The following is a 57,119-nucleotide window of genomic DNA, read 5'->3' as shown; positions in this document are numbered from 1 at the left end:
GCGCAGGTCAGCGCCCGCGTCGCGGGGGTCATCCTTAAGCGCGTGTATGAGGAAGGCAGTGAGGTCAAACGCGGTGAGGTGTTGTTCTTGATTGACCCTGCACCGTTCAAGGCTGACCTGGACAGCGCGCAAGCCGCTCTGCGTAAATCCCAGGCGCTGGCCCTGCAAGCCAGGCAGCAAGATGAACGCTACAGCGCACTGATTGAAAGCAGTGCCATCAGCCGTCAGGAATACGATAACGCCCGTGCCCAATCGCAACAGGCACAAGCCGATGTCGCCGCAAACAAGGCTGCTGTGCAGCGCGCCCGCCTGAATTTAGGCTATGCCACCGTGACAGCCCCTATTTCCGGGCGCATCGGTCGGGCATTGGTCACGGAAGGCGCGTTGGTCGGTCAGGGAGAAGTCACCCCGCTAGCCCGCATTCAGCAACTCGACCCTGTGCACGTCGACCTGACTCAGTCCACGCGCGATCTGGACAACTTGCGTGAATCATTTCGCGCCGGTGAACTGCAACAAGTGGGGGCCCATCAAGCCCGCGCCACACTAATCCGCGACAACGGCAGCCTCTACCCCTTACCCGGTAAATTGCTGTTCACCGACGTCAACGTCGATCCCAGTACTGGCCAAGTGATTCTGCGCAGCGAATTTCCCAACCCGGATTACGACTTGCTGCCGGGCAGTTTTGTGCGCGTGCGCCTGGAGCAGGCGATGAACAAGCAAGGCATCAGCGTGCCGCAGCGCGCCATTTTGCGAGACAGCGCCGGCGTGGCGCAGGTGTTGCTGATTGACGCGGACAACCGCGTCAAGCAACACCCCGTGCAACTGGGCAATGCACAAAATGATCGCTGGATTGTTAACAGCGGCCTCAAGGCCGGTGACCGCATTGTCATTGAAGGTCTGCAACACGCGCGCCCCGGCGAGCAGGTACAGATCGATGACCCCGCACTCCCTCTCGTACACTCCACGGATCAGTGAGCATGCCGCAGTTCTTTATCGATCGGCCTATCTTTGCCTGGGTCGTCGCGTTGTTCATTGTGCTGGCCGGCGCATTGGCCATTCCGCAACTGCCGGTGGCCAAATACCCCAACGTGGCGCCGCCTAAAGTTGAAATCTACGCCGTTTACCCCGGCGCCTCGGCCCAAACCCTGGACGAAAGCGTGGTCAGCCTGATTGAGCAAGAGCTCAACGGCACCGACGGCCTGATGTACTTCGAATCCCAAAGCAGTTTGGGCAGCGCAACCATTACCGCCACGTTCAAGCCGGGGATTGACCCCGAAATGGCGCAGGTGGATGTGCAAAACCGGCTCAAAGCCGTGGAGTCTCGTCTGCCGCAAGCGGTGATGCAGCAAGGTTTGCAGGTCGAAAAAGTGTCTTCCGGATTTTTGATGCTGGTGACCTTGACCGCCAATGACAGCCCGCTGGATGAGGTCGCGCTCAGCGATTACCTCGCGCGCAACGTGATGAACGAAATCAAGCGCATCGAAGGCGTGGGCAAGGCCCAGCTCTATGGCGCAGAACGTGCCATGCGTGTCTGGATCGATCCACAAAAGCTGATTGGTTTTAACCTCACCCCTGCCGATGTCAATCAGGCGATTGCCAGTCAGAACGCTCAAGTTTCAGCGGGCAGCATTGGCGACTTACCGGGGCGGCCCACCCAGGAAATCACCGCGACGGTGCTGGTCAAGGGGCAGTTGTCGACGCCTGAAGAGTTTGGTGACATTGTGCTGCGCGCCAACCCCGATGGCTCGACAGTGCGTGTGCGGGATGTGGCGCGCGTAGAAATCGGCAGTCAGGAATACCAGTACGGCACTCGCCTGAATGGCAAAACGGCCACCGCGTTCAGCGTTCAATTGGCGCCCGAAGCTAACGCCCTGAGTACGGCGACATTGATTCGCGCCAAGATGGACGAGTTGAGCCGTTACTTCCCGGCCGGGGTCGAATACAGCATTCCCTACGACACCTCGCCGTTTGTGAAGGTTTCGATTACCAAAGTGATGTACACCCTGGTCGAAGCCATGGTGCTGGTGTTTGCCGTGATGTTCCTGTTTTTGCAGAACGTGCGCTACACATTGATTCCGACACTGGTGGTGCCTGTCGCCCTCATGGGCACGTTTGCCACCATGCTGGTCCTCGGGTTTTCGATCAACGTGCTGACCATGTTTGGCATGGTGCTGGCCATCGGGATTCTGGTGGACGATGCCATTGTGGTGGTGGAAAACGTTGAGCGGATCATGGTCACCGAAGGGTTGTCGCCACGTGAGGCCACACGCAAAGCCATGACCCAGATCAGCGGCGCCATCATCGGTATAACGCTGGTGCTGGTAGCCGTGTTTATCCCTATGGCGTTTATGCCGGGTTCGGTGGGCGTGATTTACCAGCAATTCTCGCTGTCGATGGCCACCTCCATTCTGTTCTCGGCCTTCCTTGCGCTGTCCTTGACCCCGGCGTTGTGCGCAACGCTGCTCAAGCCAATCGCCAAGGGCGAACACCATGCCAAAGGCGGTTTTTTTGGCTGGTTCAATACACGCTTCGAGCGTATGTCCCAAGGTTACGAGCACTGGGTTGTGCACGTGATCAAGCGCAGTGGCCGCTACTTGTTGCTCTACGGGGCGCTGCTCGTGATCTTGGTGCTGTGCTTTGCCCGCCTGCCCTCCTCGTTCTTACCCGTGGAAGACCAGGGCTACACCATCACCGATATCCAGTTACCGCCGGGAGCCAGTCAGGGCCGCACAATAAAAGTCGCCGAGCAGATTGAAGCCCACAACGCAGGCGAGCCTGGCGTGGGCAATACGACGATGATTCTGGGGTTCAGCTTCTCGGGTAACGGCCAAAACGCGGCACTGGCGTTCACAACGATGAAGGATTGGTCAGAACGCGGCGCCAAGGACTCTGCCTCGGCCATTGCCGATCGAGCCAATGCCGCCTTCAGCGAGCTAAAAGATGCAGTGGCGTTTGCCATCCTGCCACCGCCAGTCAGTGGCTTGGGCACATCCAGCGGCTTCGAATTCCGTCTGCAAGACCGTGGCGGCGCAGGCTACGAGGTACTGATGCAAGCGCGTACCGAACTGTTGGCGCTGGCCGAGAAAAGCCCGGTGCTGGCTAATGTGCGTGAAAGTGCGCTGGCAGAAAGCCCGCAAGTTCAACTGGAGGTTGATCGCAAGCGGGCCAACGCGTTGGGCATCTCGTTTGCTGACATTGGCAATGTGCTGTCCACGGCGGTCGGCTCGGCGTACGTCAATGACTTCCCGAACCAGGGCCGTATGCAGCGCGTGGTGGTTCAGGCTGAGGGCGATCAACGCAGTCAGGTTGAAGACTTGCTCAAGATCAATGTGCGCAACAACTTGGGGAAAATGGTGCCGCTTTCAGCGTTTGTCGAAGCGCGCTGGATTCAAGGGGCATCTCAGTTGACGCGCTATAACGGCTACCCGGCCATCAGTATTTCGGGTGAAGCCGCATCGGGCCACAGCACAGGCGAAGCGATGGAAGAGATCCAGCGCCTGGTCGCTCAATTACCAGCAGGCATGGGCATGGAATGGACCGGTCTGTCCCTTGAAGAAAAAATCTCGGGCGCACAGGCGCCGATTCTGCTGGGCCTGTCATTGCTGGTGGTGTTCCTTTGTCTGGCGGCGCTGTATGAAAGCTGGTCGATTCCTACGGCGGTACTGTTGGTCGTGCCGCTGGGTGTTTTGGGTGCTGTGCTGGCCGTGACCTTGCGAGGAATGCCCAACGATGTGTTTTTCAAAGTGGGCTTGATCACGATCATTGGCTTGTCAGCCAAGAACGCGATTTTGATCATTGAGTTCGCCAAAACGCTGTATGACGAAGGTCATGACTTGGTGGACGCCACCGTGCAGGCCGCCCGCTTGCGTTTGCGACCGATTGTAATGACATCGCTGGCGTTTATTCTCGGTGTGGTGCCGTTGGCGATTGCCACCGGTGCAAGCTCCGCGAGCCAGCAGGCCATCGGCACGGGGGTGATTGGCGGCATGATTGTGGCAACCCTGGCAGTGGTTTTTGTGCCCGTATTCTTCGTCGTGGTGATGAAACTGGTCAGAAGCAAATCGCGATCGCTTTAAGCGTCCACCGCGCGTGCTAAGGTGCAGCAATACCGAGTAACAGGGATTGTTTATGCCGCATCTTGCACGCACTCACCCTCGCCTGACCGCTGCCACTGTGTTGGGGGTCGCGGTTGGTATCTTTGCTCCTGCTGCGACGCTGACGTCTAAATTTTTGCTGGGCTGGAACGCCGGTGTCTGGCTGTATTTAGCGTTGACGCTGTGGTTGGTTATTCGCGCCAAGGCCCATGACGTGAAGCGCACAGCTGAGGTCGAAGATGAAAATGCCAGCATGGTGTTATTCACGGTGTGTATTGCTGCCGTGGCCAGCCTCGCGGCCATCACGCTTGAGCTGTCAGGCAACAGCAAACTGAGCGATACCGATCAGATCATGCATTACGCCTTTACCGGCATGACCATCGTCGGCTCGTGGCTGATGATCGGGGTCATTTTCAGTCTGCATTACGCGCGCTTGTTCTATAACAACGAGGGGCCTGAACCGGCGCTGCGCTTCCCAGAGGGCGAACTGAGCCCTGATTATTGGGATTTTATGTATTTCTCTTTCACGCTCAGCGTGGCGGTGCAAACAGCGGACGTCGCCATTGCGACACGCGAGATGCGCAAAGCAGTCCTTGCTCATTCGTTGTTGGGTTTTTTGTTCAATACCGCAGTCCTCGGGTTTTCGATCAATATCGCGGCAGGCCTGTTTTAAACCCATAAAAAAACGCCCAACCGACACAGCGGATGGGCGTTTATTTACACGTGTTTTCAGTCTGCTGTCAGCACGCCACGACGCACCTGGTCGCGCTCAATGGACTCGAACAGCGCCTTGAAGTTGCCTTCGCCAAAACCGTCGTCGCCCTTGCGCTGGATAAATTCGAAGAACACCGGCCCCATCAGCGTTTCGGAGAAGATCTGCAACAGCAAACGCTGATCGCCTTTATCGGATGAACCGTCCAGCAGGATGCCCCGCGATTGCAACTCATGCACCGGCTCGCCGTGATTAGGCAGGCGGCCTTCGAGCATTTCGTAGTAGGTCTCTGGCGGCGCAGTCATGAAACGCATGCCGATTTTCTTCAGTGCATCCCAGGTTTTAATCAGGTCATCACTGAGGAAGGCGACGTGCTGAATGCCTTCGCCATTGAACTGCATCAAAAACTCTTCGATCTGCCCTGCACCCTTGGACGATTCTTCGTTCAAGGGGATGCGGATCATGCCGTCCGGGGCCGTCATGGCTTTGGAGGTAAGACCGGTGTATTCGCCCTTGATGTCGAAGTAGCGAATTTCACGGAAGTTGAACAGCTTTTCGTAGAAATTAGCCCAGTACGCCATGCGGCCGCGATACACGTTATGGGTCAAATGGTCGATGATTTTCAGGCCAGCGCCCACCGGATGGCGATCCACACCTTCGATGAACACAAAGTCGATGTCATAGATCGAGCTGCCTTCACCGTAACGGTCGATCAAGTACAGCGGCGCGCCGCCGATGCCTTTGATCGCTGGCAAGTTGAGTTCCATCGGACCCGTCGGGATTTCGATCGGTTGCGCACCCAGTTCCAGCGCACGGGAGTAGGCTTGCTGGGCATTGCGTACACGAAACGCCATACCGCACACAGACGGGCCGTGTTCAGCTGCGAAGTAGGACGCCACACTGTGCGGCTCGTTATTGAGGATCAGGTTGATGTCGCCCTGACGATACAGGTGCACGTCTTTTGAGCGATGGGTGGCCACTTTGGTGAAGCCCATGATTTCAAAAATGGGTTCGAGTGTATGGGGGACCGGCGACGCGAATTCGATGAATTCAAAGCCCATCAAGCCCATTGGGTTTTCGTATAGATCAGCCATGTTGGTGCCTCATCAGTATCATTTTTAGAATTAACGCAGGGTTATTTGCTAAGAATGCAGAGGCTGACAGGCGGTGCGCAGGAGATGCCGCGTACACTGCGCGCAAGGAAATCACCGTAGATCAGTTGGAACCCGAGTGTCTTCATGTCGACCCATCTCTATACGGGCGGGGCTTCTGCTTGCAGAAGTCATTATTCTTGTATGCGTAAGCGGATTCTACATGGCGTAAAGATGTTTGTCCCGGCCACCTTTAAATTAGTCGCCTCGCAATGCTAGCCTTTGACGATTAACGCCTATTCTCTCTTCATCGCCTTTATTTGTACGCTCAGGAACCTGAATGCCTTTAACGCTCAAATTGACCCGCACGTGGACAGATCGTTACGCGTTAATTGTACTCAGTGGCTTGCTGCCCGTTGTACTTGGCCTGTTCATCCTGGCATGGCAGGCTAACCGCTCGCTGGAACTGATCGCCCTGCATACCTCTGAGGAGGCAGTCCGGCAATTCGATCAAATGCTCGACAATGCAGCCTTGGCCGCCGATGTGGTTTTACCGCTGGCTGGACAAGAATGCGCACAAGTCGAATTGGCGTTGCGTGATCAAGTGACACGCCGCCCTTTTGTACGCTCGGTTAATTTGGCCTGGGACAATAAATTGTATTGCACCTCCTTGTTCGGCCGCTTCAAGGAGAGCGTATACCCCGGCGATTACACCGCAGGCACATTGTGGTTAATGCCCGGCAATCCCATTACACCGAACGAACCTTTACTGGTATTGCGCAAGCAGAACGGGCAACAGAGTGTATTGGTGAGTCTGTATGGTTTTCATTTAGTCAATGTGCTGGGGTTGATCAACCCTAAAACACATTTATTGATTCAAGTGGGTAACGCCTGGATAGACCGCTATGGTCTAGTTAGCAACGCCGCCCTGCCTGATTATCCCGTGGCGCAAGTCAGTCACCCCTCCACGCAATACCCCTACCGCGTCGTGGCAGGTTTTAGTGAGGGTGAAATTGCCCGGTACGCGGTTGTGGAATATCCCGTATTGATGGGATTACTGGTTTTTCTGGGACTGATATCAGCGGCGACTGTGCACTGGCTGCAAAAGCGTGCGTCATCACCCAGTCATGAACTTCAGCGTGGCTTAGAGGCGGGTGAGTTCATTCCTTATTTCCAGCCGATTGTGCGCAGCGACACGCAGGAGTGGGCAGGCGTCGAAATCCTCATGCGCTGGCAGCACCCGCGAGAAGGATTGGTTCGCCCTGATCTGTTCATTCCTTTCGCGGAGCATAGTGGCCTAATCGTACCGATGACACGATCGCTCATGCAGCAGACTGCAGCCTTGCTCTCACCCCACGCAGCGAATCTGGCGCAGGGCTTTCATATTGGCTTCAATATCACCGCACGCCATTGTCAGGACTTGGGATTGGTGGATGACTGCCGAGCCTTTTTAAAAGCATTTGCACCAGGCCATATCAAACTCGTACTGGAGCTGACAGAGCGAGAGTTGATCGTGCCAAGCGAGGTGGCGCTCCAGTTGTTCGCTGAACTGCACGCGATCGGCGTAATGATCGCGATAGATGACTTTGGCACCGGGCATTCAAGCCTCACGTATTTACGCGAATTCAACGTTGATTACTTGAAAATTGATCAGAGTTTTGTCGCCATGATCGGTGTCGATGCATTATCCAAGCACATTCTGGACACCATCATTGAGCTCAGCGCAAAGCTGGAGCTGGGGGTTGTGGCAGAAGGCATTGAAACCGAAGAACAACGCGACTACTTGACCTCGCGCGGGGTCGAGTTTCTACAGGGTTATCTGTTTTCGCGCCCACTGCCACCAGAGCAATTCATTAAATCGGTGCAGGCGCGACCACAACAAACAATGAACTAAACACAGGGGTTAGAACTTGCAGAGCGGCGCAGCACTGTCACCGTGAAGGGCCATTGGCACTTTGTAAATTAACAACTACAATTTTTTTGACTGATGACAGAACACCTTAATACTCGTTTTGCCGAGTCCTGATTCAGGCTGAACGACGGTAAAACTATTGTGTCCATGCCATGTGGCTAATACATCATTCATCTCATCGGTTTAGCCTGCCGACCTACGATTGGAGTAATGACTTTGTCCAGACTTGCTGAATTTCGCGCTGCCGAAAAGGCGCTACAAGAACAGTTGGCGCAGTTAGAAGCCTTAAAGAATGATGCCGGTTTGAAAAAGGAGATTGAGTTCGAGCAGAAGCTCCAGGGATTGATGAAGTCTTACAATAAAAACGTGCGGGATATTATTGCCATTCTTGATCCAGGCCCCGCGACGTCCAAAACCTCATCAGCCCCCAAGCAGCGCAAGGCGCGTGTGCTCAAGGTGTATCAAAATCCGCATACCGGCGAACTCATTGAAACCAAAGGCGGCAATCACCGCGGGCTTAAGGCCTGGAAAGAGCAATACGGTGCCGCCACTGTAGAGACCTGGGTTCGTACCTGATGCATTTTGTTTCACCCGCCCTGCCCTGCAGGGCTTTTTTTGCTTTTCAGGATGAATACACCGCCACAGACAAGACGTTGTTTACACGCACTCAACGCTTTATCGATTTGTTCAAGCATCGCTGAAATGAAGAGTTGCGCCTTATTGACGGCGCAACTCAACCAATAGTCGTAGACATGCCCTGATTCACATTTTTTTCACATCGCTCGCATCAGGATGGAGGCTGCTAAAGGACTAGCGCCCCATGCCCGCTTCGGCGGGCTTCTTTTTGCCTGAAATTTGCCTGTATACCCCTTGCGTATCCGATGCGCCATTTCACGTTTTCCTAAAACCCGTTTGGCGCACGACGTCACATTCCGTATCATTCGCCCATCACGCTCACCGCAGCGACCGATCACCCAAGCAATACATTCGGAGGGTTCATGAGCCTGCAAGACCTGAACAACATCTCTGGCGTGACTGCCGCTCCAGATAGCGCTACCCAAAATTTCGTTTTCAACCACACCATGTTGCGTGTGAAAAACATCGAGAAGTCCCTGGATTTCTACACGCGGGTGTTGGGTTTTTCGCTGGTCGAAAAGCGCGATTTCCCTGACGCTCAATTCAGCTTGTACTTCCTTGCGCTGGTCGACAAAGCGCAAATCCCGTCCGATGACGCGGCTCGCACCGTGTGGATGAAATCGATCCCCGGCATTCTCGAACTCACTCACAACCATGGTTCGGAAACAGACGATAGCGTTGTTTATCACAACGGCAATACGGACCCGCGCGGCTTTGGTCACATTTGCATTTCGGTGCCTGACATCGTGGCTGCGTGTGAGCGCTTCGAAGCGCTGGGTGTGGATTTCCAAAAACGCCTGACCGATGGCCGCATGAAGTCGCTGGCCTTCATCAAGGACCCGGATGCTTATTGGGTCGAGATTATTCAGCCCACCCCGCTGTAAAACGCAGGCAATAAAAAACCCATGATCGCTCATGGGTTTTTTATTGCCGATTGATCAGTCGGGAGCTGAAGTGCGGATCAAGTGATCGAATGCGCTCAGGGATGCTTTGGCGCCCTCACCGACCGCAATCACAATTTGCTTGTAAGGCACGGTGGTAACGTCACCGGCGGCAAAAATGCCCGGGATTGAAGTTTCACCGCGCGCATCGACAACAATCTCGCCGCGAGGCGTCAATTCAATCGTGCCTTTGAGCCAGTCGGTGTTAGGCAGCAAACCGATTTGCACAAAAATGCCTTCCAGTGCGATGTCACGCACCTCGCCAGACTGGCGCTCTTTGTAGCGCAAACCGTTGACTTTCTGCCCGTCACCCGTGACTTCAGTGGTTTGGGCATTGGTAATCACGGTCACGTTAGGCAGGCTGTTGAGCTTGCGCTGCAACACCGCATCGGCACGCAGCTTGGTATCAAACTCAAGCAACGTCACATGCGCAACGATACCGGCCAGATCGATGGCGGCCTCAACACCTGAGTTACCCCCACCAATCACCGCGACACGTTTACCCTTGAACAGGGGGCCGTCGCAGTGTGGGCAGTAGGCTACACCACGGCTGCGGTACTCTTGCTCGCCCGGCACATTCATTTCACGCCAGCGCGCACCCGTCGCTAAAATCAGTGTCTTGGCCTTGAGCGAGGCACCGCTGGCGAATTTGACTTCGTGCAACTCGCCCGCTTTGCCAGGGATCAACTGATCCGCACGTTGCAGGTTCATGATGTCCACGTCGTATTGTTTGACGTGCTCTTCCAGTGCCGTGGCCAGTTTGGGTCCTTCAGTCTCTTGAACCGAGATAAAGTTTTCGATGGCCATCGTGTCAAGCACCTGACCGCCAAAGCGTTCAGCTGCCACACCCGTACGAATACCTTTGCGGGCCGCGTAAATTGCAGCCGCCGCACCGGCCGGGCCGCCACCAATCACCAGCACATCAAAAGCGTCTTTGGCGCTGATTTTTTCGGCCTGGCGTTCAATCGCGCTGGTGTCCAGCTTGCCAAGGATTTCTTCGAGACCCATACGCCCCTGACCAAAGTTAACCCCGTTCAGGTACACGCTTGGCACTGCCATTACTTGGCGCTCGGTCACTTCGTCCTGGAACAAAGCACCGTCAATCGCAACGTGGCGAATGTTCGGATTGAGTACTGCCATCAGGTTCAACGCTTGAACAACGTCCGGGCAGTTCTGGCACGAGAGCGAAAAATACGTCTCGAAGTTGAACTCGCCTTTAAGCGAACGGATTTGCTCAATCACTTCTGCACTGGCTTTCGAGGGATGGCCGCCGACTTGCAGCAAAGCCAGTACCAGCGAGGTAAATTCGTGGCCCATTGGGATGCCTGCAAAACGCAGGCTGATGTCGCCGCCCGGGCGATTCAACGAGAACGAAGGCTTGCGCGCATCGGTGCCGTTGTCCAGCAAGGTGATCTGGCTGGAAAGGCTGGCGATTTCTTTCAACAAGTCATGCATTTCACGGGATTTCGCGCCGTCGTCGAGCGAAGCAACGATCTCGATTGGCTGGGTAACCCGCTCCAGGTATGACTTCAACTGAGCTTTTAGATTGGCGTCCAACATACGGGCGATCTCCTTTAACGTTAAGACTGTGTAAAAAAACGCCCGAGCGAATGTCGCCCGGGCGTTTTGAGGGCGATGCAGCTTACAACTCAGGTGCGGATCACCGCCCTTGGCTGGCTCACAGGCTTAGATCTTGCCTACCAGGTCCAACGATGGAGCGAGGGTGGATTCACCTTCTTTCCACTTGGCTGGGCATACTTCGCCCGGGTGTGCAGCAACGTACTGAGCCGCTTTGATTTTGCGCAGCAGCTCGGAAGCGTCACGACCCACACCGCCATCGTTCAGTTCAACGATTTTGATCTGACCTTCCGGGTTGATCACGAACGTACCGCGGTCAGCCAGGCCAGCTTCTTCGATCAGCACGTCGAAGTTGCGCGAGATGGTCAGCGTTGGGTCACCGATCATGGTGTATTGGATTTTGCCGATGGCTGGCGAGGTGTTGTGCCAGGCAGCGTGAGCGAAGTGAGTGTCAGTCGACACGCTGTAGATTTCTACGCCAAGCTTTTTGAACTCTTCGTAGTTATCAGCCAGGTCTTCCAGCTCGGTTGGGCAAACGAAGGTGAAGTCAGCTGGGTAGAAGAACACAACGGACCATTTGCCTTTCAGGTCGGCGTCCGACACTTCCACGAAGCTGCCGTTTTTGTAAGCAGTGGCTTTGAACGGTTTTACTTGGCTGTTGATGATAGGCATCGTTGTCTCTCCGTCAGGGTTGAAAAGTTGATGGGGTGAATCCTAACAACACATTTTGTATCAGGCTCATTGGGAAAGCTGATGCAGTTGATTGGTTTTGGCTATCAGGTCACTGTATTAATAGAAGAAACCTGAATCTGACTATCACCCTTTGCGCACCCTCGCCTCTTGATCCCAATCAGTGACCGATACTTTTTTCAGCGGTTACGCTCATCCCGGTAAACGGGGTCGCTTCAACATAGCGCATCGCTGACTTTACGTCCTTCCAGCCGACGTAATTCATTAGCGACTTCAAATCCCAGCCACTTTGATGGGCCCATGTCGCAAAACCGCGCCGCAATGAGTGGCTGGTGTACTGTTCGGCAGGGATACCTGCGCGCTCAAGTGCCTGGCGCAATAGCGCAATCACACTGTTGGCGTGCAAGCCCTCATGGGCCAGGTTGCCCCAGCGATCAATCCCTCTGAACACGGGGCCACGCACCAAGGCCGATACATTGAGCCATTCGATATAGGCGCGCACCGGACACAACCGTAACAGCGCTGGCGTCTGGAAGGTTTTGCCCAGGTTATCGCGATCGCCCTTGCTGCGCGGTACGTACAGCGTGATACCCGCCCCTTGCACCGCTTGCACGTGCTCGATCTGCAAGCGGCACAGCTCATCGCTACGAAACCCGCGCCAAAAACCCAGCAAGATCAGTGCGCAATCACGTCTGGCGCGTAGCAATCCGGGGTGATCCTGGTTGGCACGCGCGGCCTGCGCTTCGTCCTCAAGCCAGTCGACCACTTTTTCCAAGTGTTGCAGCTGCAACGGTTGCGCTTGTTTTTCCTGCGCCGGATGCAGCGCGCGAATGCCCTTGAAAACCTTGCGCACCACTGGTGCCTTAGTGGGGTCGGCGAAGCCTTGGCTGTTATGCCACTGAGCTATGGCCGAAAGCCGCAGTTTCAAGGTGTTGAGCGAGAGTTGTCCTGCGTAATTGACCAGGTAACGCGCCACGCTGTCGCTGGTAGCAGGCAGAAAGCCCCCCCAGGTCACTTCGAAATGCTCAATTGCAGCACGATAGCTGCGACGGGTGTTGTCGCGGGTCGCCGCGTTTAGGTAGCGATCCAGATCGCTCATTGGGTAGTTCTCTTGGCGGGTGTACTGAAAACAGGCCCTAAAAACGAATCCAAGGCTCTGGCACGGGATAATACCAGTATATCCCGCCTTAAGATGACGAATAAAAGACAAGATTTATAAAACAATATAGTATGTAATTACATGATACATACCACAGTACATAATCGTAGGAGACAGCCATGGCCCGTGGCGGCGTTAACAAAGCAGTGGTCCAAATTGCGCGCACAGCAATCCTCGCCCGTGGCGAACACCCGAGCATCGATGCTGTACGTATTGAAATGGGCAATACCGGCTCAAAAACCACCATTCACCGGTATCTAAAGGAGCTGGACGAGAGCGATACGCGCCGCGGCGTATCGCATGCCGAGCTGGGAGATGAGTTGGCTGAGCTGGTCGCCCGCCTCGCCCATCGTTTGCAGGAACAGGCTCAGGAGCCGATAGATCGCGCCCAGGCTCATTACGAGCAACTTAAAAACCAGTTGCAAGATGAGCTGTCCGAGGCCCAGCAAGCGCTGGCTGTTTTGCAACAGCAACTGGAGATTCAGGCGCAAGCATTGACTCAGGAAACCGCAAGCCTGGCGTCAACGCGCTCTATGCTGCAAACCGAGCAGACGCGCAACGCTGCCCTGAATCAAGCTTGCAGCGACTTTGAGCTGCGCCTCAAGGATCGCGACGAACAAATCAGCTCGCTGGAAGAAAAACACCTGCACGCGCGCGACGCCCTTGAGCACTACCGCAACTCGGTCAAGGAGCAACGCGAGCAAGATCAGCGCCGGCATGAAGGGCAAGTTCAACAAGTTCAGATGGAGTTACGCCAGGCACAACAAAGCGCGTTGGTGCGCCAGGACGAAATCACCCAATTGCACCGTGATAACGAGCGCGTACACAGCGACAGTCGCGCCCTGGCCAAGGAGTTGCAGCACGCCAATGCTCAGCAGCACAAAACCAGCCAGCTCAATGAGCAGATGAACAAGCAATTAAGCCTGCTGGACAGTGAGCGCACACTGCTTCAGGAGCGCCTGCGCGTGGCCACTCAAGAAAGCGAGGTATTGAGACAGGCTTATGCGCAATCGCAGCAGGCTCAAACTGAGCTGACAATGCAAGCGATGAAAGCGCAAGCGGCACTTGACAGCTTCAAGGCACAGAAAGAAGCCCAGAGCATTGCGAGGGATGCGACACCCGAGGAGTAAGCCAGCCAGACGTACCTGCCGGTGAGGCCGCAACAACACAGCCTCACCAGTGGTGGTTTGATTGCTTAACGCTTAACCGGCGTGCGCATGGTGACGAATTCTTCAGCGGCGGTAGGATGCACGCCAATGGTTTCATCAAAGTGCTGCTTGGTCGCGCCTGCCTTCAATGCAATCGCCAGTCCTTGCACAATTTCCCCGGCTTCAGGCCCAACCATGTGGCAGCCCAGCACCTTGTCGGTCTTGGCATCCACCACCAGTTTCATGAATGTGCGCTCCTGGCAATCAGTCAGGGTCAGCTTCATTGGGCGGAAACTGCTCTCGAAGACCTGTACCGCATGCCCGTCTTCAACTGCTTGCTCTTCGCTCAAGCCCACAGTGCCGATATTGGGCAGGCTGAACACCGCGGTCGGGATCATCGCGTAATCCACCGCACGATATTGCTCGGGCTTGAACAATCGACGCGCAACCGCCATCCCCTCCGCCAATGCAACGGGCGTCAATTGCACACGACCGATGACATCGCCAATGGCCAGAATCGAAGGCTCAGCCGTTTGATACAGGTCATCCACTTCAACAAAACCGCGCTTGTCGAGTTTTACACCGGTGGCTTCCAGCCCCAGGTTGTCGAGCATTGGGCGACGCCCCGTGGCATAGAAAATACAGTCCGCCTCCAACTCACGACCATCCTTGAGCGTGGCTTTCAAACTGCCATCTGATTGCTTGTCGATACGCGCAATGTCGGCGTTGAACTGAATGTCCATACCGCGCTTGGTCAGCTCTTCATGCAAATGCTTACGCACTGCGCCGTCGAACCCGCGCAGGAACATATCGCCGCGGTAAAGCAGCGACGTTTGCGCGCCCAAGCCATGGAAAATCCCGGCGAATTCAACAGCAATGTAACCACCGCCCACTACCAGTACACGCTTAGGCAGCGCCTTTAGAAAGAAGGCTTCATTAGAGCTGATTGCGTGCTCACGGCCAGCAATTTCAGGGATCTGCGGCCAGCCGCCGGTGGCAATCAAGATGTGCTTGGCGCTATGGCGCTGACCATTGACCTCAACCTCGTTGGGGCCGGTAATACGGGCATGACCTTCGATCAACGTAACGCCGCTATTGACCAGCAGGTTGCGATAGATTCCATTGAGTCGATTGATTTCACGGTCTTTGTTGGCAATCAGGGTAGCCCAATCAAAACTCGATTCGCCCAAGGTCCAGCCAAAACCAGACGCCTGCTCAAAGTCCTCGGCAAAATGTGCGCCGTAGACCAGCAGTTTCTTCGGCACGCAGCCGACGTTGACACACGTCCCTCCCAGATAACGGCTTTCAGCCACCGCTACTTTTGCACCAAAACCGGCCGCAAAGCGCGCAGCGCGTACGCCGCCCGAACCCGCACCAATCACAAACAAATCAAATTCGTAGGACATTTCTATCTCCTGAGCAGTCCATCAGCATAATCGCTCCAGCACGATTGAACAGCGCGCGGGCGTTGTTGAAGACGAAAAACGAGAAAGCCACCCGTAGGTGGCTTTCTGTTGAAGCAATCAGCAGGCTCGCTCTACTTAGTAAGCTTTGCCAGTTTTGTAGAAGTTCTCGAAGCAGAAGTTAGTCGCTTCAATGTAGCCTTCAGCACCGCCGCAGTCGAAACGCTTGCCTTTGAATTTGTAGGCAATTACGCAACCGTTTTGCGCCTGTTTCATCAAGGCATCCGTGATTTGAATTTCACCACCCTTGCCCGGCTCGGTCTGCTTGATCAGCTCGAAAATGTCCGGCGTCAAAATGTAGCGGCCAATGATCGCCAGATTCGATGGCGCATCTTCCGGCGCAGGCTTCTCAACCATGTTGCGCACGCGGTACAGATCGTCACCGATCAAGTCGCCAGCGATCACGCCGTACTTGTTGGTTTCTTGAGGGTCAACTTCTTGAATCGCGATGATGGTGCAGCGGTACTGGTTGTACAGCTTGACCATCTGAGTCAGTACACCGTCACCTTCCAGGTTGACGCACAAATCGTCTGCCAGCACGACCGCAAAGGGTTCGTCACCAATCAGCGGACGGCCAGTCAGAATGGCGTGGCCCAAACCTTTCATTTCGGTTTGACGCGTGTAAGAGAAAGAGCATTCGCTCAGCAGGCGACGAATACCGACCAGATACTTCTCTTTATCGGTGCCCTTGATCTGGTTTTCCAGCTCATAGCTGATGTCGAAATGGTCTTCCAGCGCTCGCTTGCCGCGACCGGTTACGATGGAAATTTCGTTCAAACCAGCATCCAGTGCTTCTTCAACGCCGTACTGGATCAGTGGCTTGTTTACCACCGGCAGCATTTCTTTAGGCATGGCTTTGGTCGCTGGCAAAAAGCGAGTGCCGTAGCCGGCTGCTGGGAACAAGCATTTCTTGATCATATGAGTCCTTAAAAGGGCTGTGCGTACGAATTTGGCGCAGTCTAATCAGGCGGCAGCGACGTTACAATGCCCCCGATAGCATACTGATGCCAACATAGAGAAATTTTGTGCCACTTAGTTCCTTCGTGACTTATTTTTCATGCTTTGGATCACTGTCTTGAACCTATGAAGCGTCGACAGGGTCTGCTTGAACGTAATGGCTATTGAGTATGCATCAGAGCACGCCACGGCTGTTTGACGGTACTATTGCGCACTTTCAAATCAATGAGCACGCCTCACAATGTCGGATATCAAAAGTGTCAACGGTTACCTGATCAAAGAAGTCACACCGGGCGCATGGTGGGTACTGGACGCAGCCCAGGCGCAGGTAGCTGGCCCTTTTGCCTCTGAAACCAGCGTCATGGAAGTGGCTGCTGTGTTTCAAGATCAACCCGATGCGCCTGCACGCAAACGTAAAAACAAAATCTGACCCTTATTTCGCGATAACTGGCACTCAATGAAAAAGACCCTGATAGCTGTACTGCTAGCCCTTGGCGGCTGCGCCACTGCATCCAATACCTACCTGCCGGATGGCAAGCAAGGGTTGAGCATAGACTGTTCTGGCGAAGCCATGTCCTGGGGCAAATGCTACGAAAAAGCCGACGCCTCGTGTGCCGGAACGGGATACACCATTGTGGGCACCGATGGCTCATCAACTGTCCAGGACAGTGAAAAGACCCTGGGGGTCGATGTCGGTAATTTCACGAGCCGGACTGTCGTGGTGATGTGCAAATAATTTGCACCTGCCTGGCGTCAGATATGCACTTCGACGAACTTGATCCCGAGCGAGCGAATGGTTTCGACCAGCGCATCCAGACTCTCGAACGACTCAACTTCGTCGTTGTTGTCGACTAAAAAGAAGCTGCGGCCTGCACTCTTCTTGAAAAATACGATCCACTCCCCCGTAACTGCCGGGTTTTGAATGGCATGGGTCGCTGTAATGCTGCCCTCGGCATGTCGCTGCTTGACGTGTTCTCGCTTCATCGCGTCCTCCTGAAAATTGGCGCTCAAGCGCAGGGCTTCAGCACCGGTACAACTAAATGCGCGCAGTTTACTGAATACTTCAGTCCATCAGCACTGAGCGTTTGACCTTCAACGCTGTCGCCACGTCACTTGCCTTGACGCGCGCCCTGGTCATCAGGCGAAAAAAAACCTGACATCACGTAAAGCGACGCCAGGTTTTTGAGTCATCAAACGATATAAATCAGATTTGACGCTTAGTCGCCCGAAATGCAGTGCGTTGCGGCACCGCGGATGTCACCCGGACGAATGGGCACATTCGACATGCTTTCATACACCTTGATGCTGCTCCCGCCTGAGCGCTCTTCGATATCAATCACCGCTGTGGGCCCCGAGGTCAGTTTTTGCGGAACGATTACCCGCAAACCTTCCTTGTGAGGCTCTATTTGCGGGGCCTTGCGCGTGCGTGACAACTGCTGCACCAAGCATTGGGCGTAAGCGTCCGGCTTCTTTCCCGAGATCACGCTCATGGTGGGCATTGTCTGCTCAATATCTGTAACTGATGCACAGCCTCCCAAAGCCAGCACTGCGACCAACACGCCCCACTTCATACAAATCCTCCGTTAAAGACCTTACGACCAGCGATCTTTAAAATTTCTCCCTGATGACAGGGAATTAATACTTAAAAAGTAGCAATTTCGACTTGCCAGGCGTCAGACTTTTCTGCGCGGCGGCATAATAAGCTGCTTTCGCCTCCAACTTGGACTAAAGCGCATGCTATCGTCCTGTTTTTTTAACAAATGCCCCCTTTGGAGCCCCAATGAAATTTATTCACCAGCGTGAGCACCTCAATGAAGATGACATTGTCGTCATCGAGTGCTCACACCCGTGCAATATCCGCTTGATGAGCGATGCACATTTTCGCAGCTTTAAAAACGGTGGCCGCCACTCTTACCATGGCGGTGCATTTGATAAATTTCCGGCCCGCATCACTGCGCCGAGCACCGGTTTCTGGAACATCACGATCGATACCGTCAGCACCCGCGCTGTCAGCGTGACGCGCAAACCGACCTTGAAGCACTCGATCAAAATTGTTCGTCGCTCCAGCTCAAAACTCCGCTAAGCCTGACGTCAGCACCCTTTTAGACAGGACATCCCGTGGAAACCACTAAGTACGTGATTAAGTACAAACTCGATGGCGAGCGCCGATTTGAGTTTGCTCAGCTGCAGACTGGCTCCGAAGAAGAAGCCCGCGCAGCGCTTGAGAAAATTCACAAGAGCGATGAAGTCATCACCGAGATCAAAGTGAGCAAGGCACTCTAACCCGCCATGTCTTTTGACCTGTTTGCCGAGCAGGACCTGCAACAACCCGCACGGATTGAAAAAATCAGTGAGCAGGCGTTTGTATTGCGCGGTTTTGCTTTGCCATGGGTAGATACACTGCTCACGGCGCTTGAGCAGGTTTTGACGCAGGCCCCTTTTCGACAGATGCAAACGCCTGGCGGCTACATCATGTCAGCGCGTTTGAGCAGTTGCGGTGATCTGGGCTGGACCACCGACCTTGCAGGCTATCGGTACAGCGCCCTGGACCCTTTGACCGGGGCACGCTGGCCTGCAATGCCCGATCCTTTCCTGAAGTTGGCCGAGGCCGCTGCACACGCAGCAGGTTTTGATCACTTTGCGCCCGATGCGTGCTTGATCAATACCTACGCCCCGGGTGCAAAAATGTCCTTGCATCAAGACAAGAACGAGCGCACCTACACTGCGCCCATTGTTTCGATTTCGCTTGGGCTGCCGGCTATCTTCCTGTTTGGCGGCTTTGACCGCAACGATCCCACGCAACGCATCTCACTGTTCCATGGCGACATCGTGGTCTGGGGCGGCGTGGATCGCTTGCGCTTCCATGGCGTGCTCCCGATCAAGCCAGGGCACCATTCATTGCTGGGGGAACAACGGATCAATATCACTCTGCGCAAGGCAGGCTCAATAGCCTGCCCTGACGAGTGTGTTTAGCGCAGACAGTGGGTTGATAAATCGCTATATATTTTTATACATACCGATTATCTTCCTATCGCCCACTACACCCTGAAAATCTTGGGCTGCCTTCGCCATTAAAAGGAGTTTCGATATGACTGCCCAAGCGTTTCGCTTTGCCCCTGTGGCCCTCGCAACATTGATCGGGTGCCTTTGTGCAATGTCAGCACAAGCGGATGAAGTTCAAGTCGCCGTAGCTGCCAATTTCACTGCCCCGATCCAGGCCATCGCCCGTGATTTTGAAAACGACACGGGGCACCGATTAGTCGCAGCCTACGGCGCGACCGGGCAGTTTTACACGCAGATAAAAAATGGTGCGCCTTTTGAAGTATTTCTGGCGGCTGATGACAGCACGCCGCAAAAACTCGAAAAAGAAGGCGACATCGTCCCAGGTTCGCGCTTTACCTACGCCATTGGCACACTGGCGTTGTGGTCAGCCAAAGACGGCTACATCGATGGCACTGATCAGGCGTTACTCGCGAATAAATTTACCCACGTGTCTATCGCCAATCCCAAAGCCGCGCCTTACGGGCTGGCCGCCACCCAGGTACTGGCCAAACTGGGGCTGACTGACAAGGTCAAAGACAAAATTGTCGAAGGCCAAAACATTACTCAGGCCTACCAGTTTGTTTCAACCGGTAATGCTGAACTCGGTTTTGTCGCCCTGTCGCAAATTTACAAAGATGGCAAAGTTACCGCAGGCTCTGCCTGGATCGTTCCAGACTCGATGCATGACGCCATCAAACAAGATGCCGTGATCCTTAAAAAAGGCGCGAACAATCCGGCTGCCAAAGCCCTTGCGGACTACCTGAAAGGGCCTAAAGTGGCGGCCATCATCAAAGCTTACGGTTACCAGCTTTAAATGCCGCTCTCGGCTGCTGACTTCGCCGCTATTTGGCTGACCTTCAAGCTGGCGTCGTTAACCACGGTGATCTTGTTGGTGATCGGCACGCCGATCGCGTTATGGCTGGCGCATACCCGCTCGCGATTACGCGGGCCTATTGGTGCGATTGTTGCCTTGCCCCTGGTATTGCCACCCACGGTCATCGGCTTCTACCTGTTACTGGCGATGGGGCCGCATGGCCTTGTAGGTCAGTTCACGCAGTCTATCGGCCTCGGCACATTGACCTTCAGCTTTGCCGGACTGGTCATTGGCTCTGTGATCTATTCAATGCCTTTTGTCGTACAGCCTCTGCAAAACGCATTCACAGCCATTGGCCGGCGACCGCTTGAGGTGGCCGCAACGTTGCGCGCGAGCCCCTGGGATACTTTTTTCAGCGTGATATTGCCCCTGGCCCGACCCGGCTTTGTCACTGCCGCGATTCTAGGCTTTGCCCATACCGTGGGCGAATTTGGCGTGGTCTTGATGATCGGGGGCAATATTCCAGAGAAAACCCGCGTGGTTTCGGTGCAGATCTACGATCACGTGGAGGCGCTGGAATATGCTCAGGCACATTGGTTGGCCGGGGCGATGCTGGTGTTTTCCTTTGTGGTGCTCCTGGCGTTGTATTCAAGCCGCAGAAGTCAAAGCCCATGGTGATGAACATGCAATCGGGTATCAACGTTCGGCTCCAGCTCAGTTACAGCGACTTTGCCCTGGACCTCGATTTGCAGTTGCCCGGCAAAGGCATTACAGCGCTTTATGGGCATTCCGGTTCAGGGAAAACCACCTGTTTACGCTGCATTGCCGGGCTTGAGCGTGCCAGTCAGGCCTATGTAGAGGTCAACGGTGACGTGTGGCAAGACTCCCGGCGCAATCTGTTTGTGCCCGTGCATAAACGTGCCTTGGGGTATGTTTTTCAGGAAGCCAGTCTGTTTGCGCATCTGTCGGTGCGTTCAAACCTTGCCTTTGGGCTGCGGCGTATCGCACGTAATCAACGTAGCGTTGAATTGGATGACGCCGCACAACTGTTGGGTATTTCCCATTTACTCGACCGTTCGCCCAGTCATCTGTCCGGTGGGGAGCGTCAGCGCGTGGGTATAGCCCGAGCACTGCTTACCAGCCCTAAATTGCTGCTAATGGACGAGCCGCTGGCGGCATTGGATAACCAACGTAAACGCGAAATCCTGCCCTACCTTGAGCGCCTGCATGCGCAGCTGGATATTCCAGTGCTGTACGTCAGCCACTCGCAGGATGAAGTCGCGCGCCTGGCCGACCACATCGTGCTGCTAAGTGAAGGCCAAGCATTGGCCAGCGGCCCGATTGCCCAGACCCTCGCCAGGCTCGACTTGCCTTTGGCACAAGGCGATGACGCCGGGGTAGTCATTGAGGGCGTGGTCAACGCCTACGATGCCCACTATCAATTACTGAGTTTGCGCCTGCCCAACAGCAACCAAGGGTTGCGGGTAGCGCATGTCTCTTTGCCGGTAGGCCAAAGCCTGCGAATCAAGGTCCAGGCACGCGACATCAGCTTGAACCTTGAGCCTGGCGCACACAGCAGCATCCTCAATTGCCTGCAAGTGACGGTCATCAGCGAAGCTCCCGCTGACAATCCGGCCCATGTGCTGGTCCACCTCGATGCTAGTGGCACAGCGCTCTTGGCACGTATCACCCGCTACTCGCGCGATCAATTAAATCTCACCACGGGCCAGCAGATGTGGGCGCAAATCAAATCCGTGGCCGTACTGGCCTGATCGCTTCAGGGCATTGGTCGGCGTCGACTGATCAAGTAACGTGTGCTCGCAATTGCGATACCGAGCAAGCAGCCCAACACCAGACCCAATGCAATAATCAGCGCCTTTTTGGGCTTGATCGGGCTGATCGGCGTTTGGGCCTTGCGATCAATGCTAACGAGCCCCAGCTTGCCCATGTCGGTGTTCAGGTTGCCAAGGCGAACCACCTCTGCCCGCAACGGCTCGATATTTTTCAGAAACAGGTCCTCGTTGGCACGCTTGCCGAGCATTTCGACCTGCCGGTTAACCTCCAGCATATGCAGCTTTTTGCCAATATCGGAGATGCCTTTGTCAGTGAAATCATCCGAGGTGCGTTTGAGCAGTGCCGTGCGCTCAGCTTCCAGCGCCTGAGTTCCCATAAAGTAGAGCGGAATGCTCTGGGATGTGATCTCAGTGCGCATGACCCGACTCGAGCCTTGGGCCGCATCCGACATGGCTGAAGGTGTGGTCGGACGCGTGATGCCCAATGAGCGGGCAATTGAGATCGCTTCGGACAACTGTGCAATCCGTGATTCTCGTTCGGTTTTTAACTGCAACCGCAGGGCCTTTAATTCATCGTTGAGCTTGGCCCGCTGTAATGTGTCTGATTCAACCAGTGTGGCAATTTTGCCTTCTTTGTCTGATTTATAACCGGAGCGCGCCGCATCAATCTTTTCTTCCAGCTCTCTAAGGCGATTATTAATGATGACTTTAAGGTCAGCCCCAATTTGCGCACGCTGATTATTGATCGCGTATTCAACAAAACCGTTAAGGATTTTTACCCCGTCAACGTTATCCGGGTAAGTAAGTTCCAGTTTGATGAAGGGGCTTAGCGAGTCCGGCTTTTTGGGATCTGGCTGGGTGAGATTAATCGCATCGCGGTTGAAAATTTCGAAACTTTGCTCCAGAGAAATGCCTTTCTTTTCCAGGGGTTTGAACAAGTCCTGATGCGCCTCAAAATAATTGAGCCGCGTCTCATAAGAGTCCAGTGCTGAGCCGACTTTGAGCAACGCATCGGTCGGTGGGAGCTTGTACACCTCGGAACGGTTCAGGGCATCGAGTTCGTTAATAGCCGCAGGGCGCAACACGGTACTGGCCTGGTACACACTCGGGGCCAGGAACGCATAGCCCAACGCGAGAGCGCCCACCGCAGCAGTGGTGCCTGCAATCAGCTTTTTTTGCTGCCATAGCGATTGAATCAAAGCAAACAGGTCGATTTCATCAGTCGAAGTTTCTGCTAGCGGATGCTGAATAGTTTTCAAAAAAATGCACCTTGTGAGTAGAACTTCTTGGCAAGTTCACCGCTTGACTGCTTAAGCAGATCTAGGTTAGGTCGTTTTCAATGCCTATCTGACAGACCATTCCTGAAAAAGATCCCTACGCTTAAGAATCAAGCACATACCTCAATAAAAGCAAGTGATGCCAAAGTGATATCTAGCACAATTATGATTTTCAGCGGCTGTTTCTCATTTCATTGACAATTTACTTACAAAAATCTCAGAAACCCCCTAAGGCATTATTCAGGCTGTAGAACGGGCTTTAAGGTCTTTTTTCTCAACACAGCGGTTCACATAGGCCATTTGAGTGATACGGCCCGATAGAATAGCCGCCGGTTTTACCACGAGCCTGGGTGCACTGATCAGACCGGCGCGATGATGTCAACGCGGCATATTTGATCAGTCTGTGTAATTATCCCCCGACAAAAAACACGCTTACGTGTGGGGTAACAATCAGGATGGATATTTTTCAGGCGATGCGTGTCTTTGTGCGCGTGGTCGAAACCGGCAGCTTTACGGCAGCCGCTCAAGCGTTGGGTTACTCCACGGCCCAAACCTCGCGCCTGTTATCAGAGCTAGAAGGTTCATTGCAGGCCCGGCTGTTGCAACGCAGCACACGGCGCCTGGCATTGACGGAAGTCGGGACCCGGTATCTGGAGCGATGCCGTCTGATTTTGAAAGAGGTTGAAGACGCCAACGCCGAGGCAGGCGGGGCACACTTGACGCCTCGTGGCCATTTGCGCGTGCAATCAACCACAGGGATTGGCATTCAACTGTTGGCGCCTTTGGTTGCTCGCTACGCTGAGTTGTACCCGCAGGTCAGTGTGGACTTGACCCTCTCACAACGTCAGCCCGACTTGCTGGAGGAAGGCCATGACGTGGTTATCACGCTGTCCTCACACTTGCCCGACTCAGAACTGGTAGGTCAACAGTTGGGTACGATCTCTAGCGTGATCAGTGCCGCCCCCTCCTATCTTGAAAAAAACGGCATCCCGCTAACCCCCCATGACCTTGAGCAGCACCGATGTTTGCACCTGGTCGACCCGCTATTTACGGACAGCTGGACCTTTCACGGCGCCCAGGGTGAGCAGTCTGTGCGTCCCGGGGACGTGTTTCAGGTCAATGTGGCCGAAGCCATGGCGCAGGCGGCGGAAGCCGGGTTGGGTGTCTGCCTGCTGCCGGACTACGTCGCCGTCGGCTCTTACAGACGTGGTGCTCTGGTACGTTTGCTGCCCCACTATCGGCTGCATGAGAAGCGCATCTATGCGCTCTACCCTTCGCGGCGGTTTCTGGATGCCAAGGTTAAGACATGGGTCGAATTTCTTAAGCAGGAAATTCCCAAGACACTGGAGGGGCACCAAGGCATCGTGGATGACCCGGCCCATTGGGCTTAAATCACAACATCCTGCACATGGAAAAGAATGCCGCGACCGTCTCGGGGCATTCTTCCTGGCAAAGAAGGCGACTCGCAGATTAATTAATCCTTCATGTACTCGAGTGCTTCCCAGCGTATCCAGCCGTCACCATCTTTACTGTATATATTGTCCAGCTTCTTAAGGAGCTCAGGGCGGCTCAGCACTTCTCTTGCAATGTGAGTGAGTCGGTCTTTATCGGCATTGCCGGTCAGCGAGCGCTTAGATATGTCTTTGAGGGTGTCGACTTTAATTGAACTTGTCCAGTAATCATCCTTGAGCTTGTCAAAGTTCTTAAGCATTTCCTCGGCAACTTTCTGATCCGACTTACCGGAGAGTGGATTGCCGCCGTTCGCAGCAATTTCCGTATTTTCCTTACGAATCAAGCCGTCTTGTTTACCGGTTACGCTGTCTTGATCCAAGAGTTTATTCAAGTCAGGCCGGTTCAGGATTTCGCGCGCCAGCATGATATTTTGATCGTCGGCATAGTTGCCGCTTAACTGACTATTGGCCATATTGCGGATCATTTTCTGAGAAATAGCCCCCGGATTCTTGGGGTCCTCGAACGCATCAAAATTGTTCCTCAACGTTTGCGCGACTTCTTTGTCAGTTTTACCCGAAAATTGATTGGCACCCGAAAGCATGACCGTAGCATTGTAAGCTTCGTGGAATTTTATGTTATTCCTTGGCCCCAGTTTTATCGAGTCGAAATTCAAACTGCCCGTGCTGTGTTCAGATGGGCTTGGAAGTTGTTGAGGAGCGCTGTCAAGTCCTGGTCTACGTACCGCAGCCATTCCATCAACTAATATGGGGTTGAGCGAGAGCGTGTTAGACATAGCGAATCTCCAAACTATTTATGTGCATGACCGTCCTGCTGACATTACCTTCCCCCTCACGAGCGAAGGCATTCTAAAGTAAGTCACAGGTATGGCGTGTGTGGCTCTCATGCCCTAATAAGTTCCAGAGATCGCTTTGCCGCCTCACAAGCAGCGCATTATAACGTTGACTGTCGTGACACTAAGCGCTCGATAAAGTTGCTGCCTGAGTCATCAGAAACTGAACTTTTTATTAAGTAAAGTTTAGTTATCACGGTGTACAGCATTGAACGCAGGTCTCGTAAAAAGTGCAGGGCTTCACACCGATGGATGCAGCCAAAACGCTCCACCGGCATGCGTTCGAATGGCTTACCCCGGAAACAAATATGGGTTCAGCCCACTGCGGGCGAACCCTTGTTCTTCGATTTTTGCGTCCAGGATCAGTGACGCCAAATCATCAGCAAAGGTTTCCAACTGTGTGTCCCGGTCCAGATACAACACCTTCAGGTAGCTGTGACAATCCAGGCAACTTTCGGCTTTGATACTCGCCTCTTTGGTGTCCAGCGACCAATAATCCAATTTCCCCGTTTGCTCACAGTTGCTGCACTTGGCCCGTACCATGTGCCAGCGGCTTTCACATAAACGGCAATGCAAATACCGCAGGCCGCTTTGTGCGCCACTCAACACCACACTGGCCGATGGCTCGCTGTTACACACCGGGCAAAACTGGCGGTGCTCGCCATAGTCCGCGTGGCCACTGGCGGGCAACTGTGCCGCCAGTTGCGTCCAATACAACGACAGTGCTGCCCAGATAAACAACGCGCGAGCGCTGCCCACTTCGCCGTGGTGGCCGCTGAGCAGAGCGCTGGCCTGCTGTTCAAGTTGCTCAGGCGGCGTATCGCGCAATGCTGCAACCACCTCCTGGACGGCGACTGTCGCCAAGGGTAATTGATCGAGTAATGCCCCTAGCGCCTGTTGCCAGTAGCTATCGCGCTGCATGCTGACGTAATCCAGTGGCGCCAGTGGCTGGCCTATTCGCGCCGCCGCGCCCTCGGCCAGATTGCGCGGTAGCGGCTGCTGTTCCAACACTCGCTGCTGAGCCTGTACAAGGTTGGCCACGAAGTTCAGGTAATCACCCATCGGATGATCAATGGCCAACGTTTGCAACCGTTCGGCACGCCGTGTGTAGTGCTGCTTGAGGGTAGGTAGCAACAACGGCGTTATCCGGCCAATGCCGCCGGTAGGTGTCTCTATCGGCGTGAGCTTAATGCTGCTCATTGATTGTCCTTCTTGGTATTGATCTGTTTGAACCAGCGGTCGTGGTGGGTTTTGGCCCATTTTCGCGAAACGTAACCGGTGACCATGCCGCCAATCGAGCCTTTGACCCAGAACCCCATGTAGGCGTGACCGATAATCAACAGGATCAGGCAGATGCCCGTCAACGAGTGCATCAACGCCCCGACGCGAATCACGGGGATGGGGAAAAACGGTGCGAAATACGGGCGCCAGATCAGCACACCACTGATTAACAGCAGGCTAATCAGCCCCATGATTCCCCAGAACAACAGCTTTTGCCCGGCGTTGTATTTACCCACCTGCAACGCTTTGTTGTGACGCCCCATCAGCACGTCTTTAACGTTGGCAAACCACAGACGATCTTCGGGTTCAGGCAAGTTGTATTTGACCAGGCGCACACATAAAAACATCAAGGCCAAAAACACCACGACGCCCAAAAACGGGTGCAGGATGCGCGCCAGTTGCGGCGTTCCCAGCACGTTGCTCAGCCAACTCATGGAGGGGAAGAACCACGACAACCCGGATAACGCCACCAACATGAAGCAGATCACCATCACCCAATGGCAAATCCGCTCCGCAAACGGGGTGCGCAAGATCATGTCTTTATGCTTCATGAGTGCTTCTCCTGATCCTGGTGTGCCGCGCCCTCTTCACGCTCAGCCTCATCGTCGGCGTCATCGGTGGTGAGTGGACCAACCCCCACGTAATGGAACAGGGTTGCGCCCAGGGTCGCAAAAAACGCCACAGCGGCGACCGGTTTAAGCCAGCCCTTCCACCCTTCAACCACATTACTGATACGCGGATCGGCTGGCAGGTTGTGGTACAGCTGCGGTTTGTCAGCGTGTTGCAACACATACATCACGTGGGTGCCGCCGACTCCTTGCGGGTCGTATACCCCCGCATTCGCAAAACCCCGGGTGTTGAGTTCTGCCACCCGCTCATTGCCCAGGTGCTTCATGTCGGCCTTGCTGCCAAAGTTGATGGCACCGGTGGGGCAGGTTTTAACGCACGCCGGCTCTTGCCCTACGCTCACGCGATCAATGCACAGCGTGCACTTGTAAGCTTTGTTGTCTTTTTTACTGATGCGCGGCACGTCAAAGGGGCAGCCGGCAATGCAATAGCCGCAACCAATGCAGTGGTCGGAGCGGAAATCGACGATACCGTTGGCGTATTGCACAATCGCCCCTGGCGCCGGACAGGCCTTGAGACAGCCGGGATCGGCGCAGTGCATGCAGCCGTCCTTGCGGATCAGCCATTCGAGCTTGCCGCTTTCATCCTCAACCTCGTCGAACCGCATCAGGGTCCAGGTTTCAGCCGACAAGTCTGCCGGGTTGTCGTATACGCCGACGTTATGCCCCACCTCGTCACGCAGGTCGTTCCATTCCCCGCACGCCACCTGACAGGCTTTGCAGCCGATGCAGATGGTTACGTCGATGAGTTTGGCCACTTGCACTTCGCTGTCACGCACTTGAGGTGCAGGCGTCAGGCTATTGGTCGCAGAGCGCTTGATAATGTCTTGGGATTGCATGGACATGAGCTTTCTCCCTTACGCCTTTTCCACGTTGACAAGGAAAGCCTTGTACTCAGGCGTCTGCGCGTTGGCGTCGCCGATGGCCGGGGTGAGGGTGTTGGCCAAATACCCTTTACGGGTTTCACCTTCATAGCCCCAGTGGCAAGGAATGCCGATGGTATCGACCTCTTGTCCGCCCACTTGCAGCGTACGTATGCGTTTGGTCACCACCGCTTTGGCCTTGATGTAGCCGCGCTTGGTGCTGACCTTGACCCAATCGCCCTGGACGATGCCTTTTTTCTTCGCCAGATTTTCACCGATCTCGATGAATTGCTCGGGCTGCAACACCGCGTTGATCCGCGAGTGCTTGGTCCAGTGACGAAACAGCTCAGTGATCGAATAGGTGGTCGCGACGTAAGGGAATTCTGCCGCGGTGCCCAGGCGGGCCTGGTCGTAAGGGAAGATGCGCACAGTCGGGTTGTAGACCCTGCTCGGGTGCAAGGGATTACGCCCCGTCGGCGATTCTGTCGGTTCGTAGTGCTCGGGGAACGGGCCGTCGACCAGCGCATCGATGGCGTACAAGCGCCCCACGCCTTCGGGCAGCATGATAAAGGGGTTGGCCTTGCTGCCTGGCGGCATCGTGGCCGGGAAGTCGGGCACATCAATGCCGGTCCAGCGCTGGCCGTTCCACTCGATAACCACTCGCTGCGGGTCCCACGCCTTGCCTTGTAGATCAGCCGAGGCGCGGTTGTACAAAATGCGCCGATTTTGTGGCCAGGCCCACGCCCATCCCAGGGTACTGCCCAAGCCTGACGGGTCTGCGTTATCGCGGCGTGCCATCTGGTTGCCCTGTGGGGTCCAGGAGCCGGCAAAGATCCAGTTAAAACTGGCGGTGCTGCCGTCATCACGCAGTTGCGAGAAGTCGCTGAGCAATTGGCCTTTGTGCACCGTGATGTTGCCTTGCGCGTCTTTCAAGTCCTCCAGGGCAAAACCGTTGGCCTCCTGCGCCACCTCTTCAGGAGTCGGGTCCAGCGGGTCGCGGTAGTTCCAGGCCATGTTCAGCAGCGGCGCGGGGTTGGCACCGCCTTCCTGTTCGTACATTTGGCGCAATTTGACGAACAGGTGACCCAGAATCTTGCCGTCGTGCCATGCCTCGTTCGGCGGTGCCGCACCAGCCCAGTGCCATTGCAGCCAGCGACCCGAGTTGACGATGGAGCCGTTTTCTTCGGCAAAACACGAAGACGGCAAGCGGAAGACTTCGGTCTTAATGCTGGCCGTATCAACGTCGTTCTGGTCGCCGTAGTTTTTCCAGAAGCTGGAGGTTTCGGTCACCAGCGGATCGATAATCACCAGGTACTTGAGTTTGGCCAGTGCCGCGCTGGCCTTGTTCTTGTCCGGAAAGGCCGCTATCGGGTTGAAACCCTGGGCGATGTAACCATTGACCTCGCCGTCATGCATCATTTCCAGATAACGCAGCACGTCGTAGCTTTTGTCCCACTTGGGCAGCCAGTCAAAGCCCCAATCGTTGGCCGCCGTCGCGTTATCACCCCAGAAGGTTTTCATCATGCTGATGAAAAATTTCGGCGTGTTTTGGTAGTAGTTGACCTGCTCCGGTAGCAGCGCCTTGGGCGTGGTTTGCTTGAGGTAAGTGGCCAGGTTGCTTTGTTGATCGCTGGGCAAGTTCATGTAACCCGGCAAACGCAGCGACAGCAGTCCGATGTCGGTGTAGCCCTGAATATTGGAGTGCCCGCGCAAAGCGTTGACCCCGCCACCCGCCATGCCGATGTTGCCGAGCAGCAGTTGGATCATCCCGGCGCCGCGAATCATTTGCACGCCGCTGGAGTGATGGGTCCAGCCCAGCGCATACAGGAACGTAGTGGTGCGATTTGGCGCGCTGGTTTCGCCGATGATGCGGCAGATTTCCAGAAAGTCTTCTTTTGGCGTGCCGCAGATGTCGGTCACCACCTCGGGTGTGTAACGGCTGACGTGCTGTTTGAGCAGGTTCCAGACACAGCGGGGGTGGCTATAGGTTTCATCGCGTTTGGCAAAACCGTCGGCGTCGAGCTCGTACATCCATTCGCTGCGTTCGTACTGCTTCTTGGCAGGGTCAAAGCCGCTGAACAGGCCCTCCTCGAAGGTGTAGCTGTCGCGCACGATCAGCGGCGCGTTGGTGTAGGCGCGCACGTATTCATGATGGATACGGTCGTGGGTGATCAGGTAATGGATCATGCCCATCAGGAAGGCGATGTCGGAACCGGCGCGAATGGGCGAGTAAATGTCAGCCACGGCCGCGCTGCGGTTGAAGCGCGGGTCGACGACGATGACTTTGGCGCCATTGCGGATCTTGGCTTCGACCACCCACTTGAAACCTACCGGGTGCGCTTCAGCCGGGTTACCGCCCATGATCAACACCACGTTGGCGTTCTTGATGTCGACCCAATTGTTGGTCATGGCGCCCCGGCCCAACGTCGGCGCAAGTGCCGATACCGTCGGGGCGTGACACAGCCGTGCCTGGCAGTCGATGCCCAGCATGCCCAACGCACGGGTAAAACGCTGATCCAGAAAACCGGTTTCATTACTGGCAGCCGACGAGCACAGCATGCCCGTGGTCAGCCAGCGGTTAACGGTCACGCCGTCAGCATTCTTCTCAATGAAGTTGGCATCGCGGTCATCTTTCATTAACCGGGTGATGCGCGTGATCGCCTCCTCCCAACTGATGCGTTGCCACTCATTGGAGCCGGGGGCGCGGTATTCAGGGTATTTGAGTCGCTGCTCGCTGTAGATGAAGTCAATCAGGCCCGCGCCTTTTGGGCACAACGAGCCACGGCTGACCGGGTGATCCGGGTCGCCTTCAATATGAAAGATGCGCGCTTTAGCGTTTTTGGCGCCGTCGCCCAGGCTGTACATCAAAATCCCGCAACCCACCGAACAATAGGTGCAGTTGTTGCGGGTTTCCTTGGCGCGCAGCAATTTGTATTGGCGGGAGGGATCTGCCTGGGCAAGTCCGGGGGCAAAACCGAGTGATGCTACCGTGGCCGTGGCAACACCGGCCGTACAAAGTTTGACGAACTGTCTTCTGCCGACGTCCATAAATCTCCTCAACATCCGTGCGCTATGCCGGATACAGAGTCGCTCCTGTCTCACGGTGACAGGATACGCTCAGGCTTTTTTATCTAATGACCATAGCCAACTTCCGCTCGCACGCGAGGAAAAATCAACCCCAAGTAATATGACAAAAAGCACTGAAACGATATTGATGGACGTCAAGGAAGGTGCAATGAGCGGCAGGCGGTGTGAGCACCGCCGCCACCAGGAGGGCTTAGATGCCTTGCAGGGCAAGGTCCATAGCAAAGTAGGTGAGGATCATGTCAGCGCCTGCGCGCTTGATCGAACCCAAGCTTTCACGCACCACACGGGCTTCATCAATAGCCCCCGCCTGAGCGCCGAACTTGATCATCGCGTACTCACCGCTGACCTGATAGGCAGCCAAAGGCAAGCGTGAGGCTTCGCGGATGTCGCGAATGATGTCCAGGTATGCGCCGGCGGGCTTGACCATCAACACGTCTGCGCCTTCCTGCTCGTCCAGCAGCGACTCGCGAATCGCTTCGCGGCGATTCATCGGGTTCATCTGGTAAGACTTGCGGTCACCTTTGAGTGCGCTGCCACCGGCTTCGCGGAACGGGCCATAGAGGGCCGAGGCGAATTTGGTCGAGTACGCCATGATCGAGGTGTCGAGAAAACCGGCGCCATCCAGCGCACTGCGAATCGCCTGCACCTGTCCGTCCATCGCCGCCGAGGGCGAGATGAAGTCCGCGCCCGCAGCAGCAGCGGCCACGGCTTGTTTGCCCAGGTTGATCAGCGTTGCGTCGTTGTCCACGCCGTGGTCGTGCATTACGCCGCAATGACCGTGGGAGGTGTACTCGCAAAAACAGGTGTCACTCATGACCACCATGTCTGGCGCGGCGTCTTTGCTGATGCGCACCATGCGCGACACCAGACCGTCTTCGCGCATGGCATCGCTGCCAGTAGCGTCCAAATGATGGGAGACGCCAAACAACATCACCGACTTGAGGCCTGCGCGGGCGTAGCGCTCGATTTCGCCCGCCAGTTTCGATTCAGGAATGCGCATCACGCCCGGCATGCTGGTGATGGGCACAAAATCGTCGATTTCTTCTTCGACGAAGATCGGCAGCACCAAATCGCTCAGGCTGAATTCGGTTTCTTGAAACATGTCACGAAGGGTTTGTGAACGGCGCAGGCGGCGCGGGCGAACAGAAGGGAACTGGTTAGGCATCATGGTTCCTGAGGGCAGGTTCATAAGACAAGCGAGCCTTGGCCAAGGCTCAATGGCGCCACAAATACAGGATTGAAACAGCAAATGCAAAGCATGCGGCCCATTGCCGCAGCACACCCTGCCCGCCTTTGAGCCACCGCAAGCGGTGAGGGTTGGCGTGTTGTGCGTCCATCAGCGCAATGCGCGGAGGGTTGAACATTTCGTTAAAAAGCGTAGTATCGGCACCCATGATTCTCGAACAGCTCAAAGCGCTGGGCAATGACACTCGCATGCAAATGATGGAGTGGCTCAAAGACCCGCAGACTAATTTCCCGCCGCAAGATCATGGAGATCCTGCCATCGGTGTGTGCGTGACCCACTTGCAGCACAAGGCGGGCTTGTCGCCGTCGACCGCTTCAGCGCACTTGGCCATTTTGCAACGGGCCGGCTTTGTTCTGACCACCCGCATTGGCAAGTGGACCTATTACCGACGCAACGAGCAGGCGATTAATGACTTTGCGGCTAGGCTGAAAATCGAGTTGTAATTTTTAACCATTCATTTCGTTATTTTGCGTAATTAGAAAATATGAGGAAGCCCCATGAGCAATAAAACCATCTTCGTCCAACCGGGTGGCGGCTATGACAACGTGGTTGTCGGCAGCAGTGACGTGCGCGAGCCTGCAAGTGACGAAATCACGGTGCGCTTGCACGCCAACTCGCTCAACTACCACGATTTTGCCGTTGTCAGTGGCATGTGGGGGCCGAGCGAAAAACGTATTCCTATGGCTGACGGCGCGGGGGAAGTCATCGCAGTCGGCGCCGACGTCAGCGAATTCAAAGTGGGCGATGCGGTGGTCAGCACCTTCTTCCCCGACTGGATTGATGGCACCCCGCTGGTTGAAGGCTTTGTCAGCGTGCCGGGTGACGGCATCGACGGCTACGCCCGTGAGAAAGTGACTGCCAAAGCCACCGCCTTCACCCTCGCGCCAACAGGTTATAGCCACGCCCAAGCTTCAACCCTGACCACGGCTGGCCTGACGGCCTGGCGTGCACTGATGGCCGACGATTCGCTCAAGCCCGGTGACACTGTGCTGGTACAAGGCACGGGCGGCGTTTCAATTTTCGCCCTGCAATTCGCCAAAATGGCCGGCGCTACCGTGATCGCCACCTCTTCGAGCGATGAAAAGCTGGAACGCCTCAAAGCGCTGGGCGCCGACCACGTCATCAACTACCGCAAAGACACCCAATGGGGTGAAACGGCGCGCGCCCTCACGGGTGGTCGTGGCGTGGATCACATTATTGAAGTGGGCGGTCCTGCGACCCTTGAGCAGTCAATGATCGCGATCCGGGTGGCCGGGCACATTTCCATCATCGGTATTTTGAGCGGCGTCAGCGGCGCGATGAACTTTGTGCCCGCCTTGATCAAACAAGTGCGTCTGCAAGGCGTATTGGTGGGCAGCCGTAGCCAGCAACAAGACATGATTCGTGCCATCAATGCCAACGGCATGCGCCCTGTGATTGATCGTCACTTCCCGCTGAGCGAGATCGTGCAAGCGTTCAAATATCAGGAAACCAATCAGCACTTCGGCAAAATCTGCCTCGATATCTAACCGCCACTCAGCCAGAGCGCGCATTCCCGACGCGCCTCTGGCTTCATATCTCAAAATGGTTCACCCAAGCCATGCCCGCAATAGTTGAGGTCCGCGCAATTAAATACTCAACGAATCAACCCCAGTTAAACGCCAAAATCAGCCTTTAAATTAGAGCGAAGGCTCTAGACCGGGCCTTTCAGCGATATTAATTGTCTGACAATATAGTAATTATTGTTGAGAGCGATTATCATCTGCCGTTCGCACGGCACCCTTCTACTTCAAATCAACCTCAAATAAAACGTCGCTGGGTGCTGTTTTAAGGGAATAACCTGAGGCGCTCATGCACCGCTTTACTTTTAGCAAATCTTTGATTTGCGCAACATTGGGGTTTGTCTGTCTGCCGACTTTTGCGGCATTTCAACCAGAGTCCGAAGCTGACCTGGCCGGCGAAATCGACAAGGCCTGCCACTTCAATAAAGACACCAGTACCGATTGCACCACCTCCTATCGCTACACCCTCCTCACCAATAATGGTCGAGAGATGTTGTCGCGTATCGACTTCAGTTTTGCCGAAACCGACCAACTGGAGGTCATCAACGCACAATCGACCCAGCCCGGCGGCAAGCCCATTGCGTTGGCCGAATCGCAAATCGACACGCGCATGGCGCCTAACCCGGATCAGGGTTTTTTACGCTCCAAGCAGACCTCGATTGCCTTTCCAAACTTGCGCATAGGCACTCAAATCACCTACACCCTGCGTGAACATACTGCCGCCAAACCGCTGATGGACAACTTCCATTACGTCATGATGTTCGGTCCAAACGCTGTGCGCTCCGACCGTTTCAAAAGCACCTTCAGTGCCGAACAGCCGATTGTGTGGCGCAGTGAGTTAATGGAGGACTTCACCTTCACCCCATCTGCCGATAACAAAACGTTGGTCATTGAGCAGAAAAAACCGCGTTTCGTGAATTACATCAATGAATCCGGCAACGCCTATATTCGCCACGTACCCCGGGTCGAATTGGGCAGTTCAACCCAGTTGCAAGACTATTTCGGTCAGTTCGCCAAGCGTTACAACGAAATCCTCGCCGCCCGCCTGCCTGCCAGTGCAGCCAAAGCGGTCTCGGGGCTTAAGGGTTTGCCCGCAGAGCAACAAGTGGCTGGCCTGATGCAATACCTGCACGATCACTATCGCTACATGGGCGACTGGCGTGCCACTGACCGTGGTTATGTGCCCTTTACCCTGAGCGAGATCGAGGACCGTGGCTACGGCGACTGCAAGGATCTGGCTGTATTGCTGACCGCCATGCTCAATGCCAGCGGCGTAAAGGCTGAAACCACCTGGGTCAGCCGTGGCACCAACACGCTCAGCCTGATGCTGCCAGGCACCAACGCACCTAACCATGCCATCGTCAGGGCGCAAGTCAACGGCCAGGTCTGGTGGCTCGACCCGACCAACCCTGTGTTTTTGCCGGGCCGCAGCATGCCCGACATTCAGGACCGCTGGGCGCTGGTTATCGATGCGCAGGGCAAGGTGCGTGAAGACCATATCCCCGAAGAAAAACCCGCGTTGAGCATGAACTTGAAAAAGTTCGAGCACTTCAATCGCGAGGGGCAGGCACGCACCACGGCAACCGTCGACATGAGCCAGATGACGCTGATGCAACTCAGCTATTTCGACACCACCTCGGGCGTATCCGGTACCAACCTGGATCTGTGCAACAACTTTGGCAAAGAAGTCACGGACTGCAACATTACCCGTGAAAAAACCGGTTTCGTGGTGCCTGATCACTACCGGATCAACGCCACCCTGACCAACCTGCGTCCCCTTGAAAACCTGTCAGGGCAACACGTGTACAAACCAGCCTTCATGGGTGAACGTTGGGACGGTTTGATGAACTACCGGCGCAACGGGCAGTTGGCCGACTTGTACCTGGGCGATCCAGAAAAGCTGACCTATGACATCACGCTGTCTGGCGCCAAAGTGGGCAAAGAGATCAACACGTGTACGGTGAACTCGCCATGGTTTGATGTCGAACTGAGCGGTAAACGCAGTAAAGGTGAGTACCGTTACCTGTACACCGTCACCCAAAAGCACAGTTGGCTGAGCCACGACGACATCATCAGCGCGCCGTTTGAAGCGATGCTCAAAGACGCACGAAACTGCAACGAGCAAATGCTGCAAGTGGTGCAACTCAACACCAAGGCCTGAAACCCTTGACGCTGAAATAAAAAAACCTGACCCCGTTACCGGGGTCAGGTTTTTTTTGCACTGGCGGTTTTACGCGATGGCCGCGTCTACCAGCACTTGAGCCTCTTCGACCAAACGGCTCAGGTGCGCATCTCCGACAAAGCTCTCGGCATAAATTTTGTAGATGTCTTCGGTGCCTGACGGCCGCGCAGCGAACCAGCCGTTTTCGGTCATCACTTTAAGCCCGCCAATCGCCTGGTTGTTGCCGGGCGCGTGGCTGAGGATTTGCGTGATGGCTTCACCGGCCAAGGTGGTGGATTTGACCTGCTGCGGCGACAACTTGCCAAGCAAGGCTTTTTGCTGCGGTGTGGCCTTGGCATCTACGCGGGTGGAATACGGCTGACCCAAGTCTTGCGTCATTTGCTGATACAGCTGTGAAGGGTCGCGCCCTGTTCGGGCGGTCATTTCAGCAGCCAGCAATGAAGGAATCAAACCGTCCTTGTCCGTCGACCATACCGTGCCGTCTAGGCGCAAAAACGTGGCCCCGGCGCTTTCTTCCCCACCGAAGCCCAGCGAACCTTCAAACAAACCGTCGGCAAACCACTTGAAACCGACCGGTACTTCATACAGGCGGCGCCCCAGGCGCGCGGCGACGCGGTCAATCAAACCACTGCTGACCACGGTTTTACCGACGGCTGCGTCTGCTCGCCATTGCGCACGGTTCTGGAACAGGTAGTCAATTGACACCGCCAAGTAGTTATTCGGCGCCAGCAGCCCGCCCGATGGCGTCACAATGCCATGACGGTCGTGGTCCGGGTCACACGCGAAGGCCACGTCGAAACGTTCTTTGAGCCCAATCAAGCCTTGCATGGCGTAGCTGGAGGACGGGTCCATACGGATACGGCCATCCCAGTCAACACACATAAAGCGGAAAGTTGGGTCGACTGCGGTGTTGACCACCTCCAGGTTCAGGCCGTAATGCTCACCGATGGCCGACCAGTAACGCACGCCCGCCCCGCCCAGCGGATCCACACCCAAACGCAAGTTCGCACCGCGCAAGATGTCCATGTCGATGACATTTTTCAGGTCAGCAACGTAGGTATTCAGGTAATCGTGGCGGTGCGTGGTACTGGCGTTGAGCGCCTGTTGGTAACTGATGCGCTTGACGCCCGACAATTTAGCCGCCAGCAGTTCGTTGGCTTTAGCCTCAATCCACTTGGTCACATCGGTATCAGCAGGGCCGCCGTTGGGCGGGTTGTACTTGAAGCCGCCGCTTTCCGGCGGGTTGTGCGAAGGCGTAATGACCACCCCATCAGCCAGCCCACGTGTACGGCCCCGGTTATAGCAAATGATGGCGTGGGAAATGGCAGGAGTTGGCGTGTATTCGTCATTTGCAGCGATCATGGTTTCAACACCATTGGCGGCAAACACTTCCAGGGCGCTGGCCCCGGCAGGGGTCGACAACGCGTGTGTGTCGATCCCGACAAACAACGGGCCGTTGATACCCTTGGATTGGCGGTAAAGGCAAATGGCCTGGCTGATGGCCAACACATGCCACTCATTAAAGCTCAAATCAAACGAGCTACCGCGGTGCCCGGACGTACCGAACGCGACACGCTGAGTAGCCATCGCTGCATCGGGTTGACCGGTGTAATAAGCGGTCACCAGTCGCGGAATATCGACCAGCAGGTTTGCTGGAGCCGGTTTGCCCGCAAGAGGACTGAGTGTCATGCAAAACCTCGGGAAATAAATGATTCGGAGGAAAAAACGCAGTTTACTGGCACTTCGACACTGGCGAGAAGCGATCTATCCCTTCAGCACCAAACTGAGCTCAATTTTATTGATTCAATGCTCTAGTTCGTGTGTTTTGAGCAGCATGCATTTGCAACATGTGCTGCCACATGGCACAACTATGGCACTTAGTTGCGTTTCGATGATCCAAATGGGCGCACATTTTAAGCTTTGAATTGAGGACACAACATGAAACCACTGGTCATCAGCGCGGCACTTTTGTTTTCGTTGAGCACGCTGTGCGGCGTTGCCAACGCCGCCAAACTGGAAGACGTGGCGCCTTACCCTAAAGCCGAAGCCGGGTTCAGCCGACAAGTCATTCACCTGCCGACGCAGAAAAACGAAGACGACTACAAAGTCCAGATCATTGCGGGCAAGACCCTGCAAGTCGACTGCAACAAACAGCGGTTGGGTGGCAAGCTCGAAGAGAAAACCCTCAAGGGTTGGGGCTATCCGATGTACCGCCTGAACAAAGTCAGCGGCCCTGCCAGTACGATGATGGCTTGCCCTGAAGGCAAAACCCATGCTGAATTCGTCCCGGTCGTTGGCGATGGTTTCATGCTGCGCTACAACAGCAAGCTGCCGATCGTGGTGTACGTGCCCAAGGACATTGAAGTGCGCTACCGCATTTGGTCCGCCTCCAAGCAAGTCAAACAAGCTGTCGTTGAGTAACGTTGTAATCGACCTGCGCCTTATGGCGCAGGTCCATCGACACGCTTGATACCTACTGCAGCCCTACTTTGTACAAGGCGCCGTTGTCTTCATCGGTCAGCACATAGAGGTAACCGTCCGGCCCTTGGCGCACATCGCGAATACGTGATTTCAATTCGCCTAAGAGGCGTTCTTCATGCACCACCTTGTCGCCATCGAGCTGTAATCGGATCACGTCTTTATCGGCCAGCGCGCCAATAAACAGCGTGTGCTGCCACGGCTTGAAACGCTCGGCATCATAAAATGCCATGCCACTGATGCCTGGCGATTTCTCCCACACATGATGCGGTACGACCGTTCCCTCGACCGTTTGCCCCTGGGCTTCGGGAATCGGTTTTGAGGAATAATCGATGCCGTGGGTTGCCTGCGGCCAGCCATAGTTCTTGCCGCGCTCAATCAGGTTGATCTCGTCACCGCCTTGCGGCCCGTGTTCATGGGTCCACAGCGTTCCCGTCCACGGATTCAAGGCGGCGCCTTGCGGGTTACGGTGCCCAAACGACCAGATTTCGGGCTGCACATTCTTTTGCCCGACAAATGGATTGTCATCCGGCACTCGCCCGTCAGCAAAGATACGGACCACTTTGCCCTGTAGTTTGTCGAGGTCTTGCGCCGTTGGGCGTTGGTTGTTCTCACCCAAGGTAATGAACAAATAGCCATCACGATCAAACACTAACCGCGAGCCAAAGTGGTTGCCCGTCGACAGCTTGGGTTGCTGACGAAAGATCACTTCAAAGTTACTGAGTTTGGTCAGGTTATCGGACAAGCGTCCCCGCCCGACCGCAGTGCCCGCTTTGCCGTCCTCGCCACCGCCCTCGGCATAGGACAAATACACCAGCCGATCCTTTTGGAAATTCGGCGACAACACCACATCCAGTAAACCGCCCTGCCCCTTGCCCCACACCTGAGGCACGCCTGAAACCGGCGCCGACAATTTGCCCTCGGGGCTGAGCACCCGCAGGTTGCCCTCACGCTCTGTTATGAGCATGCCTTGCTTATTCGGTAAAAAAGCCAAGGCCCAAGGATGATTGAGGCCCTGCACCACCGTTTCGGCACTGACCGTGCCCAATTCAGAGTCGAAGGTCTGCGGGTTAGCCAACACCATCGTGCTCATCAATGAGGTGGCACAGAGGGTTGCCAGCAAGGTTTTTCTTAACATCAGTCATTCCTTGTTTGATTTAGCGTTTATCGCGTGGTTGCAACGACGGCGCGGTGGGTTTGAGTGTGGGTGGCGGTGTCGTGGGCCGTGAGTAACCATTGCGGATCTGGCCATTTTCGAGCGAAGGGGTCGGCTGTATAGGCAACGTCGAAGGCCCTCGAACCGGCGGCACACTCGATGTGGTGCCTTGGCGGCTGTTGGGGTTGATTCGCCTGATGGTGTTGTCGGTGGGCGCGCTGTCCGTGGTCAGGCTGTTCTGAGCCAGCACCTGAGTGTCGGGTTCAACCGGCGCAAACGCGTGGGCTGTCATGGCGATATTTGCACACACCACTAAAAGACCGTACTTGATGCACTTCATCACGCTCTCCTTGAGTGAGTTGCCCGTGAGAGTTGGATTACGTTTGAGCCGACAGGTTCGTTTTAAAACGTGCACAGCCAATGCGCACCTACCTATATGTGACGCGATGTAACTAAGCTCACCAGTAAACATCTAGTGTCCTACATGAACAAGCTGTCACTTCTTACAGCTTACGTGAGCATTTCGTTGTGTTTATAACCGATCCTAATTTGACCCTTTAACTAACTCGCTCGCCATAAATGGCCATCGACCAAGGCATCAGATCAGGATGATCACCATGACCCACATGATTACCTATCCACTGTTTGCGTTATCCGTGCTGAGCCTCGCCTTGAACAATGCCCAGGCCGCGTGCAGTTTCACGCCCACAGCGGGCAACGACAGCTTTGTCTGCGACAGCGGCAGCGCCCCCTCGTTGGTGGATTTACAAGGCGACAACAGCCTGACTCTGCCGGCCAGCAGCACAGCCAGCATCACCGGCCCCGTTACGTTCGGCGCGGGCGCAGACCGCATCACCGTTCATGGCGGCCTGATCAGCGGGGCGGTAAGCCAAGGCAACGGCATTGATGACTTTGTAATGACCGGTGGGCAAATTCAGTCGCTGGCCCAAGGCGACGGTCGCGACACTTTCCTGCTGACCGGCGGCACTATCGTGGGAGCTTTTGAAGACGGTGACGTGGCGAAAATGACCGGCGGCAGCATTGGCCGGGTCGACATGAAACTCGACAACAACATTTTCGACATGTCTGGAGGGCGAATCCTGGGCAACCTGGTGACCGGGTTTGGCAAAGATTCAATCATCGTTTCGTCTGGCAGCATCGGCGGCAATATCAGCGTCAGCGGGGGCGATGATAACGTCACGATCAGCGGCGGCTCGGTGGGCGGCCAAATCCTCATGAGCTTCGGCAATGACACCTTCACCTGGCGCGATGGCGGCACGATCAAAGGCGCCGTGCTGATGGGCGACGGCAACGATAACGCATTGCTGGCCAACTTGACTGAGAGCACTGTGTCATCCACCCCGCGCGTCGATGGTGGGCCAGGCACTGACACGTTGACCTTTGAAAACAGCCGCCTTGAAACCGGTGCGCGCTATATCAATTGGGAAAACATCAACTTGGGTAAAGACACTCGCCTGACACTTAACGACACGCTGGTTGTCGGCGACAGCGTGAGCGGTACAGGCGTCCTCAACATTGATGCCAGCAGCCGTATCAATGCGGGCCAAGGCGTCATTTCGCCTTTAATAAACGGGCAAAAAGTCAGCGTGAATAATGCTGGGCTGATTGACCTCACCGCCAGCGGCGCTTCGACAGCTGATCGGTTGACCATCGTGGGGGATTACCAGGGCGATGGCGCGCGTCTGAATCTAAACAGTGTTTTGGCCGCCGACAATGCGGCATCGGACCGGTTGGTTGTATCGAGCGGCCAAATCAGTGGACTGACCGCTATCAATGTCACCAACGTCGGCGGGACCGGTGCCCTTACGACGCAGAACGGGATCCAAGTGGTTGAAGCCAATCAAGGCGCCACCAGTAACGCGGGGGCCTTCACCCTCGGCCAACCACTCTCGGCAGGCGCCTACCAGTACTACTTGTTTAAAGGTGGCGTTACGGCGGGCAGTGAAAACAGCTGGTTCTTGCGCTCAACGGTTGCCACCCCGCCAGCGGTCACGCCTGTACCGGGAGAACCCGCGCCGGTAATTCCCGTGCAACCGCCTCCGATAGCGGCGGTCGGTACGCCTGCTCTGCCCGTCGCTGCCCCAGGGCAAAGCATTGTGCTGTATCGCCAGGAAGTGCCGCTGTATGCCGTCGTGCCTCCGGTTGCGGCACTACTGGCCCAGACCACACTAGGCACCTTTCACGAACGCCAGGGTGAACAGAGTTTGTTGACCGAAACCGGCGCGCTGCCGGGCGGATGGGTACGGGCTTTTGGCAGCTCGGTGCGTCAAAGCTGGTCAGGTACGGTGGCACCCAGCTTCGATGGCTCGATCAATGGTTATCAGGTGGGCCACGATATCTACGGTTTTACACACGCCAATGGTTATCGGCAGCGCGTCGGATTATTCATCAGCCATGCACGCCTGAACGGCGATGTGCGCGGATTTAATGGGGGTTTCGAAGACAACAAGGCCGGCGATGTACGCCTCGATGGCGATAGCCTGGGCGCTTACTGGACCCTGATCAGCCCGCAATCGGCTTACCTGGATATTGTTGCGATGGGCACGCGTTATGACGGTCGCAGCCGGTCAGAACGCGGCGTCAAGCTGGACCTGGACGGGCATGCCGCCAGCGTGTCCGCAGAAGCGGGCTATCCCGTCGCGCTGTCGACGCACTGGCACATTGAGCCTCAACTGCAACTCATAGGCCAGCGCGTCTCAATGGACACGGCCAGTGACGGCATCTCTCGCGTTGGTTTTGACACTCAGGATTATTTAAAAGGTCGCGCCGGGGCACGCCTCAAAGGCGCCTATACCGTAGCCGATGTACCTGTAGAACCTTACGTGCGCGCTAACGTATGGCGCAGTTTCGGGGGGCGGGACGCCACCCGTTTCGATGGGCAACAAGCGCTTAAAACCGATCACAGTGCCAGCACTATGGACATGGGCGCAGGCATTGTCGCTCACCTCAACCCCAGCATCAGCGTGTATGCCAGCACCGACTACAGCACCAACATCGACAGTCGCAATCAAGAGGCTATCAGTGGTTCGCTGGGTTTACGGATGAGTTGGTGATTCAACGTGTGCGTAGTCTTCGGGGCCAATTTCAATCACCGTCGATTGTTTGGCTTCGTCGAGCAGTGCCTGGCGACAGACTTGGTAGCAATCTTCGACGTGATCGTTGCCGACCATCTTCATCACCCCAAAACTGATGGTGGCGGCCACGGCCTGCCCTACCAAGGGAATGAAACGGGTAATGGATTTGGTCGCGACCTTGACCCCCATCTTGCGCAACAAGGACATCACCAGGGTACGGCTGACGAACTTGCCAATAATCTCGCTGCCAATGCCAGAGGCAGCCACCACGATCAAGCGCTTGGAGCGGGTATCCAACTGCTCGATCTGTTGAGGTGTCAGTCCGAATTTGCTGTTAATGGCTGGCAACATCTCAACCAGCAAGGCCACATCAGTGCCGATGTCCAGTCCGGGGATCGGAACGGCGGCGGCCCCTGCGGAGACCGCAGAACGCCGGGTGACCATGGATTTGCACTCGTCTCGAATGCGATCAAGTTCGGCCAATGATCTGATTAGCATGAAATTCCCCTGACAAATAAAGACACAACGCGAGCAGTCTACTACGGCCGCAAGCGGCCCAAAAACGGCTGCAAGGATGTAGAGCGTCAGCAGACAGAGAAATTCAACGAAATATCAATCAGAGCGACAGCGGGCAAGGGGGCAAAAATGCCTGCACTCGCAACACGTGCAGGCGTGGAACCTTAAACGTCTTTTTTGACTTTGGCCCACTCTTCTTTGAGTTTTTGCACGAAGCTGGCTTTTTTATCTTTCTCGCAGGCCGTCACCACCAGTGGCGTGATTTTTTCTACACCCGCCACGTCCAGCACCGCATCTTCAACTTTGCCAGACTTGTTCACCGCCTCGCCCAAACCCACTGCGGTAGGTCGAAAACTCTCATCTACGGCAAGAAAACTCTCACAGGTCCATGCAGAAACAGGCTGCTTGGCGTCTGCGGCCTGAGCCAGTGTCGAGAGTGCAAACAAACCGGCAGCGCCGACTAAAACAATGTGCTTTTTCATCTGAACATTTCCCTATTATCAAAGATGGCAATGACGTAACTTGCGCCGCAAGAAACATAGTTGCGCAGGCGGCGACTGTCAAAAAGAAAAGCGCAATAACTCATAAAACCAAACATCCTACGTCGCCATAAGGGCTGAATGTTTAATGCCGTCGCGGCAGGCTTAATAATCGACCGACCACATTAACGCCACCCGGTGCCTGACACTGTCTGGCACCGGGTCTGCGCAAGGACCAACCCGCCTTTACCCAGGCAGGTACGGGATTATCTAGATCCCCTTACTGTTGCGTAAGTATCACTTTCATGGCTTTTTCCTGGGCGGCATTACTAAAGACTTCATAGGCTTGAAGAATATCGCCCAGCGCAAAACGGTGAGTAATCAATTTGCCCGCATCGACTTTCCCGGACTGTACGGTCTTCATCAACATCGGGGTGGTATTTGTATTAACCAGCCCGGTGGAAATATTAATGTTTTGAATCCACAACTTCTCAAGGTGCAGTTCCACACTTTTACCATGCACGCCGACGTTAGCAATATTGCCCCCGGGCGCAATCACCGACTGGCAGGTATCAAACGATGCAGGAATACCGACGGCTTCGATCGCAACGTCCACGCCCACACCGCCGGTCAATTCAAAAATGCGTTCAACCGCGTTTTCGGTCTTGATGTCGATGACGTGAGTCGCACCGAAACGTGTAGCCACTTCAAGCCGATTGCTGTCGCCGTCGACCATGATCAACTGGCCCGGGGAATAAAACTGCGCGGTTAATAGCGCGGCCATGCCCACTGGCCCTGCACCGACAATCACCACGCTGTCTCCTGGCTTGACCTTGCCAGCGAGCACCCCAATTTCAAAGCCGGTCGGCAAGATGTCACTCAGCATCACCAGCGCTTGCTCATCGGCCCCCTCAGGGACAGGGTACAAGCTGTTATCTGCATGGGGGATGCGTACATATTCGGCCTGCGTACCGTCAATCATGTGGCCGAGAATCCAGCCGCCGTCAGCGCAATGGGAATACATCTGGCGCCGGCAGTTTGGACAACTGCCGCAGGAAGTTACACAGGAAATCAGTACGTGGTCGCCGGGTTTGAAATTACGGATGGCTGGCCCCACGGCTTCTACTATCCCGACCCCTTCGTGACCCAGTACCCGGCCCGGCGTGACCGCAGGCACGTCACCTTTGAGGATGTGCAGGTCGGTGCCGCAAATGGTGGTGTGCAGAATGCGCACAATGGCGTCAGTGGGCTTGTCGATAACGGGTTTGGGGATGTCGGCCCATGCTTTTTGACCGGGCCCCTGATAAGTGAGCGCTTTCATGGTGGCTTTCCTTTATCCGATTAGAAGTCTGTCGTGTCCGTCATCGCTTGCAGGATGACGGGCAGCTCAAAAGTCATGCGGTCCAGTAAAGCAGTCTTTGGCTTAAATGCCCTTGCCACAGGTCAAATAAGCGCCTTTAGCCCTGCGAGGCGTCACAGCCGGGGCGAAACCGAGTAGTCCGTTTCACCTCTGGCATCCGAACGCAGCTCGACTTTATAAGACGTGGACGTGCCACAACCTGTGACGTCCCAGGTTTCAGTGGCCCGGTCGATAGCCCCTGATGATTGCTGACTGATGGCGGCAATAGTCGTAGTAACAGTGTCAATCGAGCCACATTGAGTCATGGCCGAGAACAGCAACTCGACGCTTTTCATCACATCCTTGCGCAACACAGGGTCGGTGACCGATTGGCCCTTAAATTGAGGGTTGTGGGCGCAGCCCGACAATGCGGCAAGCAAAAAAGCACAACCCACAATTGCAATGCGGTGTTTGACCTGCATGTTCACTCCTTGAAACGGCGCCATGCCGTGGGGCAAGCAATAGCACACATCGGCATCAAAGTGCCTGCATGCTGAACTTTTAGATCAGGCGCAAGCTCTGAATTGGCAGTCGCGTCAAACCACAGAGGTCATCATGCAGCCCTTGGCTCTCAGTCAGATCACTACGTCCCCGCTTACTCTGGAACAAGACTTGCAGCTCTGCCTGAGATTGGGTTGCGCGCTGGAAATTGCTGAAAAGAAACTGTCTGACGATACAGGACGCGCGCGCGAACAACTGGAGCAGATCAAGGAAAGTGGCGTACGCATTACCTCAATACAGCCACGTACATTGACCATTTTTCCGTCTGCCTCGGCGCCCCAGCCGAGCAACCCCCAGCTCCGGCTTGAGCAATTGATGATGTCAGTGGAGCGCTTCAGCCCCTTTTGGCCGGGGCTGCCCCTGATCACCAACACCGGTGCTGACAGCAGCGGCAATGAAGCCCGGGTGTGGGACGGTTGCGTTGAGCATTATCAAACATTGGCCGTGCATGCCGAGCGCCAGGGCATGCGTATCGCGCTCGAAGCACTGGGCCCCTCGTTAATGAACCGTAACTCGGTGCTTTTCACCTTCAGTCAGGCGCAAGCGATGGCAAGTGCGGTCAACCACCCGCACTTCGGCCTTTGCCTGGACTTGTACAACAGTTGGCAGGATGCAGGACTGCTAACCAGCATCAGCGCGCACAAGCTGTTTATTGTGCAGCTGGCTGACTGGCGCAGACCTCGTTCATTGCATGATCGTCGCGCGCTGGGTGACGGGGAAATCCCCTTTAAAGCACTGCTGGGCGCACTGGCAGCGAGCGGTTACGCCGGTGATTGTGTGCTGGAGATTTTTTCTGAATCGGTTGACGACTCGCTGTGGCAAGACGCCCCCACCCTCATCCAGGCCATTGAGCAAAGCATCGCGGCGTTCAGCGAGTGGTCTGTGCACGGGCAATAAAGCATCGGCTGATGCTTTAAGAATCATCTGATTCTTTGCCCGCTTGTCCTTACGCACACTGGGTTCAAAAGAGGCTGGTATTTTTTACTGGCATCCCGATTTGTAACAACTTTATACTTAGCAAGCTAATCATCTAATCAAAGACTCTTCCTACGCGAGACCCACACGCATGACTGCAAAAAAGCGCGCGCGCGCTTCCACATTTATTTCCATTGGGTTGGGCATCGTCATTGCCTTGCTCGGCATTGCACTGGCAGTCGGAGGCATCCAACTGGTGTCGCTGGGCGGCTCCTGGTATTTCCTCTGCGCCGGTGTCGCCATGTTTGTATCCGGCGGCCTGATTGCTTTGCGCAAACCCGTCGGCGCCTGGCTGTATGGCGTGTTTCTTGTGGCCAGCCTGGTATGGGCGGTGGCTGATGCAGGCCTGCACTTCTGGCCCCTGTTTTCGCGCCTGTTCATGTTCAGTGCCATCGGCCTTGTGGTGTTGCTGATCTATCCGCAGCTAATCCGCGCTGCCGGGCGCACACCCGGTCACCGCGCTTATGCAATCGCCGGGGTACTGGCTGTATTGCTGGTAGTGGCTGCGGGCAATATGTTCGTCGCTCATCCAAGTGTTTCCCCGACCGGCAATGGCCCAGGGTTGACCGCAGTCGATCCTGGCCACGAGCAGAAGGACTGGAGCCACTACGGTAATACCGAAGGTGGCAGCCGCTTCGCTGCGCTGGACCAAATCAACCGTGACAACGTTAATCAACTAAAAGTGGCGTGGACCTACCACACCGGTGACGTGGCCATCAGCGACGGTAACGGTGCAGAAGACCAACTGACGCCACTGCAAGTGGGCAACAAAGTGTTTATCTGCACGCCCCACAATAACCTGATCGCACTCGATGCCGACACGGGCAAAGAGTTGTGGAAAAACCAGATCAACGCTCAATCAGCGGTGTGGCAACGTTGCCGCGGCATGGCCTACTTCGATGCCACCGCACCGATTGCCCAGCCGACACAAGCCAATAGCTCGCCGATTATGGCTGCCACCGTACCGGCCGGGGCCAATTGCCAGCGTCGCGTGCTGACCAACACCATTGATGCGCGCCTGATTGCCGTTGACGCCGACACCGGCGAGTTCTGCCAAGGCTTTGGCAACAAGGGTCAGGTGGATCTCAAAGCCGGTCTTGGCAACGTGCCAGACTCGTATTACCAATTGTCTTCCGCGCCGCTGATGGCCGGTACGACCGTGGTGGTTGGCGGTCGGGTCGCTGACAACGTTCAGACCGACATGCCGGGTGGCGTGATTCGCGGCTTTGACGTCATCAGCGGGAACATGCGCTGGGCGTTCGATCCGGGCAACCCTGAAGACAAGCAGGCACCCGCTTCGGACAGCACCTATGTGCGCAGTACGCCGAACAGCTGGGCACCGATGTCCTACGATCCACAGATGAACACGCTGTTTCTGCCAATGGGCAGCTCGTCTACGGATATCTATGGGGTTGAACGCACAGCACTGAACCACAAATACGGTGCTTCGATCCTGGCGCTGGACGCGACAACAGGCGATGAGAAGTGGGTCTACCAGACGGTGCATAACGACCTCTGGGATTTTGACTTGCCTATGCAGCCCAGCCTGATTGATTTCGATAAAGCCGACGGCAGCACAGTACCTGCTGTGGTGATCGGCACCAAAGCGGGCCAGATCTACGTCCTTGATCGCAAGACCGGCCAGCCGTTGACCGATGTCCAAGAGGTCCCGGTCAAGGCCGCCGACATCCCGAACGAGCCGTACTCCCCTACCCAGCCTTTGTCCGTGGGGATGCCGCAAATCGGCGCACAACACCTGACTGAATCCGACATGTGGGGGGCTACACCGTTTGACCAATTGCTGTGCCGCATCGACTTCAAAAAAATGCGCTACGACGGTTTGTACACAGCGCCGGGCACCGATGTGTCGCTGAGCTTTCCCGGCTCATTGGGCGGCATGAACTGGGGCAGTATCTCGACAGACCCGGTTCACGGTTTCATTTTCATCAACGACATGCGTCTGGGTTTGTGGAGCCAAATGGTTCCACAGGCAAAAGATGCCAAAGCTTCTAGCGGCGGTGAAGCGCTCAACACCGGCATGGGCGCAGTGCCGCTCAAAGGCACGCCGTATGCGGTCAATAAAAACCGTTTCTTGTCCGTCGCGGGTATTCCATGCCAGGCACCGCCTTTTGGCACCCTGACCGCCATTGACATGAAAACGCAAAAGATCGCGTGGCAAGTGCCGGTCGGCACTGTTGAAGACACGGGGCCGATGGGCATCCGCATGCACTTGCCGATTCCTGTGGGTCTACCCACGCTGGGCGGCACCCTCTCCACTCAGGGCGGGCTGATTTTCATCGCGGGCACACAGGACTTCTACCTGCGGGCATTCAACAGCGGCAACGGTGATGAAATCTGGAAAGCACGCCTGCCCGTCGGCAGCCAAGGCGGCCCGATGACCTATGTTTCGCCGAAAACCGGCAAGCAGTACATCGTCATCACGGCTGGCGGTGCCCGACAGTCACCTGATCGTGGTGACTACGTCATGGCCTACGCATTGCCATAAGCCTCGGTTAGTCCCTCCACGCGGCGTCTTCGGGCGCCGCGTTCTGTTTAAGTGTTAGAAGGTTTTACATGAAGCACTCATACTTGTCCCTTCCCCACCGCGCTCCGTTGATACCAGGTCTTCTGGTCGGACTTGCCTGCGCCATGTCTCAACCTGCGTTTGCAGATGTGGCTGATAACGATACGGATGTGTTCTCACGCAAAACCCTCAGCGGCAATTGGGGCGGCCTGCGTCATCAACTGGAAGATGACGGGCTCAAGTTCACTGCCGATTACACCGGTGAAACCGCCTATAACCTGCACGGCGGACTGCACCGCTCGGCCCGTTACTCGCAAAACATCAAGTTGGGCGTGCAGTTTGACCTCTCAAAACTGTATGGGCTGGACAACGCGGGCAAGGTGCAAATCACCCTCAATGACCGAAGAGGTAACAGCGCATCCGAAGACTTGGTAGGAAACCGCCTCCCCATCCAGGAAAACTACGGCGGGCTGTACACCCGTCTCACTGAGCTGAGTTACGAGCGCAGCCTGTTTACCCCGGCCCTGAACGTCAAGCTTGGCTACATGGCAATGGGCAATGACATCGGCGGCCTGGACAGCGGCATCCTGTGCAACTTCATGAACGCAGGTTTTTGCGGCCATCCACTGAACATGTCAGGCGGCAGTGGCTGGTCCAACTACCCCAATGCGCATCTGGGCGTTCGCATCAAATACGACCTCTCGCCCTCTTGGCAACTGCGAGTGGCGGCCTTCAACGTCGACCCATCCAGCAACGGCAACTCCAGTCGAGCCTGGCACTTGGGGCCCAAGCACACCACTGGCACTGTGGTGCCAATCGAGTTGGTGTACAAACAACAAAGCGAACTGCCTGGCGAATACAAACTGGGGTATTACTACGACAGCTCCGATGCCAAACGCATTGGCAGTGATAAAGAGGTAGCCGGCCGGGGTGGACACTACTTGCTGGTCGACCAGGCGGTGTGGAACTCAACCACTGCCAAAGGTCGTAGCGTGCATGTGTTTGGACAGTATTCGGCAGCGAGCAGTGCTGCATCACCGTTTACCAAGTGGTATGGCGTGGGGATGGTGCTGAACAAGCCATTCGCGGGGCGCCCGCACGACACCCTTGCCATCGGCTATGGTCGCGCAGTGCCCAATCCGCGCAGCCGCGAGGTTCTGGAAAGTGCTGCAATAGCCCACGGTGAGTTTGTACCCAACCTCGACTCGGGCGAACAATTGCTGGAAATCAGCTACGGCTATCAGGCTACACCCTGGCTGTTATTACGCCCGGATCTGCAATACATCATCGAGCCCGGTGCTTTCTCTGGCGAACAGATTCAAAACGCACTGGTGATGGGGCTGCAAGCAAAAGCAACGTTTTAAACAACGGCCAAGCGCGCCTCAGGGGTGCCTGACGTCATGCCAGGCGCCACAAATGAAAAGACAAACCTGCACCCTCACAGGCTCTTTAATTCAGGTCTGCATCTCGCAATTGACCAACAAACACACCCCGCCAGATTTTTTAATCAGGCTGATGGGCTTATGAACCTCACCCCCGTCAACAGATATCTCAACAACAAGATCCTGATTTTCAAACGTTTGAAGCGCCTTGATTAACTGTTTAATTGTTTTTCTTTGAACCACCCACTTTGGATACTTCGAAACTTCATTCAACTCAACTTCCAATTCGATTTAAATTGACAACATATGTACCACTTCTTAAATCACGGCTGTCTAGTTCTTTCACAGAACCTGCCCTTTTCGGTGCGCCCCATTGTGCCTATCAATATCTCGTATCAGGGTATCGCCGTACCCGCCGAACAGAGTGAAGCCGCAACCCAGTTCGCGCTGTTTGCGCGCCCGTTCGTTTTGGTTCCAGTGTGAGCCGGCTTGCGGGCGATGTGTGTGGTGGGCGTTGGAGCGCCGCCCCAGCGGCGCCGTAGGCGTAGTTGACGCTGAGTGTGCTCTCTTAAAAGCGCACCAGACGCTCGAACAGGTCCCAGTGAATTTGGCTTTGTTGACCGTTGTGCCAACAGTGAATATCAATCCATACCGGCTCAGCTTTTAAAGAACGGTTTTGCAGTTCAACGGTTGGCTGCACCTTTAGAGCCGCTGGCAATCAGTGCGGCACCACGCGCTGCTTTCATTCCATCGAGTGCAACGCCAATTCCTTCAACGGAGTAAGTAGCTGTGCCCTCGGCAATGGGGAGAATCCCCTTGCACAATGGGCAACTGACCATGTGGCCGATCCATGCGATGGGATTCCATTGAGGACAGTATTGGAAACAGCTTCGAGCGCAGAGCCTCCGTGAGTAGTGACGTCGCCTAGGCAGATGATGTTTTTCATAAAATATTGTTCTAGTGACGTTAAAGCTTAGCTCTGGCTTGGGTTGCGGCGTCTTTTAAAGTTACTCTTTCATTTTCAGGTATTTAAAATTTTCCATCATGTCGATGGATCGTTCTATAGCATCCAGCATCATGAATGCTTTGTACCTTAGGCAGCTAAATTTACATACTAAAAAATCATTGTTAAGACCATTCACCCACCCACAGACCTCATTTACAAGCGTTTACATTTAAAGTATCTAGATGATCATTCAACATTGTCAACACTTCCTCTTTAGAATAAAAAAACTCCTCGCCTGCACTCATACCACCTAGTACATCGAAAATTTCATTGAGCCGCTCATCCTCAAACTCATACACGCATTCATCTAAATGCTTGGCATATATATATTTGGCGCACAGCGGGGGATTATAAGGTACAGACTCTATATGAGCGACTATTTCCTCAAGTAATTTAATCTCTCTTTCATTGCTTTTCACGATTAGCACCTACACTGACAATTATTTATGGCTCGGCCGTTCGAATTCGAGAGTCCTTGATCGATATCTGTTTTAGTTGGAGGGTAGTGTGGCAGTTCTAATAACGTCCCATTAGCCATTTTTGGATGAACACGGTTTACCTTCCCGAAATGATCATAAGTCTCCTCCCATGTACGCACTTGGCCAGTAGCCGGGTTGTATTCAGTAACATGTGACCTCCCTCTAGTAGGTCCAGACGTCCTGGCTAATGCTTCTTTATCGTAATACCTGATACGACCATCTGGCAGCTTACGTATACGCTCAGCAGATTTTTCTGCGCCCTGCAAAGCAGATAGTTTGCGCTTTAACTTTTGAGAAGGGCTATCGCATCTTAACCCCAGCGGATCAACCCACCCCGTAGGATTGGGCGCATACGCATACAGATTCAACCCACCCGCATAGCTGATCGGATCTTTACTGATAAACCGCCCAACCCGTGGATCATAGTACCGATAGCGGTTGTAGTGCAGCCCCGTTTCATGATCGTGGTACTGGCCCTGAAATCTGATCGGGTTGGGGTTTTGTTCCAGCGGACTACGTACCTGCTGAGTTTTCTCATTCAGTAAGTTGCTTGCCGGGTCGAAGGCGAAGGTTTCCACACCCAGCCCGCTGGCGGCATTAGCAGACTTGCCATATACGAGCTGATTCATTAGTAATATGCTCAGTATCACCAGCGGCAGCATCTATCTCACCCGATATAGAAAATCTCATGCGCTACTCTTCAGTAATCGCTCTTATTTAAAGGCGGGCGCTGCTCACCATTGCTCTCCTCATAGATTGTTTTTTTCCATGCGGCCAAGAACACATAAAAACCAAAAACAGCAAGGGTAAAAACGATGTTCGATACTTCAGAAGTAACGAAAAATTGAGCCTGTGCTGTCACAGGCTCATTCATTCACGGTCATATTTCACTATTTACTAACAAGCAAACGTCACCGGACTTTTTAACAAGACTAATGGGTTTATGTGTATCCCCTCCATCGATGGAAATCTCCACCATGAAGTCTTGATCCTCAAATGACTGCAACTCCTTAATCAGCTGCTTAATTGTTTTTCCTTTTGTAACCCATTCTGGATTCTTCGAGGTGCTATTCATTTTAATTTCCAATACGATTTAAGTTGATGTCAAAAGTGCCGCTTCTTGACTCGCGGCTTCCAAGCGCCTTCACCGAGCTTGCCATTTTCCAGGCTCCTCCATTATGTCCATCAAGATCTCGAGTAATGAAATCATTCCCCCTTTTGAATACTGCTTGACCTCCATGAACAGTCTCGTTAACTTTTTTGAACCCTAAGGATTCGGCCGCTTTTTTAGCGTCTTTAGTGGTTTTATAAATAGGTTCTGGTGAGCGTCGATTTGTATCAGCTCCAACTTCACACTTACAACGAGCCAGTCCCAGCGGATCAACCCACCCCGTAGGATTAGGCGCATACGCATACAGATTCAATCCACCCGCATAGCTGATCGGGTCTTTACTGATAAACCGCCCAGCCCGTGGATCATAGTACCGATAGCGATTGTAATGCAGCCCCGTTTCATGATCGTGGTACTGACCCTGGAAGCGGATCGGGTTTTTCAGGCCTTGACGCTGCGCCCATTCTGAGCACTGTTCTTTTATTTCACCCCAGGCTTTATAAGTTTCAACTTGCCATCCTGCTTTCTAGATAATGGCATAGTCCGTGCGAGTCTGTATCTCACCGGCCCTGATGGCTGTCACTCTCTTGCAGCCTCCCGCCCCCTTTATTTGCAGTTATGCGCTCTCTTAGACAAGATATGTTGTTATTTATTGTGTCTCGATACTGCAAAGGATCTAGCTTCTCAATAAATAGACTGCTCCCCCATGGTCTTATTGCAATGTGGTGCTCGCCTAACAGTTTGAAAAAGGCGGCTTTATAGCCATCGAAAGATTCAATACCAAGAGGAAGGCAGCAGTTGCGAATATCATATTTTATTACGAGGTCCAATCTATCGTTAATTTCTTCAGCAAAGCACTCTTCGGCATAGACATTATCAAGGCGCGCTTCTAAGTCCTCAAGTGAGAACAGAAGGTTTTTTGCAAGAACTATTTGTTCATAATCGCCAACATTCACAGACTGAAAAACAAATCTGCACTGTGAGAACAAGTAATCGCCGACAGTTGAGAGATTAAGCCCAATTTCAATGATGGGATATTTCATTTCTTATACCTCCCACACAAGTAATCCTTTTTCATGGATACGAACCTTTTATCGACTTCAGGAGGTACTGGGATACCACGGTTCTGCGATGTGTCGCCATTCTAATGAACGTTTCCGTCATTACTGTTCCCAAAACGGTGAGTAACTCCATTTTCATCCATCGCATACCAGTGCTTACCTTCTGCGTCCGGGATTGCTTTTTTGTACAGCGACTCTGCATCTTTAGGAAGAACTGATGTTTTTGACCCTCCACCTCTAAAGTTCCCCGAAGACGGATCATGATGCCCTGGGTTTTCATATAAAGGTTTAGGACCGTGATATCTTCCCTTTTTAGGGTAGTGGACTGTTTTGCCCGCCGCGCCATCGCCCTGGGCCGGGCTGCTTTCCCAGGCCAGGGTGTCGCCGTCCCAACCGAAGAGGGTGAAGCCGCAACCCAGTTCGCGTTGTTTACGCGCTCGTTCGTTTTGGTTCCAGTGTGAGCCGGCTTCCGGGCGATGATTGTGGTGGGCGTTGGAGTATTTTTATGGATGCGCCGCCCCAGCGGGTCGTAGGCGTAGTCGACGCTGAGGGTGTTGTCTTCAAAGCGCACCAGACGGTCGAACAAGTCCCAGCGCAGTCTCAGTTTTTAAAGAACGGTGTAGCGGTTCAACGCTTGACTGCGCCTTTAGGGCCACTGGCAATCAGTGCGGAACGACACGCTGTTTTCATGTCCGCGGGGGCATCTGTAATCCCTTCCTTGGAGTAGTCGCGCTGCCTTACGTAACTCCGCCTCGCCCCAGTACAGGTGACTTTATGACCAATACCGGCAATCGGTTAATCGCTGTGTTTGCGGAGTAGTATCAGAGAATGTCATCTCTCTCTGTCGGCGTAGATTCAGCTTTATCTGAGGGGCTCTGGCAGCCTGCGGGTTAAAGGGCGAAGTTTCTCGCGATCTACCCAAACCCCCGGAAATACCTCGAACTTAAGATCATCTCTGTTAATTCCGGTATTAAAATACCTAACCAATCTGTCATTCAAGTCATGACTGCCCCACATATTCGTTAACTCATAGAGCTCAATAGTTTCTCTGTCTTTGGATACAGACAAATCATGCTTTAATACTGGGGCTGTTGTAGTTTCTCTATCATTACCTATGCCTAGGTCTATAAGCTTTCCTCCAAGGAATGGAAAGCTATTAGAAGTGGCATTGTAATGTAGAGCATCCATTGAAGTGTAGGGCTTTATCCAGTAAGGATTGATATTATCATGGAGGGAAGCTATAGATTCAATAGCGATTTTCCTGATACCTAAATCTCTTTGAACTACAGTTCCTACGAATACTTGGAAGAGTGGCTTTACTTCAGGCCAGCTTACATCTTCCCACTCATCCTTGTCTGACTTTATATCATAAAACCGCATGATCGCACTTGCAATCATTTGAGCTACTGTAAATAGGCCACTCTCAAGCTCGATCACAATAAATGCGCCAGCTTTCCAAGTTATTCTTTTTTTCATTGTGCCAGTCTCACTTTTTTAGTTTGCAATTGAATGGTAGTCCCGACTTGGGTCCACTTAAGTTCTCTTTTTCTAAATAGCTATCTGCTGCTGACATATACTCTTTATTTCGTGCATTGCCAGCACCTACTGGATTTTGTTTGTTTGCAGTTCCCTCAAGCCTGCCTAATTGCTCAAAACGGCGTTGCTCTAACCCGCGGGCAGTATCTTTTCCAGGTTGGCCATGTCCCGTATATAAGACTTCTGGTGCACCACCTGCAAAACGTGAATAATCGCCGCCATAACGATATTTTAAAACCTCAGCGCCTGTTTTATTTCCTTGCATACTTGCATAGCCTATATAAGGCTTCCCTGTCTTTGAGTCGATACCTTGATAGGTGATATGAGTTGCATTTGCGGCGCTTGATGCTAGCCCCAGCTGATCAACCCATTCCACCGGATTCGGCGCATACGCATAAAGATTCAACCCACCGGCATAGCTGATCGGGTCTTTGCTGATAAACCGCCCGACCCGTGGATCATAGTACCGATAGCGGTTGTAGTGCAGCCCCGTTTCGTGATCGTGGTACTGGCCCTGAAATCTGATCGGATTTTCAGCCCTTCACGCTGCGCCCATTTCGAACGTTGTTCTTTTATCTCACCCCAGGCTTTGTACTGCGCACTCCAGGCGAGTTGGCCGTTGGGGTCGGTCAGTTCTTGCGGCGTACCCAAGTGGTCGCACTGGTACCAGGTCAACACGTCAATCGGTAGCGCTTGGGGCGTGTGCGTCCACAGCGGGTCTTGATCTATATCGTAGGCGCTTTCGTAGTTAGGCTGCGCCAACAGGCGGATCGGTTGATGCCGCATCGCCTGAGCCACGGGGACGAAGGTGCCGGGTTCGTAGAGGTAGTGGACTGTTTTACCCGCCGCGCCATCGGCCTGGGCCGGGCTGCTTTCCCAGGCCAGGGTGTCGCCGTCCCAGCGGGTCGTAGGCGTAGTCGACGCTGAGGGTGTTGTCTTCAAAGCGCACCAGACGGTCGAACAGGTCCCAGCGCATTTGGCTTTGT

53 protein-coding genes and 5 pseudogenes (1 of these 58 running past the window's edge) are annotated in these 57,119 nt (G+C 54.7%); 24 read left to right on the top strand and 34 right to left on the bottom strand.

All coding sequences use genetic code 11. From position 1 onward, the window contains the following. The 3 genes in view from AP059_RS03375 to AP059_RS03365 are tightly spaced (at most 52 nt apart) and all read left to right on the top strand, a layout consistent with a single transcriptional unit that may run on beyond the window. On the top strand, positions 1 to 975 hold the 3' portion of the coding sequence (locus AP059_RS03375; RefSeq protein ID WP_059761873.1) for an efflux RND transporter periplasmic adaptor subunit. The gene continues 180 nt to the left of window position 1, outside the view; the window shows 975 of its 1,155 coding nt (coding positions 181-1,155); the start codon falls outside the window, past its left edge; the stop codon is at positions 973 to 975. A 2-nt stretch (positions 976 to 977) separates the two neighbouring features. Further along, positions 978 to 4,076: an efflux RND transporter permease subunit gene (locus AP059_RS03370; protein ID WP_059761872.1), complete on the top strand. Its 3,099-nt coding sequence runs from the start codon at positions 978 to 980 to the stop codon at positions 4,074 to 4,076. A 52-nt stretch (positions 4,077 to 4,128) separates the two neighbouring features. Beyond that, positions 4,129 to 4,767, top strand: coding sequence for a DUF1345 domain-containing protein (locus tag AP059_RS03365; RefSeq protein ID WP_059761871.1), 639 nt, complete (start codon positions 4,129 to 4,131; stop codon positions 4,765 to 4,767). A 56-nt stretch (positions 4,768 to 4,823) separates the two neighbouring features. On the opposite strand, the gene hppD is transcribed toward AP059_RS03365, so the two are convergent. Beyond that, on the bottom strand, positions 4,824 to 5,900 hold the full coding sequence (gene hppD / locus AP059_RS03360; RefSeq protein WP_048402334.1) for a 4-hydroxyphenylpyruvate dioxygenase: 1,077 nt from the start codon (positions 5,898 to 5,900) through the stop codon (positions 4,824 to 4,826). 337 nt (positions 5,901 to 6,237) lie between these two features. On the opposite strand from hppD, the gene AP059_RS03355 reads away from it, so the two are divergent. The 3 genes from AP059_RS03355 (at position 6,238) to gloA (ending at position 9,329) form a co-directional block, all read left to right on the top strand. Next, the gene (locus AP059_RS03355) at positions 6,238 to 7,791 is read left to right on the top strand and encodes an EAL domain-containing protein (RefSeq protein ID WP_059761870.1); all 1,554 of its coding nucleotides are present in this window, start codon (positions 6,238 to 6,240) and stop codon (positions 7,789 to 7,791) included. 234 nt (positions 7,792 to 8,025) lie between these two features. Beyond that, positions 8,026 to 8,385 (top strand): histone-like nucleoid-structuring protein, MvaT/MvaU family, encoded by a 360-nt coding sequence (locus tag AP059_RS03350; RefSeq protein WP_059761890.1) that lies wholly within the window; start codon positions 8,026 to 8,028, stop codon positions 8,383 to 8,385. 422 nt (positions 8,386 to 8,807) lie between these two features. Next, entirely contained in the window at positions 8,808 to 9,329 is a 522-nt protein-coding gene (gene gloA / locus AP059_RS03345) for a lactoylglutathione lyase (protein WP_048364809.1), read from the top strand. A 54-nt stretch (positions 9,330 to 9,383) separates the two neighbouring features. On the opposite strand, the gene ahpF is transcribed toward gloA, so the two are convergent. From ahpF to AP059_RS03330, 3 genes are all read right to left on the bottom strand, one after another. After that, positions 9,384 to 10,946, bottom strand: coding sequence for an alkyl hydroperoxide reductase subunit F (gene ahpF, locus AP059_RS03340; protein WP_048364808.1), 1,563 nt, complete (start codon positions 10,944 to 10,946; stop codon positions 9,384 to 9,386). A 126-nt stretch (positions 10,947 to 11,072) separates the two neighbouring features. After that, positions 11,073 to 11,636 (bottom strand): alkyl hydroperoxide reductase subunit C, encoded by a 564-nt coding sequence (ahpC, locus tag AP059_RS03335; protein ID WP_016780891.1) that lies wholly within the window; start codon positions 11,634 to 11,636, stop codon positions 11,073 to 11,075. Positions 11,637 to 11,814: 178 nt separating this feature from the next. After that, a complete protein-coding gene (locus tag AP059_RS03330) occupies positions 11,815 to 12,753 on the bottom strand; it encodes a site-specific integrase (RefSeq protein WP_059761869.1) in 939 nt (312 codons plus the stop codon). 179 nt (positions 12,754 to 12,932) lie between these two features. On the opposite strand from AP059_RS03330, the gene AP059_RS03325 reads away from it, so the two are divergent. Then, positions 12,933 to 13,943 (top strand): DNA-binding protein, encoded by a 1,011-nt coding sequence (locus AP059_RS03325; protein ID WP_059761868.1) that lies wholly within the window; start codon positions 12,933 to 12,935, stop codon positions 13,941 to 13,943. Positions 13,944 to 14,008: 65 nt separating this feature from the next. On the opposite strand, the gene gorA is transcribed toward AP059_RS03325, so the two are convergent. Both gorA and galU read right to left on the bottom strand, forming a co-directional pair. Further along, complete coding sequence (gene gorA / locus AP059_RS03320) at positions 14,009 to 15,367, bottom strand: glutathione-disulfide reductase (RefSeq protein WP_059761867.1); 1,359 nt, start codon at positions 15,365 to 15,367, stop codon at positions 14,009 to 14,011. Positions 15,368 to 15,502: 135 nt separating this feature from the next. Beyond that, complete coding sequence (galU, locus tag AP059_RS03315; RefSeq protein WP_003445709.1) at positions 15,503 to 16,342, bottom strand: UTP--glucose-1-phosphate uridylyltransferase GalU; 840 nt, start codon at positions 16,340 to 16,342, stop codon at positions 15,503 to 15,505. A gap of 280 nt (positions 16,343 to 16,622) precedes the next feature. On the opposite strand from galU, the gene AP059_RS03310 reads away from it, so the two are divergent. Together AP059_RS03310 and AP059_RS03305 are read left to right on the top strand one after the other, a co-directional pair. After that, positions 16,623 to 16,811 carry a hypothetical protein gene (locus tag AP059_RS03310; RefSeq protein WP_059761866.1) on the top strand — a complete coding sequence of 63 codons (189 nt, stop codon included), beginning with the start codon at positions 16,623 to 16,625 and terminating at the stop codon, positions 16,809 to 16,811. Between the two features lie 27 nt (positions 16,812 to 16,838). Further along, a complete protein-coding gene (locus AP059_RS03305) occupies positions 16,839 to 17,117 on the top strand; it encodes a hypothetical protein (protein ID WP_048364802.1) in 279 nt (92 codons plus the stop codon). Positions 17,118 to 17,134: 17 nt separating this feature from the next. Here AP059_RS03305 and AP059_RS03300 read toward each other — a convergent pair whose 3' ends face one another. After that, a complete protein-coding gene (locus tag AP059_RS03300; protein ID WP_059761865.1) occupies positions 17,135 to 17,365 on the bottom strand; it encodes a hypothetical protein in 231 nt (76 codons plus the stop codon). A 233-nt stretch (positions 17,366 to 17,598) separates the two neighbouring features. Further along, a complete protein-coding gene (locus AP059_RS03295; RefSeq protein WP_048364800.1) occupies positions 17,599 to 17,952 on the bottom strand; it encodes a hypothetical protein in 354 nt (117 codons plus the stop codon). Between the two features lie 209 nt (positions 17,953 to 18,161). Between AP059_RS03295 and AP059_RS03290 the strand changes: the two genes are divergently transcribed. The 6 genes from AP059_RS03290 to modC all read left to right on the top strand — a co-directional run bounded on the left by AP059_RS03290 (position 18,162) and on the right by modC (position 22,009). Continuing rightward, positions 18,162 to 18,464, top strand: a complete 303-nt coding sequence (locus tag AP059_RS03290; protein ID WP_048364799.1) for a DUF1883 domain-containing protein — start codon at positions 18,162 to 18,164, stop codon at positions 18,462 to 18,464. A gap of 35 nt (positions 18,465 to 18,499) precedes the next feature. Further along, positions 18,500 to 18,664 carry a hypothetical protein gene (locus AP059_RS22415; protein WP_088500064.1) on the top strand — a complete coding sequence of 55 codons (165 nt, stop codon included), beginning with the start codon at positions 18,500 to 18,502 and terminating at the stop codon, positions 18,662 to 18,664. A 6-nt stretch (positions 18,665 to 18,670) separates the two neighbouring features. Further along, positions 18,671 to 19,354 carry a DNA oxidative demethylase AlkB gene (gene alkB, locus AP059_RS03285; protein ID WP_059761864.1) on the top strand — a complete coding sequence of 228 codons (684 nt, stop codon included), beginning with the start codon at positions 18,671 to 18,673 and terminating at the stop codon, positions 19,352 to 19,354. A gap of 181 nt (positions 19,355 to 19,535) precedes the next feature. Next, positions 19,536 to 20,237: a molybdate ABC transporter substrate-binding protein gene (gene modA, locus AP059_RS03280; RefSeq protein ID WP_371260611.1), complete on the top strand. Its 702-nt coding sequence runs from the start codon at positions 19,536 to 19,538 to the stop codon at positions 20,235 to 20,237. Beyond that, positions 20,238 to 20,915, top strand: a complete 678-nt coding sequence (modB, locus tag AP059_RS03275) for a molybdate ABC transporter permease subunit (RefSeq protein ID WP_059761862.1) — start codon at positions 20,238 to 20,240, stop codon at positions 20,913 to 20,915. Positions 20,916 to 20,920: 5 nt separating this feature from the next. Further along, positions 20,921 to 22,009 carry a molybdenum ABC transporter ATP-binding protein gene (gene modC / locus AP059_RS03270; protein WP_059761889.1) on the top strand — a complete coding sequence of 363 codons (1,089 nt, stop codon included), beginning with the start codon at positions 20,921 to 20,923 and terminating at the stop codon, positions 22,007 to 22,009. Between the two features lie 5 nt (positions 22,010 to 22,014). Here modC and AP059_RS03265 read toward each other — a convergent pair whose 3' ends face one another. Beyond that, a complete protein-coding gene (locus AP059_RS03265; RefSeq protein WP_059761861.1) occupies positions 22,015 to 23,289 on the bottom strand; it encodes a Wzz/FepE/Etk N-terminal domain-containing protein in 1,275 nt (424 codons plus the stop codon). Positions 23,290 to 23,762: 473 nt separating this feature from the next. On the opposite strand from AP059_RS03265, the gene AP059_RS03260 reads away from it, so the two are divergent. After that, positions 23,763 to 24,698: a LysR family transcriptional regulator gene (locus AP059_RS03260; protein ID WP_059761860.1), complete on the top strand. Its 936-nt coding sequence runs from the start codon at positions 23,763 to 23,765 to the stop codon at positions 24,696 to 24,698. Positions 24,699 to 24,781: 83 nt separating this feature from the next. On the opposite strand, the gene AP059_RS03255 is transcribed toward AP059_RS03260, so the two are convergent. The 6 genes from AP059_RS03255 to hemB all read right to left on the bottom strand — a co-directional run bounded on the left by AP059_RS03255 (position 24,782) and on the right by hemB (position 32,631). Continuing rightward, on the bottom strand, positions 24,782 to 25,552 hold the full coding sequence (locus tag AP059_RS03255; RefSeq protein ID WP_059761859.1) for a hypothetical protein: 771 nt from the start codon (positions 25,550 to 25,552) through the stop codon (positions 24,782 to 24,784). Positions 25,553 to 25,900: 348 nt separating this feature from the next. Next, positions 25,901 to 26,809, bottom strand: a complete 909-nt coding sequence (gene fdhE, locus AP059_RS03250; protein ID WP_059761858.1) for a formate dehydrogenase accessory protein FdhE — start codon at positions 26,807 to 26,809, stop codon at positions 25,901 to 25,903. Beyond that, positions 26,806 to 27,441, bottom strand: a complete 636-nt coding sequence (locus tag AP059_RS03245; RefSeq protein WP_059761857.1) for a formate dehydrogenase subunit gamma — start codon at positions 27,439 to 27,441, stop codon at positions 26,806 to 26,808. Before AP059_RS03245 ends, fdhE begins: the two co-directional genes overlap by 4 nt. After that, a complete protein-coding gene (fdxH, locus tag AP059_RS03240; protein ID WP_275296676.1) occupies positions 27,438 to 28,355 on the bottom strand; it encodes a formate dehydrogenase subunit beta in 918 nt (305 codons plus the stop codon). Before fdxH ends, AP059_RS03245 begins: the two co-directional genes overlap by 4 nt. Before the next feature lie 18 nt (positions 28,356 to 28,373). Next, positions 28,374 to 31,427, bottom strand: a complete 3,054-nt coding sequence (fdnG, locus tag AP059_RS03235) for a formate dehydrogenase-N subunit alpha (protein ID WP_082706733.1) — start codon at positions 31,425 to 31,427, stop codon at positions 28,374 to 28,376. A gap of 229 nt (positions 31,428 to 31,656) precedes the next feature. After that, entirely contained in the window at positions 31,657 to 32,631 is a 975-nt protein-coding gene (gene hemB / locus AP059_RS03230) for a porphobilinogen synthase (protein ID WP_048364789.1), read from the bottom strand. A 227-nt stretch (positions 32,632 to 32,858) separates the two neighbouring features. Between hemB and AP059_RS03220 the strand changes: the two genes are divergently transcribed. The 3 genes from AP059_RS03220 (at position 32,859) to AP059_RS03210 (ending at position 36,414) form a co-directional block, all read left to right on the top strand. Then, on the top strand, positions 32,859 to 33,155 hold the full coding sequence (locus AP059_RS03220) for an ArsR/SmtB family transcription factor (protein WP_059761854.1): 297 nt from the start codon (positions 32,859 to 32,861) through the stop codon (positions 33,153 to 33,155). Positions 33,156 to 33,209: 54 nt separating this feature from the next. Then, complete coding sequence (locus AP059_RS03215; RefSeq protein WP_059761853.1) at positions 33,210 to 34,220, top strand: zinc-dependent alcohol dehydrogenase family protein; 1,011 nt, start codon at positions 33,210 to 33,212, stop codon at positions 34,218 to 34,220. Between the two features lie 322 nt (positions 34,221 to 34,542). Continuing rightward, complete coding sequence (locus AP059_RS03210; RefSeq protein ID WP_059761852.1) at positions 34,543 to 36,414, top strand: DUF3857 domain-containing transglutaminase family protein; 1,872 nt, start codon at positions 34,543 to 34,545, stop codon at positions 36,412 to 36,414. A gap of 69 nt (positions 36,415 to 36,483) precedes the next feature. Here AP059_RS03210 and pgm read toward each other — a convergent pair whose 3' ends face one another. Beyond that, on the bottom strand, positions 36,484 to 38,124 hold the full coding sequence (gene pgm / locus AP059_RS03205) for a phosphoglucomutase (alpha-D-glucose-1,6-bisphosphate-dependent) (RefSeq protein ID WP_059761851.1): 1,641 nt from the start codon (positions 38,122 to 38,124) through the stop codon (positions 36,484 to 36,486). Between the two features lie 249 nt (positions 38,125 to 38,373). Between pgm and eco the strand changes: the two genes are divergently transcribed. Next, a complete protein-coding gene (eco, locus tag AP059_RS03200) occupies positions 38,374 to 38,856 on the top strand; it encodes a serine protease inhibitor ecotin (RefSeq protein WP_048364783.1) in 483 nt (160 codons plus the stop codon). A gap of 52 nt (positions 38,857 to 38,908) precedes the next feature. Here the strand turns inward: eco and AP059_RS03195 are convergent, their stop codons facing one another. After that, complete coding sequence (locus tag AP059_RS03195; protein ID WP_059761850.1) at positions 38,909 to 40,051, bottom strand: PQQ-dependent sugar dehydrogenase; 1,143 nt, start codon at positions 40,049 to 40,051, stop codon at positions 38,909 to 38,911. A gap of 19 nt (positions 40,052 to 40,070) precedes the next feature. Next, complete coding sequence (locus AP059_RS03190; RefSeq protein ID WP_059761849.1) at positions 40,071 to 40,409, bottom strand: hypothetical protein; 339 nt, start codon at positions 40,407 to 40,409, stop codon at positions 40,071 to 40,073. A 286-nt stretch (positions 40,410 to 40,695) separates the two neighbouring features. Between AP059_RS03190 and AP059_RS03185 the strand changes: the two genes are divergently transcribed. Continuing rightward, entirely contained in the window at positions 40,696 to 43,143 is a 2,448-nt protein-coding gene (locus tag AP059_RS03185) for an autotransporter family protein (protein WP_441295887.1), read from the top strand. On the opposite strand, the gene AP059_RS03180 is transcribed toward AP059_RS03185, so the two are convergent. The 4 genes from AP059_RS03180 to AP059_RS03165 all read right to left on the bottom strand — a co-directional run bounded on the left by AP059_RS03180 (position 43,126) and on the right by AP059_RS03165 (position 45,980). Further along, complete coding sequence (locus tag AP059_RS03180) at positions 43,126 to 43,662, bottom strand: hypothetical protein (protein WP_048364780.1); 537 nt, start codon at positions 43,660 to 43,662, stop codon at positions 43,126 to 43,128. The two genes, AP059_RS03185 and AP059_RS03180, sit on opposite strands and share 18 nt — an antisense overlap. Positions 43,663 to 43,844: 182 nt before the next feature. After that, positions 43,845 to 44,162, bottom strand: a complete 318-nt coding sequence (gene hdeA, locus AP059_RS03175; RefSeq protein ID WP_048364779.1) for an acid-activated periplasmic chaperone HdeA — start codon at positions 44,160 to 44,162, stop codon at positions 43,845 to 43,847. Positions 44,163 to 44,439: 277 nt separating this feature from the next. Continuing rightward, a complete protein-coding gene (locus AP059_RS03170; RefSeq protein ID WP_048364778.1) occupies positions 44,440 to 45,480 on the bottom strand; it encodes a zinc-dependent alcohol dehydrogenase family protein in 1,041 nt (346 codons plus the stop codon). 152 nt (positions 45,481 to 45,632) lie between these two features. Continuing rightward, a complete protein-coding gene (locus tag AP059_RS03165) occupies positions 45,633 to 45,980 on the bottom strand; it encodes a hypothetical protein (protein ID WP_059761848.1) in 348 nt (115 codons plus the stop codon). Between the two features lie 133 nt (positions 45,981 to 46,113). On the opposite strand from AP059_RS03165, the gene AP059_RS03160 reads away from it, so the two are divergent. From AP059_RS03160 to AP059_RS03150, 3 genes are all read left to right on the top strand, one after another. Beyond that, positions 46,114 to 46,956, top strand: a complete 843-nt coding sequence (locus AP059_RS03160; RefSeq protein WP_059761847.1) for a sugar phosphate isomerase/epimerase family protein — start codon at positions 46,114 to 46,116, stop codon at positions 46,954 to 46,956. Positions 46,957 to 47,125: 169 nt separating this feature from the next. Beyond that, positions 47,126 to 49,540: a glucose/quinate/shikimate family membrane-bound PQQ-dependent dehydrogenase gene (locus AP059_RS03155; RefSeq protein ID WP_059761846.1), complete on the top strand. Its 2,415-nt coding sequence runs from the start codon at positions 47,126 to 47,128 to the stop codon at positions 49,538 to 49,540. 68 nt (positions 49,541 to 49,608) lie between these two features. Further along, complete coding sequence (locus AP059_RS03150; protein ID WP_059761845.1) at positions 49,609 to 50,922, top strand: carbohydrate porin; 1,314 nt, start codon at positions 49,609 to 49,611, stop codon at positions 50,920 to 50,922. A 90-nt stretch (positions 50,923 to 51,012) separates the two neighbouring features. Here AP059_RS03150 and AP059_RS03145 read toward each other — a convergent pair whose 3' ends face one another. From AP059_RS03145 to AP059_RS22645, 12 genes and pseudogenes are all read right to left on the bottom strand, one after another. Continuing rightward, positions 51,013 to 51,213 (bottom strand): hypothetical protein, encoded by a 201-nt coding sequence (locus AP059_RS03145; RefSeq protein WP_059761844.1) that lies wholly within the window; start codon positions 51,211 to 51,213, stop codon positions 51,013 to 51,015. Between the two features lie 410 nt (positions 51,214 to 51,623). After that, positions 51,624 to 51,886: pseudogene (locus tag AP059_RS21900) on the bottom strand (PAAR domain-containing protein). Between the two features lie 209 nt (positions 51,887 to 52,095). Then, positions 52,096 to 52,365 (bottom strand): hypothetical protein, encoded by a 270-nt coding sequence (locus tag AP059_RS03140; protein WP_218186550.1) that lies wholly within the window; start codon positions 52,363 to 52,365, stop codon positions 52,096 to 52,098. Positions 52,366 to 52,733: 368 nt separating this feature from the next. Further along, a pseudogene (locus AP059_RS22660) lies at positions 52,734 to 52,919 on the bottom strand (RHS repeat-associated core domain-containing protein); the annotation flags it as partial. A 206-nt stretch (positions 52,920 to 53,125) separates the two neighbouring features. Then, positions 53,126 to 53,299, bottom strand: a complete 174-nt coding sequence (locus AP059_RS22410) for a hypothetical protein (RefSeq protein ID WP_156425773.1) — start codon at positions 53,297 to 53,299, stop codon at positions 53,126 to 53,128. A 6-nt stretch (positions 53,300 to 53,305) separates the two neighbouring features. Then, entirely contained in the window at positions 53,306 to 53,500 is a 195-nt protein-coding gene (locus tag AP059_RS03130) for a hypothetical protein (protein WP_059761842.1), read from the bottom strand. A 1-nt stretch (position 53,501) separates the two neighbouring features. Further along, positions 53,502 to 53,738: a toxin C-terminal domain-containing protein gene (locus tag AP059_RS22655; RefSeq protein WP_256209676.1), complete on the bottom strand. Its 237-nt coding sequence runs from the start codon at positions 53,736 to 53,738 to the stop codon at positions 53,502 to 53,504. A gap of 45 nt (positions 53,739 to 53,783) precedes the next feature. Beyond that, a pseudogene (locus tag AP059_RS22650) lies at positions 53,784 to 54,038 on the bottom strand (RHS repeat-associated core domain-containing protein); the annotation flags it as partial. Positions 54,039 to 54,096: 58 nt separating this feature from the next. Further along, positions 54,097 to 54,579 (bottom strand): hypothetical protein, encoded by a 483-nt coding sequence (locus AP059_RS03125; RefSeq protein WP_059761841.1) that lies wholly within the window; start codon positions 54,577 to 54,579, stop codon positions 54,097 to 54,099. A 335-nt stretch (positions 54,580 to 54,914) separates the two neighbouring features. Further along, positions 54,915 to 55,195 (bottom strand): annotated as a pseudogene (locus AP059_RS21890) (hypothetical protein); the annotation flags it as partial. Between the two features lie 263 nt (positions 55,196 to 55,458). Continuing rightward, positions 55,459 to 56,073: a hypothetical protein gene (locus AP059_RS03110; RefSeq protein WP_059761838.1), complete on the bottom strand. Its 615-nt coding sequence runs from the start codon at positions 56,071 to 56,073 to the stop codon at positions 55,459 to 55,461. Between the two features lie 406 nt (positions 56,074 to 56,479). Next, positions 56,480 to 57,119 (bottom strand): annotated as a pseudogene (locus tag AP059_RS22645) (RHS repeat-associated core domain-containing protein); the annotation flags it as partial.

Origin of the sequence: Pseudomonas sp. TAA207 (assembly GCF_001529285.1) — a bacterium.
Classification (GTDB): Bacteria; Pseudomonadota; Gammaproteobacteria; order Pseudomonadales; family Pseudomonadaceae; genus Aquipseudomonas; species Aquipseudomonas weihenstephanensis.
The sequence above is the reverse complement of the archived record's forward strand: the minus strand, read 5'-3'. Positions and strand labels throughout refer to the sequence as shown.

Excerpts from the sequence above, each read along its gene's own strand:
- AP059_RS03165 (WP_059761848.1), bottom strand. The coding sequence starts at position 45,980 with ATGCAGGTCAAACACCGCATTGCAATTGTGGGTTGTGCTTTTTTGCTT.
- AP059_RS03110 (WP_059761838.1), bottom strand. The coding sequence starts at position 56,073 with ATGAAAAAAAGAATAACTTGGAAAGCTGGCGCATTTATTGTGATCGAG.
- gorA (WP_059761867.1), bottom strand. The coding sequence starts at position 15,367 with ATGTCCTACGAATTTGATTTGTTTGTGATTGGTGCGGGTTCGGGCGGC.
- ahpC (WP_016780891.1), bottom strand. The coding sequence starts at position 11,636 with ATGCCTATCATCAACAGCCAAGTAAAACCGTTCAAAGCCACTGCTTAC.
- AP059_RS03255 (WP_059761859.1), bottom strand. The coding sequence starts at position 25,552 with ATGTCTAACACGCTCTCGCTCAACCCCATATTAGTTGATGGAATGGCT.
- AP059_RS03365 (WP_059761871.1), top strand. The coding sequence starts at position 4,129 with ATGCCGCATCTTGCACGCACTCACCCTCGCCTGACCGCTGCCACTGTG.
- gloA (WP_048364809.1), top strand. The coding sequence starts at position 8,808 with ATGAGCCTGCAAGACCTGAACAACATCTCTGGCGTGACTGCCGCTCCA.
- AP059_RS03355 (WP_059761870.1), top strand. The coding sequence starts at position 6,238 with ATGCCTTTAACGCTCAAATTGACCCGCACGTGGACAGATCGTTACGCG.
- pgm (WP_059761851.1), bottom strand. The coding sequence starts at position 38,124 with ATGACACTCAGTCCTCTTGCGGGCAAACCGGCTCCAGCAAACCTGCTG.
- AP059_RS03325 (WP_059761868.1), top strand. The coding sequence starts at position 12,933 with ATGGCCCGTGGCGGCGTTAACAAAGCAGTGGTCCAAATTGCGCGCACA.
- hdeA (WP_048364779.1), bottom strand. The coding sequence starts at position 44,162 with ATGAAAAAGCACATTGTTTTAGTCGGCGCTGCCGGTTTGTTTGCACTC.
- hemB (WP_048364789.1), bottom strand. The coding sequence starts at position 32,631 with ATGCCTAACCAGTTCCCTTCTGTTCGCCCGCGCCGCCTGCGCCGTTCA.
- AP059_RS03210 (WP_059761852.1), top strand. The coding sequence starts at position 34,543 with ATGCACCGCTTTACTTTTAGCAAATCTTTGATTTGCGCAACATTGGGG.
- AP059_RS03180 (WP_048364780.1), bottom strand. The coding sequence starts at position 43,662 with ATGCTAATCAGATCATTGGCCGAACTTGATCGCATTCGAGACGAGTGC.
- AP059_RS03130 (WP_059761842.1), bottom strand. The coding sequence starts at position 53,500 with ATGAATAGCACCTCGAAGAATCCAGAATGGGTTACAAAAGGAAAAACA.
- hppD (WP_048402334.1), bottom strand. The coding sequence starts at position 5,900 with ATGGCTGATCTATACGAAAACCCAATGGGCTTGATGGGCTTTGAATTC.
- AP059_RS03125 (WP_059761841.1), bottom strand. The coding sequence starts at position 54,579 with ATGAAATATCCCATCATTGAAATTGGGCTTAATCTCTCAACTGTCGGC.
- ahpF (WP_048364808.1), bottom strand. The coding sequence starts at position 10,946 with ATGTTGGACGCCAATCTAAAAGCTCAGTTGAAGTCATACCTGGAGCGG.
- AP059_RS03160 (WP_059761847.1), top strand. The coding sequence starts at position 46,114 with ATGCAGCCCTTGGCTCTCAGTCAGATCACTACGTCCCCGCTTACTCTG.
- AP059_RS03300 (WP_059761865.1), bottom strand. The coding sequence starts at position 17,365 with ATGAAGCGAGAACACGTCAAGCAGCGACATGCCGAGGGCAGCATTACA.
- AP059_RS03330 (WP_059761869.1), bottom strand. The coding sequence starts at position 12,753 with ATGAGCGATCTGGATCGCTACCTAAACGCGGCGACCCGCGACAACACC.
- AP059_RS03245 (WP_059761857.1), bottom strand. The coding sequence starts at position 27,441 with ATGAAGCATAAAGACATGATCTTGCGCACCCCGTTTGCGGAGCGGATT.
- AP059_RS22410 (WP_156425773.1), bottom strand. The coding sequence starts at position 53,299 with ATGAATGAGCCTGTGACAGCACAGGCTCAATTTTTCGTTACTTCTGAA.
- alkB (WP_059761864.1), top strand. The coding sequence starts at position 18,671 with ATGTCTTTTGACCTGTTTGCCGAGCAGGACCTGCAACAACCCGCACGG.
- AP059_RS03195 (WP_059761850.1), bottom strand. The coding sequence starts at position 40,051 with ATGTTAAGAAAAACCTTGCTGGCAACCCTCTGTGCCACCTCATTGATG.
- AP059_RS03190 (WP_059761849.1), bottom strand. The coding sequence starts at position 40,409 with ATGAAGTGCATCAAGTACGGTCTTTTAGTGGTGTGTGCAAATATCGCC.
- fdhE (WP_059761858.1), bottom strand. The coding sequence starts at position 26,809 with ATGAGCAGCATTAAGCTCACGCCGATAGAGACACCTACCGGCGGCATT.
- AP059_RS03155 (WP_059761846.1), top strand. The coding sequence starts at position 47,126 with ATGACTGCAAAAAAGCGCGCGCGCGCTTCCACATTTATTTCCATTGGG.
- AP059_RS03310 (WP_059761866.1), top strand. The coding sequence starts at position 16,623 with ATGTCGGATATCAAAAGTGTCAACGGTTACCTGATCAAAGAAGTCACA.
- modB (WP_059761862.1), top strand. The coding sequence starts at position 20,238 with ATGCCGCTCTCGGCTGCTGACTTCGCCGCTATTTGGCTGACCTTCAAG.
- AP059_RS03295 (WP_048364800.1), bottom strand. The coding sequence starts at position 17,952 with ATGAAGTGGGGCGTGTTGGTCGCAGTGCTGGCTTTGGGAGGCTGTGCA.
- AP059_RS03185 (WP_441295887.1), top strand. The coding sequence starts at position 40,696 with ATGATTACCTATCCACTGTTTGCGTTATCCGTGCTGAGCCTCGCCTTG.
- AP059_RS03370 (WP_059761872.1), top strand. The coding sequence starts at position 978 with ATGCCGCAGTTCTTTATCGATCGGCCTATCTTTGCCTGGGTCGTCGCG.
- modA (WP_371260611.1), top strand. The coding sequence starts at position 19,536 with ATGTCAGCACAAGCGGATGAAGTTCAAGTCGCCGTAGCTGCCAATTTC.
- AP059_RS03220 (WP_059761854.1), top strand. The coding sequence starts at position 32,859 with ATGATTCTCGAACAGCTCAAAGCGCTGGGCAATGACACTCGCATGCAA.
- fdxH (WP_275296676.1), bottom strand. The coding sequence starts at position 28,355 with ATGCAATCCCAAGACATTATCAAGCGCTCTGCGACCAATAGCCTGACG.
- AP059_RS03170 (WP_048364778.1), bottom strand. The coding sequence starts at position 45,480 with ATGAAAGCGCTCACTTATCAGGGGCCCGGTCAAAAAGCATGGGCCGAC.
- galU (WP_003445709.1), bottom strand. The coding sequence starts at position 16,342 with ATGATCAAGAAATGCTTGTTCCCAGCAGCCGGCTACGGCACTCGCTTT.
- AP059_RS03290 (WP_048364799.1), top strand. The coding sequence starts at position 18,162 with ATGAAATTTATTCACCAGCGTGAGCACCTCAATGAAGATGACATTGTC.
- AP059_RS03150 (WP_059761845.1), top strand. The coding sequence starts at position 49,609 with ATGAAGCACTCATACTTGTCCCTTCCCCACCGCGCTCCGTTGATACCA.
- fdnG (WP_082706733.1), bottom strand. The coding sequence starts at position 31,427 with ATGGACGTCGGCAGAAGACAGTTCGTCAAACTTTGTACGGCCGGTGTT.
- AP059_RS03260 (WP_059761860.1), top strand. The coding sequence starts at position 23,763 with ATGGATATTTTTCAGGCGATGCGTGTCTTTGTGCGCGTGGTCGAAACC.
- AP059_RS03305 (WP_048364802.1), top strand. The coding sequence starts at position 16,839 with ATGAAAAAGACCCTGATAGCTGTACTGCTAGCCCTTGGCGGCTGCGCC.
- eco (WP_048364783.1), top strand. The coding sequence starts at position 38,374 with ATGAAACCACTGGTCATCAGCGCGGCACTTTTGTTTTCGTTGAGCACG.
- AP059_RS03215 (WP_059761853.1), top strand. The coding sequence starts at position 33,210 with ATGAGCAATAAAACCATCTTCGTCCAACCGGGTGGCGGCTATGACAAC.
- modC (WP_059761889.1), top strand. The coding sequence starts at position 20,921 with ATGCAATCGGGTATCAACGTTCGGCTCCAGCTCAGTTACAGCGACTTT.